Annotated in this window: 54 protein-coding genes (1 of these 54 running past the window's edge); 30 read left to right on the top strand and 24 right to left on the bottom strand. The window is 60.1% G+C overall.

Annotated features, from left to right (window positions below):
- From dnaA to H0I86_RS00045, 9 genes are all read left to right on the top strand, one after another.
- Positions 1-1,521 carry a chromosomal replication initiator protein DnaA gene (dnaA, locus tag H0I86_RS00005; protein ID WP_016703949.1) on the top strand — a complete coding sequence of 507 codons (1,521 nt, stop codon included), beginning with the start codon at positions 1-3 and terminating at the stop codon, positions 1,519-1,521.
- Positions 1,522-1,559: 38 nt separating this feature from the next.
- Positions 1,560-2,663: a DNA polymerase III subunit beta gene (dnaN, locus tag H0I86_RS00010; RefSeq protein ID WP_009046209.1), complete on the top strand. Its 1,104-nt coding sequence runs from the start codon at positions 1,560-1,562 to the stop codon at positions 2,661-2,663.
- A 20-nt stretch (positions 2,664-2,683) separates the two neighbouring features.
- Positions 2,684-3,787, top strand: coding sequence for a DNA replication/repair protein RecF (gene recF / locus H0I86_RS00015; protein WP_007924472.1), 1,104 nt, complete (start codon positions 2,684-2,686; stop codon positions 3,785-3,787).
- Positions 3,788-3,791: 4 nt separating this feature from the next.
- Entirely contained in the window at positions 3,792-6,209 is a 2,418-nt protein-coding gene (gene gyrB, locus H0I86_RS00020) for a DNA topoisomerase (ATP-hydrolyzing) subunit B (protein WP_180923409.1), read from the top strand.
- 280 nt (positions 6,210-6,489) lie between these two features.
- Entirely contained in the window at positions 6,490-7,317 is an 828-nt protein-coding gene (locus H0I86_RS00025) for an ABC transporter permease (RefSeq protein WP_180923410.1), read from the top strand.
- Positions 7,307-8,596, top strand: a complete 1,290-nt coding sequence (locus H0I86_RS00030; protein WP_180923411.1) for an ABC transporter ATP-binding protein — start codon at positions 7,307-7,309, stop codon at positions 8,594-8,596. Before H0I86_RS00025 ends, H0I86_RS00030 begins: the two co-directional genes overlap by 11 nt.
- A 1-nt stretch (position 8,597) precedes the next feature.
- Entirely contained in the window at positions 8,598-12,260 is a 3,663-nt protein-coding gene (locus tag H0I86_RS00035; protein ID WP_180923412.1) for a glycosyltransferase, read from the top strand.
- A gap of 20 nt (positions 12,261-12,280) precedes the next feature.
- Positions 12,281-13,387, top strand: a complete 1,107-nt coding sequence (gene wecB, locus H0I86_RS00040) for a non-hydrolyzing UDP-N-acetylglucosamine 2-epimerase (RefSeq protein WP_009046213.1) — start codon at positions 12,281-12,283, stop codon at positions 13,385-13,387.
- Entirely contained in the window at positions 13,387-14,484 is a 1,098-nt protein-coding gene (locus H0I86_RS00045) for a glycosyltransferase family protein (protein ID WP_180923413.1), read from the top strand. Before wecB ends, H0I86_RS00045 begins: the two co-directional genes overlap by 1 nt.
- Before the next feature lie 38 nt (positions 14,485-14,522).
- Here H0I86_RS00045 and H0I86_RS00050 read toward each other — a convergent pair whose 3' ends face one another.
- Entirely contained in the window at positions 14,523-15,245 is a 723-nt protein-coding gene (locus H0I86_RS00050; protein WP_180923414.1) for a response regulator transcription factor, read from the bottom strand.
- A 231-nt stretch (positions 15,246-15,476) separates the two neighbouring features.
- Between H0I86_RS00050 and H0I86_RS00055 the strand changes: the two genes are divergently transcribed.
- The 4 genes from H0I86_RS00055 (at position 15,477) to H0I86_RS00070 (ending at position 20,275) form a co-directional block, all read left to right on the top strand.
- On the top strand, positions 15,477-15,764 hold the full coding sequence (locus tag H0I86_RS00055) for a hypothetical protein (RefSeq protein ID WP_180923415.1): 288 nt from the start codon (positions 15,477-15,479) through the stop codon (positions 15,762-15,764).
- 304 nt (positions 15,765-16,068) lie between these two features.
- Positions 16,069-16,758, top strand: a complete 690-nt coding sequence (aqpZ, locus tag H0I86_RS00060) for an aquaporin Z (RefSeq protein ID WP_007921032.1) — start codon at positions 16,069-16,071, stop codon at positions 16,756-16,758.
- A 199-nt stretch (positions 16,759-16,957) separates the two neighbouring features.
- Positions 16,958-17,944, top strand: coding sequence for a FecR family protein (locus H0I86_RS00065; protein WP_180923416.1), 987 nt, complete (start codon positions 16,958-16,960; stop codon positions 17,942-17,944).
- Between the two features lie 12 nt (positions 17,945-17,956).
- Entirely contained in the window at positions 17,957-20,275 is a 2,319-nt protein-coding gene (locus tag H0I86_RS00070) for a CHASE2 domain-containing protein (RefSeq protein ID WP_180925774.1), read from the top strand.
- A 171-nt stretch (positions 20,276-20,446) separates the two neighbouring features.
- Here the strand turns inward: H0I86_RS00070 and H0I86_RS00075 are convergent, their stop codons facing one another.
- The 4 genes from H0I86_RS00075 to glyQ all read right to left on the bottom strand — a co-directional run bounded on the left by H0I86_RS00075 (position 20,447) and on the right by glyQ (position 24,849).
- The gene (locus tag H0I86_RS00075; protein ID WP_023967682.1) at positions 20,447-21,217 is read right to left on the bottom strand and encodes a lysophospholipid acyltransferase family protein; all 771 of its coding nucleotides are present in this window, start codon (positions 21,215-21,217) and stop codon (positions 20,447-20,449) included.
- A gap of 86 nt (positions 21,218-21,303) precedes the next feature.
- A complete protein-coding gene (gene gmhB / locus H0I86_RS00080) occupies positions 21,304-21,837 on the bottom strand; it encodes a D-glycero-beta-D-manno-heptose 1,7-bisphosphate 7-phosphatase (RefSeq protein ID WP_016703942.1) in 534 nt (177 codons plus the stop codon).
- Between the two features lie 7 nt (positions 21,838-21,844).
- Positions 21,845-23,899, bottom strand: a complete 2,055-nt coding sequence (gene glyS / locus H0I86_RS00085) for a glycine--tRNA ligase subunit beta (RefSeq protein ID WP_180923417.1) — start codon at positions 23,897-23,899, stop codon at positions 21,845-21,847.
- Positions 23,896-24,849 (bottom strand): glycine--tRNA ligase subunit alpha, encoded by a 954-nt coding sequence (gene glyQ / locus H0I86_RS00090; protein ID WP_022641565.1) that lies wholly within the window; start codon positions 24,847-24,849, stop codon positions 23,896-23,898. Before glyQ ends, glyS begins: the two co-directional genes overlap by 4 nt.
- 81 nt (positions 24,850-24,930) lie before the next feature.
- On the opposite strand from glyQ, the gene tag reads away from it, so the two are divergent.
- The 3 genes from tag to H0I86_RS00105 all read left to right on the top strand — a co-directional run bounded on the left by tag (position 24,931) and on the right by H0I86_RS00105 (position 26,736).
- A complete protein-coding gene (tag, locus tag H0I86_RS00095) occupies positions 24,931-25,494 on the top strand; it encodes a DNA-3-methyladenine glycosylase I (RefSeq protein ID WP_180923418.1) in 564 nt (187 codons plus the stop codon).
- 44 nt (positions 25,495-25,538) lie between these two features.
- Complete coding sequence (locus H0I86_RS00100; RefSeq protein WP_009046222.1) at positions 25,539-26,426, top strand: lysophospholipid acyltransferase; 888 nt, start codon at positions 25,539-25,541, stop codon at positions 26,424-26,426.
- A gap of 70 nt (positions 26,427-26,496) precedes the next feature.
- Entirely contained in the window at positions 26,497-26,736 is a 240-nt protein-coding gene (locus H0I86_RS00105; RefSeq protein WP_180923419.1) for a PilZ domain-containing protein, read from the top strand.
- A gap of 143 nt (positions 26,737-26,879) precedes the next feature.
- Here the strand turns inward: H0I86_RS00105 and H0I86_RS00110 are convergent, their stop codons facing one another.
- The 5 genes from H0I86_RS00110 to def form a co-directional block, all read right to left on the bottom strand.
- Entirely contained in the window at positions 26,880-27,194 is a 315-nt protein-coding gene (locus H0I86_RS00110) for a tetratricopeptide repeat protein (RefSeq protein ID WP_180923420.1), read from the bottom strand.
- A gap of 138 nt (positions 27,195-27,332) precedes the next feature.
- Positions 27,333-28,706 (bottom strand): Trk system potassium transporter TrkA, encoded by a 1,374-nt coding sequence (gene trkA, locus H0I86_RS00115; RefSeq protein WP_180923421.1) that lies wholly within the window; start codon positions 28,704-28,706, stop codon positions 27,333-27,335.
- Between the two features lie 24 nt (positions 28,707-28,730).
- Positions 28,731-30,056: a 16S rRNA (cytosine(967)-C(5))-methyltransferase RsmB gene (gene rsmB, locus H0I86_RS00120; protein ID WP_180923422.1), complete on the bottom strand. Its 1,326-nt coding sequence runs from the start codon at positions 30,054-30,056 to the stop codon at positions 28,731-28,733.
- On the bottom strand, positions 30,053-31,012 hold the full coding sequence (fmt, locus tag H0I86_RS00125; RefSeq protein WP_180923423.1) for a methionyl-tRNA formyltransferase: 960 nt from the start codon (positions 31,010-31,012) through the stop codon (positions 30,053-30,055). Before fmt ends, rsmB begins: the two co-directional genes overlap by 4 nt.
- 84 nt (positions 31,013-31,096) lie before the next feature.
- Positions 31,097-31,603 carry a peptide deformylase gene (gene def / locus H0I86_RS00130; protein WP_009046227.1) on the bottom strand — a complete coding sequence of 169 codons (507 nt, stop codon included), beginning with the start codon at positions 31,601-31,603 and terminating at the stop codon, positions 31,097-31,099.
- 152 nt (positions 31,604-31,755) lie between these two features.
- Between def and H0I86_RS00135 the strand changes: the two genes are divergently transcribed.
- From H0I86_RS00135 to tsaC, 3 genes are all read left to right on the top strand, one after another.
- On the top strand, positions 31,756-32,781 hold the full coding sequence (locus H0I86_RS00135; protein WP_180923424.1) for a LysM peptidoglycan-binding domain-containing protein: 1,026 nt from the start codon (positions 31,756-31,758) through the stop codon (positions 32,779-32,781).
- A gap of 80 nt (positions 32,782-32,861) precedes the next feature.
- Positions 32,862-33,971 (top strand): DNA-processing protein DprA, encoded by a 1,110-nt coding sequence (dprA, locus tag H0I86_RS00140; protein ID WP_180923425.1) that lies wholly within the window; start codon positions 32,862-32,864, stop codon positions 33,969-33,971.
- 54 nt (positions 33,972-34,025) lie between these two features.
- Entirely contained in the window at positions 34,026-34,583 is a 558-nt protein-coding gene (gene tsaC / locus H0I86_RS00145; protein ID WP_180923426.1) for an L-threonylcarbamoyladenylate synthase type 1 TsaC, read from the top strand.
- A gap of 160 nt (positions 34,584-34,743) precedes the next feature.
- On the opposite strand, the gene H0I86_RS00150 is transcribed toward tsaC, so the two are convergent.
- On the bottom strand, positions 34,744-35,721 hold the full coding sequence (locus tag H0I86_RS00150; protein ID WP_180923427.1) for an NADPH:quinone reductase: 978 nt from the start codon (positions 35,719-35,721) through the stop codon (positions 34,744-34,746).
- Positions 35,722-35,889: 168 nt separating this feature from the next.
- On the opposite strand from H0I86_RS00150, the gene hemF reads away from it, so the two are divergent.
- Entirely contained in the window at positions 35,890-36,807 is a 918-nt protein-coding gene (gene hemF / locus H0I86_RS00155; RefSeq protein ID WP_038583343.1) for an oxygen-dependent coproporphyrinogen oxidase, read from the top strand.
- A 115-nt stretch (positions 36,808-36,922) separates the two neighbouring features.
- Positions 36,923-37,744, top strand: a complete 822-nt coding sequence (gene aroE, locus H0I86_RS00160) for a shikimate dehydrogenase (protein ID WP_180923428.1) — start codon at positions 36,923-36,925, stop codon at positions 37,742-37,744.
- 109 nt (positions 37,745-37,853) lie between these two features.
- Here the strand turns inward: aroE and H0I86_RS00165 are convergent, their stop codons facing one another.
- From H0I86_RS00165 to betC, 3 genes are all read right to left on the bottom strand, one after another.
- Positions 37,854-39,422 (bottom strand): SulP family inorganic anion transporter, encoded by a 1,569-nt coding sequence (locus H0I86_RS00165; RefSeq protein ID WP_180923429.1) that lies wholly within the window; start codon positions 39,420-39,422, stop codon positions 37,854-37,856.
- A gap of 187 nt (positions 39,423-39,609) precedes the next feature.
- A complete protein-coding gene (gene choX, locus H0I86_RS00170; protein ID WP_180923430.1) occupies positions 39,610-40,542 on the bottom strand; it encodes a choline ABC transporter substrate-binding protein in 933 nt (310 codons plus the stop codon).
- A gap of 15 nt (positions 40,543-40,557) precedes the next feature.
- Positions 40,558-42,072, bottom strand: a complete 1,515-nt coding sequence (betC, locus tag H0I86_RS00175; RefSeq protein WP_180923431.1) for a choline-sulfatase — start codon at positions 42,070-42,072, stop codon at positions 40,558-40,560.
- A gap of 114 nt (positions 42,073-42,186) precedes the next feature.
- On the opposite strand from betC, the gene H0I86_RS00180 reads away from it, so the two are divergent.
- On the top strand, positions 42,187-43,137 hold the full coding sequence (locus H0I86_RS00180) for a choline sulfate utilization transcriptional regulator (protein ID WP_180923432.1): 951 nt from the start codon (positions 42,187-42,189) through the stop codon (positions 43,135-43,137).
- On the opposite strand, the gene H0I86_RS00185 is transcribed toward H0I86_RS00180, so the two are convergent.
- Together H0I86_RS00185 and ubiA are read right to left on the bottom strand one after the other, a co-directional pair.
- Positions 43,103-43,564 carry a DoxX family protein gene (locus H0I86_RS00185; RefSeq protein ID WP_180923433.1) on the bottom strand — a complete coding sequence of 154 codons (462 nt, stop codon included), beginning with the start codon at positions 43,562-43,564 and terminating at the stop codon, positions 43,103-43,105. The two genes, H0I86_RS00180 and H0I86_RS00185, sit on opposite strands and share 35 nt — an antisense overlap.
- Positions 43,565-43,612: 48 nt before the next feature.
- Positions 43,613-44,554 (bottom strand): 4-hydroxybenzoate octaprenyltransferase, encoded by a 942-nt coding sequence (gene ubiA / locus H0I86_RS00190; RefSeq protein WP_180923434.1) that lies wholly within the window; start codon positions 44,552-44,554, stop codon positions 43,613-43,615.
- A 231-nt stretch (positions 44,555-44,785) separates the two neighbouring features.
- On the opposite strand from ubiA, the gene H0I86_RS00195 reads away from it, so the two are divergent.
- Complete coding sequence (locus tag H0I86_RS00195; protein ID WP_180923435.1) at positions 44,786-45,784, top strand: LysR family transcriptional regulator; 999 nt, start codon at positions 44,786-44,788, stop codon at positions 45,782-45,784.
- Between the two features lie 3 nt (positions 45,785-45,787).
- On the opposite strand, the gene H0I86_RS00200 is transcribed toward H0I86_RS00195, so the two are convergent.
- Positions 45,788-46,453, bottom strand: a complete 666-nt coding sequence (locus H0I86_RS00200; protein WP_180923436.1) for an NAD(P)-dependent oxidoreductase — start codon at positions 46,451-46,453, stop codon at positions 45,788-45,790.
- A gap of 80 nt (positions 46,454-46,533) precedes the next feature.
- On the opposite strand from H0I86_RS00200, the gene H0I86_RS00205 reads away from it, so the two are divergent.
- Positions 46,534-46,860 carry a DOPA 4,5-dioxygenase family protein gene (locus tag H0I86_RS00205; protein ID WP_009046239.1) on the top strand — a complete coding sequence of 109 codons (327 nt, stop codon included), beginning with the start codon at positions 46,534-46,536 and terminating at the stop codon, positions 46,858-46,860.
- Between the two features lie 139 nt (positions 46,861-46,999).
- Here the strand turns inward: H0I86_RS00205 and H0I86_RS00210 are convergent, their stop codons facing one another.
- The 3 genes from H0I86_RS00210 to trpB form a co-directional block, all read right to left on the bottom strand.
- A complete protein-coding gene (locus H0I86_RS00210; protein ID WP_180923437.1) occupies positions 47,000-47,467 on the bottom strand; it encodes an anti-virulence regulator CigR family protein in 468 nt (155 codons plus the stop codon).
- 121 nt (positions 47,468-47,588) lie between these two features.
- Positions 47,589-48,401, bottom strand: a complete 813-nt coding sequence (trpA, locus tag H0I86_RS00215; protein ID WP_180923438.1) for a tryptophan synthase subunit alpha — start codon at positions 48,399-48,401, stop codon at positions 47,589-47,591.
- A complete protein-coding gene (trpB, locus tag H0I86_RS00220; RefSeq protein WP_180923439.1) occupies positions 48,401-49,621 on the bottom strand; it encodes a tryptophan synthase subunit beta in 1,221 nt (406 codons plus the stop codon). Before trpB ends, trpA begins: the two co-directional genes overlap by 1 nt.
- Before the next feature lie 129 nt (positions 49,622-49,750).
- On the opposite strand from trpB, the gene H0I86_RS00225 reads away from it, so the two are divergent.
- Positions 49,751-50,644 carry a LysR family transcriptional regulator gene (locus tag H0I86_RS00225; protein ID WP_124312583.1) on the top strand — a complete coding sequence of 298 codons (894 nt, stop codon included), beginning with the start codon at positions 49,751-49,753 and terminating at the stop codon, positions 50,642-50,644.
- Here H0I86_RS00225 and H0I86_RS00230 read toward each other — a convergent pair.
- The gene (locus H0I86_RS00230) at positions 50,641-50,967 is read right to left on the bottom strand and encodes an ElaB/YgaM/YqjD family protein (protein WP_007926179.1); all 327 of its coding nucleotides are present in this window, start codon (positions 50,965-50,967) and stop codon (positions 50,641-50,643) included. The two genes, H0I86_RS00225 and H0I86_RS00230, sit on opposite strands and share 4 nt — an antisense overlap.
- 158 nt (positions 50,968-51,125) lie before the next feature.
- Here H0I86_RS00230 and H0I86_RS00235 point away from each other — a divergent pair, with 158 nt between their 5' ends.
- Both H0I86_RS00235 and H0I86_RS00240 read left to right on the top strand, forming a co-directional pair.
- Positions 51,126-51,341: a dodecin gene (locus H0I86_RS00235; RefSeq protein ID WP_009046244.1), complete on the top strand. Its 216-nt coding sequence runs from the start codon at positions 51,126-51,128 to the stop codon at positions 51,339-51,341.
- A 130-nt stretch (positions 51,342-51,471) separates the two neighbouring features.
- Entirely contained in the window at positions 51,472-51,696 is a 225-nt protein-coding gene (locus H0I86_RS00240) for a DUF1161 domain-containing protein (protein ID WP_009046245.1), read from the top strand.
- Positions 51,697-51,859: 163 nt separating this feature from the next.
- Here H0I86_RS00240 and H0I86_RS00245 read toward each other — a convergent pair whose 3' ends face one another.
- On the bottom strand, positions 51,860-52,861 hold the full coding sequence (locus tag H0I86_RS00245; RefSeq protein ID WP_180923440.1) for an LLM class flavin-dependent oxidoreductase: 1,002 nt from the start codon (positions 52,859-52,861) through the stop codon (positions 51,860-51,862).
- Positions 52,862-53,103: 242 nt separating this feature from the next.
- Here H0I86_RS00245 and H0I86_RS00250 point away from each other — a divergent pair, with 242 nt between their 5' ends.
- Together H0I86_RS00250 and H0I86_RS00255 are read left to right on the top strand one after the other, a co-directional pair.
- Positions 53,104-53,535, top strand: coding sequence for an OsmC family protein (locus H0I86_RS00250; protein ID WP_009046246.1), 432 nt, complete (start codon positions 53,104-53,106; stop codon positions 53,533-53,535).
- A gap of 171 nt (positions 53,536-53,706) precedes the next feature.
- Positions 53,707-53,946 carry a DUF1161 domain-containing protein gene (locus H0I86_RS00255; protein WP_009046247.1) on the top strand — a complete coding sequence of 80 codons (240 nt, stop codon included), beginning with the start codon at positions 53,707-53,709 and terminating at the stop codon, positions 53,944-53,946.
- Positions 53,947-53,950: 4 nt separating this feature from the next.
- Here H0I86_RS00255 and H0I86_RS00260 read toward each other — a convergent pair whose 3' ends face one another.
- Complete coding sequence (locus H0I86_RS00260) at positions 53,951-54,370, bottom strand: PA0061/PA0062 family lipoprotein (RefSeq protein ID WP_124318549.1); 420 nt, start codon at positions 54,368-54,370, stop codon at positions 53,951-53,953.
- Positions 54,371-54,412: 42 nt separating this feature from the next.
- Complete coding sequence (locus H0I86_RS00265; RefSeq protein WP_180923441.1) at positions 54,413-54,826, bottom strand: PA0061/PA0062 family lipoprotein; 414 nt, start codon at positions 54,824-54,826, stop codon at positions 54,413-54,415.
- A gap of 59 nt (positions 54,827-54,885) precedes the next feature.
- Here H0I86_RS00265 and H0I86_RS00270 point away from each other — a divergent pair, with 59 nt between their 5' ends.
- A protein-coding gene (locus H0I86_RS00270) for an aminopeptidase (RefSeq protein WP_180923442.1) crosses the window boundary here: on the top strand, positions 54,886-55,871 show its 5' portion. It continues 94 nt past the right edge of the window; only the first 986 of its 1,080 coding nucleotides appear in the window; the start codon lies at positions 54,886-54,888; its stop codon lies off the right edge, out of view.

Here is a 55,871-nt window from a genome sequence, read left to right on the forward strand (position 1 = left end):
GTGTCAGTGGAACTTTGGCAGCAGTGCGTGGAGCTTCTGCGTGATGAGCTGCCTGCCCAGCAATTCAACACTTGGATCCGTCCGCTACAGGTCGAAGCCGAAGGCGACGAGTTGCGTGTATACGCACCGAATCGTTTTGTTCTCGATTGGGTCAACGAAAAGTACCTGGGCCGCGTGCTCGAGCTGCTGGATGAGCATGGCAATGGCATGGCGCCGGCGCTTTCCTTATTAATAGGCAGCAAACGCAGTTCTGCTCCTCGTGCGGCACCCAATGCTCCGCTGGCCGCCGCGGTTGCCTCTCAGGTTCAGCAGGCAGCAGCTGCCGCCCCGGTCGCTGCGCCGGCTCCGGCCGCCCCGACCAAGGCGGCGACTCAGAAAGTCGCCGAAGTCAGCGAAGAGCCCTCTCGTGACAGCTTCGACCCGATGGCGGGGGCCAGCTCGCAGCAGGCTCCAGTGCGCGCCGAACAGCGCACCGTTCAAGTGGAAGGTGCGCTCAAGCACACCAGTTACCTGAACCGCACCTTCACCTTCGAAAACTTTGTGGAAGGCAAGTCCAACCAGCTGGCCCGCGCCGCGGCCTGGCAGGTAGCCGACAACCCCAAGCATGGTTACAACCCGCTCTTCCTTTATGGGGGCGTAGGTTTGGGTAAGACCCACTTGATGCACGCTGTGGGTAACCATCTATTAAAGAAGAACCCGAATGCCAAGGTCGTGTACCTGCATTCCGAGCGCTTCGTGGCTGATATGGTCAAGGCGCTGCAACTCAACGCGATCAACGAATTCAAGCGCTTCTACCGTTCGGTGGATGCGTTGCTGATCGACGATATCCAGTTCTTCGCTCGCAAGGAGCGTTCCCAGGAAGAGTTTTTCCATACCTTCAACGCCCTGCTCGAAGGCGGCCAACAGGTGATTCTCACCAGTGACCGCTATCCGAAGGAGATCGAAGGCCTGGAGGAACGCCTGAAATCGCGCTTCGGCTGGGGCCTGACCGTGGCGGTAGAGCCACCGGAACTGGAAACCCGCGTCGCGATCCTGATGAAGAAAGCCGACCAGGCCAAAGTCGAACTGCCTCACGATGCGGCGTTCTTCATTGCCCAGCGAATTCGTTCCAACGTGCGTGAGCTGGAAGGGGCGCTCAAGCGTGTCATCGCTCACTCGCACTTCATGGGGCGCGACATTACCATCGAGCTGATTCGCGAATCGCTGAAGGACCTGCTGGCCCTGCAGGACAAGCTGGTCTCTGTGGATAACATTCAGCGCACTGTCGCCGAGTACTACAAGATCAAGATCTCCGATCTGCTGTCCAAGCGGCGCTCGCGTTCTGTCGCGCGTCCACGCCAGGTGGCCATGGCCTTGTCCAAGGAACTGACCAACCACAGCCTGCCGGAAATCGGCGATGTGTTCGGCGGCCGCGACCACACCACGGTCTTGCACGCATGCCGCAAGATCAATGAACTTAAGGAATCCGACGCGGACATCCGCGAGGACTACAAGAACCTGCTGCGTACTCTGACCACTTGATGACTCCAGCGCAGCTTATTAAGGCAAGGGACTAGACCATGCATTTCACCATTCAACGCGAAGCCCTGTTGAAACCCCTGCAACTGGTCGCCGGCGTCGTCGAACGTCGTCAGACCTTGCCGGTACTTTCCAACGTGCTGTTGGTTGTCGAAGGCCAGCAACTGTCGCTGACCGGTACCGACCTGGAAGTCGAGCTGGTCGGTCGCGTTCAGCTGGAAGAGCCGGCGGAGCCAGGCGAAATCACTGTCCCGGCGCGTAAGCTGATGGACATCTGCAAGAGCCTGCCGAACGATGCCCTGATCGACATCAAGGTCGACGAGCAGAAGCTGGTGGTCAAGGCCGGCCGTAGTCGCTTTACCCTGTCCACCTTGCCGGCCAACGATTTCCCGACTGTGGAAGAAGGCCCGGGCTCGCTGACCTGCCAGCTGGAACAGAGCAAGCTGCGTCGCTTGATCGAACGCACCAGCTTCGCCATGGCCCAGCAGGACGTGCGCTACTACCTCAACGGCATGCTGCTGGAAGTCTCTGCCGGCATCATCCGTGCCGTGGCCACCGACGGTCACCGCCTGGCCATGTGCTCGATGCAGGCCGATATCGGTCAGCCCGATCGTCACCAGGTGATCGTGCCGCGCAAAGGCATCCTGGAACTGGCCCGTCTGCTCACCGAGCCGGATGGCAACGTCAGCATCGTGCTGGGCCAGCACCACATCCGTGCGACCACCGGCGAGTTCACCTTCACTTCCAAGCTGGTCGACGGCAAGTTCCCGGACTACGAGCGTGTGCTGCCGAAGGGCGGTGACAAGCTGGTACTGGGCGACCGTCAGGCGCTGCGCGAAGCCTTCAGCCGTACTGCGATCCTGTCTAACGAGAAGTACCGCGGTATCCGTCTGCAACTGGCCAACGGTCAGCTGAAAATCCAGGCCAACAACCCGGAGCAGGAAGAGGCGGAAGAAGAAGTAGGCGTGGAATACAACGGCGGTTCGCTGGAGATCGGCTTCAACGTGAGCTACCTGCTCGACGTGCTGGGCGTGATGACCACTGAACAGGTACGCCTGATCCTGTCCGATTCCAACAGCAGTGCGCTGGTGCAGGAATCCGACAACGACGACTCGGCCTACGTTGTCATGCCGATGCGCCTGTAATCATGCTCAGCAGAAGCTAGATGTCCCTCAGTCGCGTCTCGGTCACCGCGGTGCGCAATCTGCACCCGGTGACCTTCTCCCCCTCCCCCCGCATCAACCTCCTCTACGGCGCCAACGGCAGTGGCAAAACCAGCGTGCTGGAAGCCATCCACTTGCTGGGGCTTGCTCGCTCGTTTCGCAGCGCCCGTTTATTGCCGGTGATCCAGTACGAGCAACTCGCCTGTACGGTGTTCGGCCAGGTTGAGCTGGCGGAAGGAGGACACAGCAGCCTGGGGATATCTCGCGATCGCCAGGGCGAATTCCAGATTCGCATCGACGGGCAGAACGCCCGCAGTGCCGCGCAGCTGGCGGAAATCCTGCCCCTGCAGTTGATCAACCCGGACAGTTTCCGCTTGCTGGAAGGCGCCCCCAAAATCAGGCGCCAGTTCCTGGATTGGGGCGTGTTCCACGTGGAACCCCGCTTCATGTCAACCTGGCAGCGCTTGCAGAAGGCCCTGCGGCAGCGGAACTCATGGCTGCGGCATGGTACACTTGACGCCGCTTCGCAAGCAGCCTGGGACAGGGAACTGTGTCAGGCCAGCGCTGAAATTGATGAATACCGCCGCGCTTATATCAAAGCCTTGAAACCAGTCTTTGAGCGGACCTTGAGCGAGCTGGTAGAGCTCGAGGGCTTAACGCTTAGCTATTACCGTGGTTGGGATAAAGAGCGAGAGCTCAGTGCAGTGCTCGCGACATCTCTCCATCGTGATCAGCAAATGGGTCATACCCAGGCCGGCCCCCAACGTGCTGATTTGCGTCTCAGATTGGGCGCGCACAACGCTGCGGACATCTTGTCCCGCGGTCAGCAGAAGTTGGTGGTCTGTGCCTTGCGGATCGCCCAGGGGCACCTGGTCAGCCAGGCCCGGCGCGGTCAGTGTATTTATCTGGTGGATGACTTGCCGTCCGAGCTGGACGAGCAGCATCGCCGCGCACTATGTCGCTTGTTGGAAGACTTACGCTGCCAGGTGTTCATCACCTGTGTAGACCACGAATTATTGAGGGAAGGCTGGCAGACGGAAACGCCAGTTGCCCTGTTCCACGTGGAACAGGGCCGTATCACCCAGACCCACGACCATCGGGAGTGAAGGCATGAGCGAAGAAAACACGTACGACTCGAGCAGCATTAAAGTGCTGAAAGGTTTGGATGCCGTACGCAAACGTCCCGGTATGTACATTGGTGACACCGATGATGGCAGCGGTCTGCACCATATGGTGTTCGAGGTGGTCGATAACTCGATCGACGAAGCTCTGGCCGGCCACTGCGACGACATCAGCATCATCATCCATCCGGACGAATCCATTACCGTGCGTGACAACGGTCGCGGCATCCCGGTAGACGTGCATAAAGAAGAAGGCGTTTCCGCGGCCGAGGTCATCATGACCGTGCTGCACGCCGGCGGTAAGTTCGACGACAACTCCTACAAAGTATCCGGCGGTCTGCACGGTGTGGGTGTGTCGGTAGTGAACGCCTTGTCCGAAGAACTGGTCCTGACCGTTCGCCGCAGCGGCAAGATCTGGGAGCAGACCTACGTTCACGGTGTACCTCAGGCGCCTATGGCGATCGTCGGTGACAGCGAAACCACCGGTACCCAGATTCACTTCAAGGCTTCCAGCGAGACCTTCAAGAACATCCATTTCAGCTGGGACATCCTGGCCAAGCGGATTCGTGAACTGTCCTTCCTCAACTCCGGTGTCGGTATCGTTCTGAAGGACGAACGCAGCGGCAAGGAAGAACTGTTCAAGTACGAAGGCGGCCTGCGTGCATTCGTTGAATACCTGAACACCAACAAGACCGCGGTCAACCAGGTGTTCCACTTCAATGTGCAACGTGAAGATGGCATCGGCGTGGAAATCGCCCTGCAGTGGAACGACAGCTTCAACGAAAACCTGCAGTGCTTCACCAACAACATTCCGCAGCGCGACGGCGGCACCCACCTGGTGGGCTTCCGTTCGGCACTGACGCGTAACCTGAACAATTACATCGAACAGGAAGGTCTGGCGAAGAAGCACAAGGTCGCCACCACCGGTGACGATGCCCGTGAAGGCCTGACCGCGATCATTTCGGTCAAGGTGCCGGATCCGAAGTTCAGCTCCCAGACCAAAGACAAGCTGGTGTCTTCCGAAGTGAAGACCGCGGTCGAACAGGAAATGGGCAGGTACTTCTCCGACTTCCTGCTGGAAAACCCGAACGAAGCCAAGCTGGTGGTCGGCAAGATGCTCGACGCCGCCCGTGCCCGTGAAGCGGCGCGTAAGGCTCGCGAGATGACCCGCCGTAAAGGCGCGCTGGATATCGCCGGCCTGCCGGGCAAACTGGCGGACTGCCAGGAGAAAGACCCTGCCCTTTCCGAACTCTACCTGGTGGAAGGTGACTCTGCTGGCGGCTCCGCCAAGCAGGGACGCAACCGTAAGACCCAGGCGATTCTGCCACTCAAGGGCAAGATCCTTAACGTCGAGAAAGCGCGCTTCGACAAGATGATTTCCTCGCAAGAGGTCGGCACCTTGATCACTGCACTCGGTTGCGGCATCGGCCGCGAAGAGTACAACATCGACAAGCTGCGTTATCACAACATCATCATCATGACCGACGCCGACGTCGACGGTTCGCACATCCGTACCCTGCTGCTGACCTTCTTCTTCCGTCAGCTGCCGGAGCTGATCGAGCGTGGCTACATCTATATCGCTCAGCCGCCGCTGTACAAGGTCAAGAAAGGCAAGCAAGAGCAATACATCAAAGACGACGATGCCATGGAAGAGTACATGACGCAGTCGGCCCTGGAAGATGCGAGCCTGCACCTGAACGAAGACGCACCGGGTATTTCCGGCGAGGCGCTGGAGCGCCTGGTGAACGACTTCCGCATGGTCATGAAAACCCTCAAGCGTCTGTCGCGGCTGTACCCTCAGGAGCTGACCGAGCACTTCATCTACCTGCCGGCCGTGAGCCTGGAGCAACTCTCCGATCACGCGGCGATGCAGGATTGGCTGGCCCAATATGAAGTCCGCCTGCGCACCGTCGAGAAGTCCGGCCTGGTTTACAAAGCCAGCCTGCGTGAAGACCGTGAACGTAATGTCTGGCTGCCAGAGGTCGAACTGATCTCCCACGGCCTGTCGAACTACGTCACCTTCAACCGCGACTTCTTCGGCAGCAATGACTACAAGACCGTCGTTACCCTCGGCGCTCAACTGAGCTCCCTGCTGGACGAAGGTGCTTATATTCAGCGCGGCGAACGCAAGAAGGCGGTGACCGAGTTCAAGGAAGCCCTGGACTGGCTGATGACCGAAAGCACCAAGCGCCACACCATCCAGCGATACAAAGGTCTGGGCGAGATGAACCCGGATCAGCTGTGGGAAACCACCATGGACCCAAGCGTGCGCCGTATGCTCAAGGTCACCATCGAAGACGCCATCGGCGCCGACCAGATCTTCAACACCCTGATGGGGGATGCGGTCGAGCCTCGTCGCGACTTCATCGAAAGCAACGCCCTGGCGGTATCCAACCTGGACTTCTGACGGGCTGAACTTCTGGGGTAGGTACTGAGTCGAAATAGGTGTTTTGTGATTTGCGCTTGAAAAATGGAGGTCAACAGGGCTCTGTTGACCTCTTTTTTGATTGAAATCATATAGATAAGCTTGGTTTAAAATTATAGGCCTCAGAGAGTTTGAACGAGCGTACGTCGGTCTACTTTTGATAGCCCTTTAAAATAAGTTTTTAAGTTAAGTATTATTCAGTGCCCTAACAGAAACTACTGGCGATCACGTTGAGCCAGAATATGCAAAGGAAGTGTCTAGATTGAATCCTCATGCTGCCCGCTCTATCTCACCTTCAACCTTGATTCGCTCCATAAGGAGCAATCGAAGCCTAATTTTTAATTTGATCCGTCGTGAGGTTTCCGGGCGCTATCGTGGATCTGCGATGGGGCTATTGTGGTCATTTTTCAATCCGGTACTTATGCTGGCTGTTTATACATTTGTATTCAGTGTTGTATTCAAAGCAAGATGGGTTGGGGGAACTGGATCAAAAACGGAGTTTGCTCTGGTTCTTTTTTCTGGACTCATGGTTTTTAATCTATTTAGTGAGTGCATAAATAGAGCATCTACACTGATTGTTGGAAATGTAAATTACGTCAAGAAAGTAATTTTTCCTTTAGAAATACTAACATGTGTAGCCTTAGGATCTGCAGCCTTTCACTTACTAATCAGCCTATTGGTGTGGTTGATTTTTTATGTATTGTTTTTTGGAGTGCCTCACGCGACTATTTTATTGTTACCATTTGTTCTGCTTCCATTGGTTTTGTTGACTCTAGGCCTTTCCTGGCTACTTGCATCGCTTGGTGTTTACTTAAGAGATGTGTCGCAGGTTGTGGGGATTATTACAACGGTTTTAATGTTTCTATCACCGATTTTTTACCCAGTAGTTTCTTTGCCTGAAAGCTATCGTCCATTCATGTTGATTAGCCCATTGACGTTTGTAATTGAACAGGCCCGTGACGTAATGATTTGGGGGAGACCAATAGATTTGCAAGGTTGGGTAGTCCATACATCTCTATCGGGGCTAGTTGCGTGTCTTGGATTTGCATGGTTTCAAAAAACACGTAAAGGATTCGCTGATGTCCTCTGAAATTGCCATCTCTATCAATAACATTTCTAAGCGGTTCGAAATGTATGCGCAGCCTAGAGATAGGCTGCTTCAATTTCTGACGCTTGGCAAACGCCAATACTTTACGGGGTTTTGGGCTCTACGAAACATCTCATTCTCCGTATATAAAGGAGAAACAATTGGGATACTTGGGCGGAACGGTAGTGGAAAAAGTACGCTGCTACAAATAATTTCTGGAACGTTATCTCCTACTGAGGGAGAAATTCGTACAAATGGAGTTCTAGCTGCGTTGTTAGAGTTGGGCTCAGGGTTTAATCCTGAGTTTTCCGGAAGAGAAAATGTATACCTTAACGGATCTATCCTTGGTTTTAGCAAGGAAGAGATGGATGAGAAATTTGACAGCATCGTTAGTTTTGCTGACATTGGTGAGCATTTAGAACAGCCAGTAAAAACATATTCAAGTGGTATGGTTGTTAGATTGGCTTTTGCCGTACAGGCGTGTGTTGATCCTCAAATTCTGATTGTAGATGAAGCCCTATCTGTTGGTGATGAAAAGTTTCAACGGAAGTGCTTTGATTATATTGAACGACTTCGTGAAAATGGCTGCTCGATATTATTGGTGACCCATTCTACAGCTACCGTTGAAAAGTTTTGCCAACGAGGAATTCTACTTCATGGTGGTGAAGTACATGGTATAGGCCCAGCTAAGGAAATAGTTGATCAATATCATGCTCTACTTTATTCCGACGAGAAGGCCTACCTTAGATATCTTAACCAAGAGAAAGCAATAGAGTCTGAAGATCAGACTAAAGAGCTAATAAGTAGTCCTGCCGGCCTAGAGGAAGGCGAAGCTGAAAATAATGGACTACGAGCAATTATAAAAAACTGGGAAGTTCGTGATAAAGATGGTGAGTCTACAGAGTCGTTCAGGACTGGGGACCGTGCCTCAATCAGCTTTAATGTTGATGTATTAAATTCAATTGATGAAATCCAAGCTGGAATACTTATTCGTACTGTTGAAGGGGTCAGTGCGTTTGGTACCAGTACGCTCTATCATAAGAAAAATCAGTTAAACGTAAAAAGCGGGGACAAAATAAACTTCGACTTTGATTTGAAAGTTGACCTGTGCCCTGGAACCTATTTTGTTACAATTGCAATTGCCGAGTCAGTTTCTCATGGAGATATGATTTATCTTGATAGAAAGACTGATGTTATTATTTTAAAAGTTAGTCAGGTTCGACCAACGGGCAGTGGTATTTCTGCTTTAGATGCTTGTGTGTCTGTTAAAGTGGTGAGATAAAATGAAAAGAATTCTCATTTCTAGTGAGTCCTTCACGATTGGTGGTTTAGAAACCCATATAAGAAGTGAGAGTGCCTCTCTAATTAATTTTGGCTGCGAGATTCACCTAGCTGTAGGGGAACTTTTCGATGATCTGTTGCTGCCTCCGAATATAGCTTCGGTAACTAAAGGTCTAGAGTTTGGAGTGCATATTAATTCAGAGCAACTTATTAGCTCTGTAGAGAGACTCAGAGAAATAATTAGAGAAAAAAATATTGATTTCTTGCATGCACATCCATTTACTTCTTTGATACCAAGCTTTATCGCTGCAGAACTCGAGGGTATTCCATTTGGGGTAACACTGCATGGTCCTGCGTCCTTTGCCTCGTACTATGGTCCTGTTTATGACTTTTTATTAAAGTCAATAATTCTTCCTCGTGCTGATTTGATCGTAGCGGTTTCAAAAGAGGTCGAGAAAATTGCTGCGCCTTATGTTACTGAGAGACGCGTCAGTATTATTCCAAATGGTGTGAGCTTTCCTAAAGATACGATAGAGATACACAGCGATAACATTGATCCTCGCTGGATACTAGTCAGCCGCCTTGATGCAATGAAGTCAGTAGGAGTTGCTGATTTTGTATATAAAGCAAAAGAAGCTGGAATTCCAGGAGTGGTATTAGTAGGCGATGGTCCAGCTAAGAAAGATCTTGTAAAAAAAATAAGCCAAAATGGATTAGTTGAGTTTGTTGAGTTTTATGGCGTCAGTGATGATGTGCACAATTTAATGCAGAAATTCACTGGGGTTGCCGGGATGGGGAGGGTCGTTCTTGAAGGTATTTCTGCGAAGAGGCCGGTTGCTCTCGTTGGGTATGATGGTGTCAAAGGTATCCTTGATCAGTTGATATTTGACTTGGCTGCGGAGACAAATTTTTCTGGTAGAGGCCTCAAGACTATCGATTCAGAGTCTTTTCGTAAGCAGCTAGGATGTGTCAGTAATTCTAAAGAATCCCAAATATATAAGCTGGCAATGGAGTCTTTCGAAGAGACAATGCTTTGGGAGAAGTTTTTAAAAGGGGTACATAAGATTGATAAAGATAAAGTCACGTTGCTCGCTGATTTTTATCAATTGATCCTTAAAAATAATTTTAGTGAATCGACGCCGATTTTTCAGTCAGTAGAGACTTTCGATCGCTTGGGCGATTTAGTTTTTAGTCCGCGTCATTATGATCAGCGGCTTGCGATGGAGTTTTCTCATTTTAAGCAGAGACTGCAAGATACTAAGTTGAACGGCATGGTCGCTGAGTTAACTGAGGAAACAAAAAAAATAAATCACCTACTGATGGAGAGTGATTTAAAAGAGTCTGAATTTTTAGGGCGCTTTGTTGAACAAGAAAATAAGCTAGCCAAACTCGGAATACTTGAAATAGAGCAAGGGTGCGAGATTGCTGAGCTTAAAATACTTGAAACCGAACAAGGTAAGAAAATTATTGAGCTTGAGCGGTTGGAGTCTGAACTAGAAAAAAAGATAACGACGCTAACCGAAAAAATCAAAGAAACCGATATAAAACTTCATGAAGCAGCGCTCTATCGTGAAGATAAGGAAATTTACATAGCGAGCCTAATAATGAAACTGCAAGAGCAAGATCAGGGTATTTATGGTTTTATGGAAAGAGTAATTGTTAGGCTAAAGAGAACTCCTATATATTTTTCTAAGTCTATAGCATTGATTCGATCGGCAGGCTTGTTAGGCCTTATCAAGGCGCTGGATTCAAAAGTTAAGCGACGTAATCTAGGTATAACTACAAATTATATTCAGCCCTCTGTTGTTGATAATTTCTTGGATTCATCCGTTGAGGCACAGAATATTAGTTCGCCTCTACTGAATGGCGAGTTGGTAATAATTACAGGTGTTCCCTTTGATGATGTCGGTGGTGGACAGCGTGCTGCTCAATTAGCGCGTTGTGCTCTTAAAGCAGGACGACAAGTTTATTATATCTATATATATAAGAAGTTTGATTTTGAAACCAATCAATATGTGGATTCGGACGTAAAAATTCATGGCCTGTATCACAGGCATATTGATGCCACCTCGCCTCTAGAGATTTTGAGAAGCATATCCAGTCAAGCTACATTACTTGTAGAGTTGCCACATTCGGCTGCCATGCCATATCTTGATCTTTTTAATTTCCGAGGTATAAGAAGTGTTTTTGAGTTGATTGATGACTGGGAAACAAGTCTTGGTGGAGACTGGTTTGACCTAAGCGTATATCATCAGTTTGTAGCAAAGGCCAAATGTGTAGTCGGAACCGCAAAATTATTGCAGAAGCGACTGCAAGACTTGGGCCGTTTCGACGCTCTCTACCTACCTAACGCAGCTAACGAATATATTTTCGATAAATATAAAAGTTACTCTCGACCAATTGATCTACCTACAGGTTATAGGCTTTCTGCTCTATATTTTGGCTCTCTCTATGGTGAGTGGTTCGCTTGGGATTATATCCAAGAGGCGGCCTTGCGTAATCCTGATATAGCTTTTTTGCTAATTGGTGATAGACCTACAGGTAAAGTTTTACCTAATAACGTGTACCTGCTGGGACCTAAACTAATTGACGAACTCCCAGGTTACTTGGCTCACACTGATTTTGGGTTATTACCATTTTCGCCAGGAAAAATTTCTGACGCGGTGTCACCAATTAAAATTTTCGAGTACTTATTCGCTGGGCGTCCAGTTGTTTCTACTGCATTACCTGAAGTACTAGGATACCCAGGAGTTCTTGTGGCTGAGTCTCCTGAAGACTTTGCATACCTGTGTAATCAGACGAAGGTTGACGACTCAAAGTCTCTTGAGAATGATCGTTTTATATCTAATAACTCATGGTTCTCTCGGCTGGATTCAATTATTGGAATTCAAGGTCTAACAGAGTTCTCTGGTCAAGTTAGTGTAATTGTTTTGATTCATAATAACAGAGGGATTATCGGGCGTTTTCTTGAGTCTTTACTACTTCATTGCAGCACATATATCAAAGAAGTTATTGTTGTGGATAATGCAAGTGCTGATGGTGGTGCAGAATATGTTGAAGAGAATTTTCCATCTGTTCAGGTCATAAGAAATCCAATGAACGGCTGCGCGTCAGGGCGGAATTTGGGCGTTAGCTCCGCCACTGGCAAATATCTTGCGTTCTTTGATTCGGATCAATGGATCACTTCTTCTAGCTGTTTCGAAGAGGCTTTATCGATTCTTAAAAGAGATGCAAATGTTGGCGCTGTAGGATGGGCCGCTGGCTGGTTTGATTCATCACGCTCAGATCTGGGTGGTATGATTACTGATTATTGCCCAAATCGTGCTATGAATGATTTTGCTATTCGTATTGGTTACAGACCTGATATTGGATATCTAGGCACCGGTGGATTCTTCATGCCAAAAGTTGTTTTTAATGCAACTGATGGATTCGATGTTGCTTATGACCCTACTTGTTTTGAAGATACAGATATTTCCTTTCAGATCAAAAAGCTCGGTTTTGATGTCTGCTACCGTGATTTAACTGGTATCCGTCATCAGCCCCATCAGACAACAGGTGCACATTCAAACTCTGAGTATTACACAAAGTTGTTCAATCGTAACTCTGACTACTTTAAGAAAAAATGGATTAATCACCCAGAGTTCTTTCAGAACTATCCTGGTTGAAATAGTTAAAAGAGGTTGTTATGAGCCAGAAAAAGAAAATACTTTGCGTTGTCGGGACTCGTCCAGAAGCCATAAAAATGGCCCCCGTAATTTTAGCCTTAAAAAAAGAACCTTGGGCGGATGTACGAGTTCTTGCTACAGCTCAACATCGTCATATGTTGGACCAAGTGCTGGACTTTTTTAGCATTGAGCCTGATATCGATTTAGATATTATGCGCCCAAACCAAGCGTTAACAACGTTAACTGCACGTTTGCTGTTGGACCTGGATGATGTTCTGTTAGCAGAAAAACCAGACGCGGTGTTAGTTCAAGGCGACACTACAACCGTTATGACAGTTGCCTTGGCATGTTTTTATCACCGTATTTTGATAGGACATGTTGAGGCAGGATTACGTACAGGCGATATGCAGAATCCCTTTCCAGAGGAAGCAAATAGGGTTATTGCTAGCAAGCTAGCAAAATGGCACTTTGCCCCGACTGAAGGCTCTCGTCAGAACTTGCTCCGTGAAGGTATTTCTGCTGACGATGTCATAATGACAGGGAATACAGTAATTGATGCTCTTTTGATGACAGCCTCAAAGGAGCTTGATCTTGGTGTTCAGTTGGATCCTGAAAAACGACTGGTGCTAGTAACTTCGCATCGACGGGAAAACTTTGGAGAGCCATTCAAAAATATATGCCGTGCACTGCATACGTTGGCCATAAACAACCCTGATGTTCAGTTTTTATACCCAGTGCATCCTAACCCAAATGTTAAGGATGTTGCTTATAGCGTGCTGGGTGATGTGTCGAACTTTATTCTTTGCGAACCTTTGGACTATGCTCCTTTCGTTGCAGCGATGAAACGTGCATATTTGATTTTAACGGATTCTGGTGGAGTACAAGAAGAAGCCCCGGCTTTGGGTAAACCAGTGCTTGTTCTTCGTGAGGAAACTGAGCGTCCTGAAGCTGTAGAGGAGGACGTTGTTAAACTTGTCGGTTCAAACTACGAGTATATTGTAAGCGAAACACAACGTTTGCTTGACGATAGCGAGGCTTATTCCGCTATGGCTCGTGGTGTTTCTCCATATGGAGATGGACTTGCGTCGGCCCGGATCGTAAAGACACTAAGCGATCATTTTTGCTAATGCGTTTAATCTACCTAGCTCCAGTTCCTTGGACGAGTTTTGCTCAAAGACCCCATAAGTTTGTGGACTGGTTCCATAAACGAATGGGGGGAGAGGTCCTTTGGGTTGATCCATATCCAACACGCTTTCCTTTGCTTAGTGATTTTTCTCGCTTAAAGCCAAGTAAATTTGAGCCACTGGTTTCGAATCCATCCTGGATTAAGATATTAAAACCTCGAGCATTGCCTATAGAACCACTCCCAGCCTCTGGCTGGTTGAACCACTTTGTTTGGAAGAAAACTTTAAGAGAGTTGATGGAGTTTTCTAAAGAAAATAAAACTATTCTTGTTGTTGGAAAACCTTCTGTTTTTTCCCTTCGGGTAATAAATAGTCTAAGTTTGCATCAGACTGTATATGATGCCATGGATGACTTCCCAGCTTTTTATAGGGGGGTATCGCGAATTGCCATGACCTGTCGTGAAAAGTCTCTTGTTAAGCGTGTTTCCTCTGTGCTGACCTCAAGCTCTCTCCTCAAGTCTCGCTGGAGTGGGCTTCGACCGGATGTAAAACTTGTTCATAACGGACTCGATTTATCCCTAGCCCCTTTTTTTAGAGGTCGGCGACAAGATATACACCCTAAAGTATTTGGATATGTAGGCACCATCGCCAGCTGGTTTGATTGGGATTGGCTGGTGGCTCTTGCTCGAGCTTTTCCAGAGAGTTCCATTCGTCTGATCGGGCCTGTTTTCCAACCTGCTCCAATGGCGTTACCTGGGAATATCGAGTTTCGCCCTCCTTGCGATCATGTATCTGCCTTGCGTGAAATGGCGGATTTTGATGTGGGTTTAATACCATTTAAAGTTAATAAATTAACGGATTCAGTTGACCCTATTAAGTACTATGAGTACAGAGCTTTAGGGTTGCCAGTACTTTCAACAAACTTCGGGGAAATGAGTTTTCGTGCTGGTGATGAGGGGGTTTTTTTAAGTAAAAATCCAGAGGGTTTAAGTCTTCTAGCCTCTCAGGCACTTCAATTTAAGCAGGACTCTGTATCGACGGAAAGTTTTGCATTAAATAACTCTTGGGATTCCCGATTTGACGAGGCCTCTCTGGTTTAGCGTTCTTAATACCGCTTATTTTTAATAATTCAGACGCTTTATTGGGGCACATCTAGTACTACGCTTTCCAGGCGATAGCCATAACCATAGATGGTCAGCAGTTGCCAGCCACGATCCGCAGTCAGCCCCAGCTTGTTGCGCAGACGGTAGATGTGGGTGTCCAGGGGGCGGGAGGAGACGATTTCTTCATGGGTCCAGAAACGCTCATAAAGGTATTCCCGGGATAACGGCCGACCCAGGTTGGTGAACAGGCAGCGGGCCAGGCGGTACTCGCGTTCGGTAAGGCTGATCGGGTTACCGGCACGGGTCACGGTCAGTTCGGCGTCATCGAAGGCCAGGTCATTGAAGGTCTGCACCTCGACGGCCGCCGAGCGCTGCAAGCCGTGGCGACGCAGGACAGCGGTCACCCGTGCCTTGAGTTCATTGGGGCGGAAAGGTTTGCTCACATAGTCGTCGGCACCGGTGTTCAGGGCCTGGACGATATCGCTCTCGGCATCGCGGCTGGTGAGCATGATGGCGGCCGGTGGCGCCTCCATGTGTTCACGGGTCCAGCGCAGCAATGAGAGTCCGCTGAGGTCAGGCAGCTGCCAGTCGAGAATCAGCAGGTCGAAGGTTTCGCGCCGCAGCTGCCGCAGCAGGTCCTCGCCACGCTCGAAGCTGTGCAGCGTCCATGGCTGTTCCCCGGGGCCGGGGATCTGTCGCAGTGTCTGTTCCACCCGCGCCAGTTCGGCGGGCTCGTCATCCAGTATTGCGACACGCATGCGGGGCAGTTCCTTTTATCGCGAGAGAATGCTGATGGCTTTATTTGAGGCCTTTCCTGGCGCTGAGTTTAGGCTGATCAGACGAATCTGAACAATTGTGGCGAATTGCTCTGGTTCACACCTTTGCTCGGTACGCTGATGTCATATAGCCGGTAGCCGACAGGAGCACTGTCCATCCGGCCTGCATTCGTTGCAGAACGATACCGGCTCGAACGTGCAAGGAAAAGAACTATGGGGAACATCCTGGGGAAGGGGCGGTTGCTCTATGCAGGCATTGCGCAGGCAGCAGACCTGGCTCGATTTACCACACTGATGCTCGCGGCTTGCCTGAGCCTGGGGTCGACCGCGGAGCAACCTGCGCTGCCGTCCTCGGATTACGCCTTGCCGGTGCAGCGTTATTTCAGCCCGTCCGTAACCACTATCGGGTTCAGCGATTCCCAAGGGTTCGCTCCGATCAGCGCGCCACAGACACAGACGGCGCAGCCTATGGTCTATCAGGAGCAGCGTTGGGTGTTCTAGATCAGACAATTCTGAACAAATATTGCAAACCGGCCCGGCCTCCACACCATGCCGGTAAATTCGTAGTCGCTGAGTGGCACACAGGGGCAATCGGAAGTGCTCCGACACAGGGAGTGTCAACCGCCGGATTGGCGGATGTCATACCGGGGCTTGTCTTCGGTTTGCAGTACAGGGGAATACAGGGAGTGCCTCCTCAGGACGTAATGCTTCGACACAGGGATGTGTCATCCCTCTCCTCCCGCGTGGCCCCACGGCGCCGCCAGCCAACAAACAACTCCTCATTTTTTATCTGTGAAGGCCTCTGATGAAGACATTCGGCGCTGAGTTTTTCGGTACGTTCTGGTTGGTTCTTGGCGGGTGCGGGAGCGCCGTGCTGGCGGCCGGCGTTCCGCAATTCGGGATCGGTTATCTGGGGGTAGCCCTGGCCTTTGGCCTGAGTGTCCTGACCATGGCTTACGCATTGGGTCCGATTTCCGGGGCTCACCTCAACCCCGCGGTCTCGGTTGGCCTGTGGTTGAGCGGGCGTTTTCCGGGTAGCCGACTGCTGCCTTATATCGTCGCCCAGGTGCTCGGTGGGCTCGCCGCGGGTGGCGTGCTGTTCTTGATCGCCTCCGGCAAGGTCGGGTTCGACGCTTCGGCGGGCTTCGCGGCCAACGGCTATGGTGAACACTCCCCTGGCGGCTACTCGATGTTCGCTGCGCTGTTGACCGAAGTCGTGCTCACGGCGATGTTCCTCCTGATCATCCTGGGCGCCACCGCCAAGCGCGCGCCAGCCGGTTTTGCCCCGATTGCCATTGGCCTGACGCTGACCCTGATCCACCTGATCAGCATTCCGGTCACCAATACCTCGGTCAACCCGGCCCGCAGCACCGCGGTCGCCTTCTTCGCCGGCGAGTGGGCAGTGTCCCAGCTGTGGCTGTTCTGGGTAGCGCCGCTGTTGGGCGCAGGGCTGGGAGCCCTGGCCTATCGGTTGATCTCCATCGAGCGGGACTGACCTGAGCGGGCCGGATGCGCTGATTCGTATCCGGCTGGCATGGAGCCAAACAGCACAGCCGCTCTTTAGCGGTTGTGCTGTTTGTTCCGTAATGGAATGACCCTGGCCGGCCTTGGTTCAAGAGGTATGGTCAGAACGCTAACAATGCAGTTCTAATGGCACGGACTTCAGAAGAGCGCGACTACGGACCCATGAACCCATGACCTCCTTGCACATCCGCCACCGGGCCATGCTCGTTTCATTTCTGCTCGGCAGCACACTGGCCTTTTCCATGGCACAGGCTGCCGTTGCCGCGCCCAAGCGCCCTCCCTATATCGATGAAAACCAGCAATGCCGTGGCCAGCCGCTGCCGGCGACGGTCGAACATCTCACGGGCGAAGCCTGGAAGCTGGATGCCAAGGGCAACCAGGTACCCCTGGAAGAAGGCATGAGCGTCGATGAACTCGAAGGGGTAAAGACCTCGCCTTCGGCATTCGTCAGCCTGTCCCTGGGTGATGGTTCGCTGGTGGTACTGCCCTCCAGTTCCCAGATCACCCTGCACCTGAACGAAGAACATGCGATCCCCCAGGTCGCGCTCGAGCAGGGGCAGATCGAGTCCTATGTCATCAAGCGCCCGAGCGATTACGACCGTTTCCAGATAGTCACGCCGATCGGCGTGCTGGGTGTACGGGGTACGCACTTCCGGGTGCGTAACGACGATCAGCAGTCGTTGGTGGAAGTGCTCAACGGCCAGGTAGCGGTCAACCGCGAAGACGACGAAGCGCCGAAACAGACCAAGGGCAAGAAACGCCCTGTGGATAAACCGGTCGGGCCGGTTCCCGGTGAAGTGCAGGTCATGGCTCGCCAAGGTTTGCGTATCCAGAAAGAAGGCCCGTTGAAGCCAGTCGATCTGTTGCCAGCACCGCAACTGATGGGCCAGGCGGGCCAGACGGGCGATCTTCCGGTCTGGCAGCTGATCATGAAGCCTTTGCCGGGCGCCAAGCGTTACCGGGCCCAGGTGGCGACCGACAAAAGCTTCCTCAATATCAAGCAGGAACAGTTCTCCAGCACGCCGAAAGTCAACTTCAGCGGTCTGGAAGCCTTTTTTTATCACGTCCGCCTTTCTGCTTTCGATGAGCACGGACTCGAAGGAGAGACGGGGGTCTATGACATCTTCTATTACCCCAGGACCACGCGTGTTCAGTAAGTGCGCGGCGGTTTGTCGGTGAGGCGCTGGCGTCGACCCGAGGGCCGGGAGCCGACGCAAGCCCAGCGACTGTTTGGCGGTCTGGTGCGGGAATGGGCATGGGTCAGCCTGATCCTGCTGCCCTTGACTGCCCTGTTGTCGCTGAGCCACGGGCTGGCGCTGAATAACCTGCTGTATGACAACCTGCGACGGCTCAGCCCATTGCCGGTCGATTCACGCCTGCTGATGATCACCATCGACGACTACAGCCTGCAGCAGCTGGGCCAGTGGCCCTGGCCGCGCACCCTGCATGCCGACCTGCTGGATCGGCTGACGGCGGCCAAGGTCCAGGGTGTGCTGTTCGACGTGATCTTCAGTGAACCCGACAGCGTTCCCGAGAACGATCAGCGGCTGGCCCAGGCGATCTGCCGCGAAGGCCAGGTATTCCTGCCCCTGCTGCGCGAGAGCGTGGCCCGCTACGGCCAGCCGCTGGGTGAGATCGAACCGGTGGCGCCGTTGAGCCAGTGCGCCAAGGCGGTCGGCCATATCAATGCCGAGGCCGATACCGACGGTACGGTCCGCAGCGTTTATCTGCGCGAAGGCCCACCGCAGGCACCGAAGGCACAATTGGCCTGGCTGCTTTATCAACAGGCGCACCCGACGGGCACTGTCCTGTCGATGCCTGGCTCGGACACCGCGCAGATCACCCAGGGCTGGCTGCGCAGCAACCCGATACGTATCCCCTTCATCAGCGCCCAGGCCGGGTTTCCCAGCGTTCCCTATGTCAGCGTATTGCGCGGTGAAGTGCCGCCGGAGCTGTTGCGCGACAAGCTGATCCTGATTGGCACCACCGCGCCCGGCCTGGGCGACCGTTACGTCACCCCGCAGTCGGCCAGCGTCGGCACCACCCCAGGCATCGAGATCCAGGCCAACCTGCTCAATGGCTTGTTGCAGCAGCGCACTATCGTCGCCCTCGGGCAATGGCCGGCCGCTGCGCTGTCGGTGCTGCTGGTGGCGGCCCTGCTGGGATTGCTGCTGGTGCGGCCGCGGCATGCGTTGTGGCTGACCCTGGCCTGCATGGCGGTTGCCCTGCTCGGTTCGGCCGGGCTGCTACGCCTGGGGTTGTGGTGGCCGCCGGTGGCCAGTCTGCTGGGGATGCTGCTGGCCTACCTGATCTGGAACTGGCGTCGCCTGAGCGTGATCCTGGCCTATTTCGGCTGGGAGCTGGCGCGCCTGGACAGCGAGCCCAAGGTACTGCCCGAGCGCCGACGCACCCAGCCCCCCGCCGGGGATGTGCTACAGGGGCAGATCGTGGCCCTGGAGCAGGCCTTGAGCCGCACCCGCGACACCCGCCGGTTCATTGCCGACGGCCTGGAATACCTGCCGGTGGCCACCCTGATCAGCGATCCGGACGGCCGCGTGCTGCTGGCCAACCGCAACGCCCGCGAAGTGTTTGGCAACGCGCTGATCGGCGAGAACCTGGTCCACCAGTTGGCCGGCCTGGGTTATCCCGGTTTGCAGGACGGGCCACGCCCTGCCCTGTCGCAGCTGCAGCCGTTGGAGTTTCGGGATATCGAGCAGCGCAGCCTGCGCGTGGATCTGGCGCCCTTGCTGCCGATCGACAGCGATACGCCGATTGGCTGGCTGTTGAGCCTCACCGACCTGAGCCTCGAGCGGGATGCCGAGCAGCAGCGGGCCACCCTGTTGCGCTTCCTGTCCCATGACCTGCGCGCGCCGCATTCGGCGATCCTGGCCTTGCTCGATGTGCAGCGGCACCAGGGCTCGGGCGACACGCGGATCTACAGCCAGATCGAACTCCAGGTGCGTCGCGCCCTGGGGCTCACCGAAGCCTTTGTGCAACTGGCAAAGGCCGAGTCCGAGGCCTATCAGTTCCAGCCGAGCATGTTCGCCATGCTGGTGCTGGATGCGTTCGACCAGGCCATGACCATCGCCCAGCTGAAGAACATCCAGCTGGTGCATGACCTCGACGACGATGCCGAAGGCATGGTGCTGGCCGATCAGTCCCTGCTGACCCGGGCCTTGTTCAATCTGCTGGAAAACGCCATCAAGTACAGCCCGTCGGGCTCGACCGTCCGGGTGCAAGTCGCTTGCACAGAAGGCTGGCTGACCTGCGATATCACAGACCAGGGCAAAGGCATTGCGGCCGATGAGCTGCCGCAGCTGTTCGTGCAGTACCAGCGCTTCGCCTCGGCCCAGGGCAGTGAAGGCCTGGGGCTGGGGTTGTCGATGGTCAAGGCGGTGGTCGACCGGCATGAAGGGCGGATTGTCTGCCGTAGCGTGGTCGGCCAGGGGACAACCTTCAGCCTGCAATTACCCCTGCTCACGGACTGAATATCGACAGGCGAAAAAAACCGGCTCCAGGGCCGGTTTTTTTCGTATCCAGAAAACTTATGCACGTTTTCCGGAATTTTATGGGTTTATTAAATATGTATATAAATCATCAGCTTACGATTTTTATATAGCGATTATCCATAAAACGGTACACAGGTTATCCACAGAAATTCAGATGGCCATTTTGTCCGGCGCCGCGGCTACCGGAGGTAGCGAACCCATGTCCCGCTGCGCCTGCTCATTCCAGGCCGCGACCCGGTCGTTGAGCTCGGCGATGGCCCGTGGTCCGGAGCCTTCGGCGTACATCGGCGCACCGATCACCACGGTGATGGTGCCGGGGTGCCTGACCCAGCCGGTCTTCGGCCAGTATTTGCCGGCGTTGTGCGCCACCGGCAGCACCGGCAAGTCGGCGTTGACCGCCAGGGCGCTGCCGCTGCGGGAGAACTTGCCCATCTGGCCGTAAGGCACCCGGGTGCCTTCCGGGAAGATCAGTACCCAGACATTGTCCTTGAGCAGCTCGTCGCCTTTGCTGGCGACCTGCTTGAGCGCGGCCTTGGGGTTGTCGCGGTCGATGGCGATCGGGCGCAGCATGGCCATGGCCCAGCCGAAGAACGGCACGTACAGCAGTTCACGCTTGAGCACCTGGCTCAGCGGTTCGAAATAGGCCGAGAGAAAGAACGTCTCCCAGGTGCTCTGGTGGTTCGAGACAATCACGCAAGGACGCTCGGGGACGTTTTCCGCCCCCTTCACTTCCACGTTGATCTTGAGAAACACCTTGGCCAGCCACAACGCGCAGCGGCACCAATAGACGTTGATAAAGCGATAGCGCGCCTTGAACGGCAGGAAGGGCGCGATAAAAAAGCTCAGGGAGCACCACAGCAACGAACTGGTGCCCAGCAGCAGGTAAAAGAAGAAGGTTCTGATTGCCTGCAGGATCGACATAGCGGCGTTTACCGTTGCGGGCATTGCCCGCCTCTAAAAAAAGCGCACTCCCGAACAATCCTTGGCCAGGATGTCAGAAGAACTCTCTAATTGTGGATAAGTTCAGCGGCAACTGCCGCCAGGTCGTCAAAAATCAAGGTGCCTACCGGTAGGGTTTTCCCCAGGGTCTTTTCGCCTTTCCCGGTCTTTACCAAAACTGGCTGAGAGTCGACGGCTTTTGCGGCTTCCAGGTCACCGAGACTGTCGCCCACAAACCATAGACCAGCCAGATCCACTTCGTAGTGCCGGGCAATGGTCTGCAACATGCCGGGCTTGGGTTTGCGGCAGGCGCAACCTTCGTCCGGGCCATGGGGGCAGTACACGATGAGGCCGAGTTCGCCGCCCTGCTCGGCCACCAGAGCGCGCAGGCGCTCGTGCATGGCGTCGAGGGTGGCGACATCGTAGTAACCGCGAGCGATGCCCGACTGGTTGGTAGCGACCGCTACCGTCCAGCCGGCCTTGCTCAACTGCGCGATGGCTTCGACCGAGCCGGGGAGCGGAATCCACTCCTCCACCGATTTGATGTAAGCGTCGGAGTCGTAATTGATCACTCCGTCCCGATCGAGAATCAGCAGTTTCACGTACGCCTTACCCCAGCAACGAGATGTCGGCGACACCGAGGAACAGACCCCGCAGACGTGCCAGCAGCGCGTAGCGGTTGGCCCGCACGTTGGCGTCTTCGGCGTTGACCATCACCTTCTCGAAGAAGGCATCGACCGGCTCGCGCAGGGCGGCCAGGCGGGCCAGGGTCTCGCTGTACTGACGCGCCGCGGCCATTGGCTGCACGGCCTGGTCCGCTTGCTGGATCGCCGAGTACAGGGAGAACTCGTTGGCGTTGTCGAAGTACTTGGCTTCCACGGTGGTCGGCACGCTGCCTTCGACCTTGCTCAGCAGGTTTGAGACGCGCTTGTTCACCGCGGCCAGCGCGGCGGCTTCCGGCAGCTTGCGGAAGGCCTGCACGGCTTGCACGCGCTGGTCGAAGTCCAGAGCCGAACCTGGCTTCAGGGCACGGACCGACAGGTAAGTGGCGACATCCACGCCTTCGTCTTCGTAACGGGCACGCAGACGGTCGAAGATGAACTCCAGGACCTGATCGGCCAGGCCTGCGCTCTTGACCTTGCTGCCGAACGCGCTGACGGCGAACGCCACGGCTTCGGTCAGGTCCAGGTCGAGTTTCTTGTCGATCAGGATGCGCAGCACGCCCAGCGCGGCCCGACGCAGTGCGTACGGGTCCTTGCTGCCGGTTGGCAGCATGCCGATGCCGAAGATGCCGACCAGGGTGTCGAGCTTGTCGGCGATGGCCACGGCGGCACCGGTGACGGTGCTTGGCAGTTCGGCGCCGGCGCCACGCGGCATGTACTGCTCGTTCAGCGCCAGGGCGACGTCTTCCGGCTCGCCGTCATTGAGGGCGTAGTAGTAACCGGCGATGCCTTGCATTTCCGGGAACTCGCCGACCATTTCGGTGGCCAGGTCGCACTTCGACAGCAGGCCCGCGCGCGCGGCGCGCTGGGCGTCGCCGCCGATGCGCGGGGCGATGAACGCGGCCAGTTTCGAGACGCGCTCGGCCTTGTCGTAGACGCTGCCCAGCTTCTCCTGGAACACCACGTTCTGCAGGCGCTGGTTGAAGTCTTCGAGCTTCTGTTTCTTGTCCTGCTTGAAGAAGAACTCGGCGTCGGTCAGGCGTGGGCGAACGACTTTCTCGTTACCCTCGATGATCTGGCGCGGGTCCTTGCTTTCGATGTTGGCCACGGTGATGAAGCGCGGCAGCAGCTTGCCGTCGACGTCCAGCAGGCAGAAGTACTTCTGGTTGTCCTGCATGGTGGTGATCAGGGCTTCCTGTGGCACTTCGAGGAAACGCTCCTCGAACGAGCACACCAGCGGCACTGGCCATTCCACCAGGGCGGTCACTTCGTCCAGCAAATCGGCTGGAACGATGGCAGTACCTTCCTGCAGGCGCGCCAGTTCTTCGGTGCGCTGGCTGATCAGCTCGCGACGCTCGTTGGCGTCGGCCAGCACGTAGGCGGCACGCAGGTCGTCCAGGTAGTTGGCCGGCGAGGTGATGCGCACGCTTTGCGGGTGATGGAAGCGGTGACCGCGGGAGTCGCGACCGGCTTTCTGGGCGAGGATGGTGCAGTCGATGACCTGGTCACCGAGCAGCATCACCAGCCATTGGGTCGGACGCACGAACTCTTCCTTGCGCGCGGCCCAACGCATGCGTTTCGGAATCGGCAGGTCGTTCAGCGAGTCTTCGACGATGGTCGGCAGCAGGCTGGCGGTCGGCTTGCCCTTGATGCTCTGGCTGTAGCGCAGCTTCGGCCCGCTCTGGTCGATTTCGCTCAGGTCCACGCCACATTTCTTGGCGAAGCCCAGGGCGGCCTGGGTCGGGTTGCCTTCGGCGTCGAAGGCGGCCTGGCGCGGCGGGCCGTCGAGGTTGATGCTGCGGTCCGGCTGCTGGGTGGCCAGGCCGCTGATCAGCACCGCCAGGCGGCGTGGCGCGGCGTAGACGTGCTTGGTCTCGAAGTTCAGGCCGGCGGCCTGCAGGCCTTTTTCGATACCGCCCAGGAAGGCTTCGGCCAGGGTGTTCAGTGCTTTGGGTGGCAGTTCTTCAGTGCCCAGTTCAACCAGAAAATCTTGCGCACTCATTGTGCCGCCTCCAACTTAGCCAACACTTCATCACGCAGGTCCGGCGTTGCCATCGGGAAGCCCAGCTTGGCGCGGGCCAGCAGGTAGGCTTGCGCGACGGAACGCGCCAGGGTGCGCACACGCAGGATGTACTGCTGACGCGCCGTCACGGAGATCGCGCGACGGGCATCCAGCAGGTTGAAGGTGTGCGAGGCCTTGAGGACCATTTCATAGCTCGGCAGCGGCAGCGGCTGATCCAACTCGATCAGGCGCTTGGCTTCGCTTTCGTAGAAATCGAACAGTTCGAACAGCTTGTCGACGTTGGCGTGTTCGAAGTTGTAGGTCGACTGCTCCACTTCGTTCTGGTGGAACACGTCGCCGTAGGTCACCTTGCCGAACGGGCCGTCGGCCCAGACCAGGTCATAGACCGAATCCACGCCCTGCAGGTACATGGCCAGGCGTTCCAGGCCGTAGGTGATCTCGCCGGTCACCGGGTAGCACTCGATGCCACCGGCTTGCTGGAAGTAGGTGAACTGGGTCACTTCCATGCCGTTGAGCCAGACTTCCCAGCCCAGGCCCCAGGCGCCGAGGGTCGGCGATTCCCAGTTGTCTTCGACGAAACGGATGTCGTGCACCAGCGGGTCAAGGCCGACGTGCTTGAGCGAGCCCAGGTACAGCTCCTGGAAGTTCTCCGGGTTCGGCTTCAAGACCACCTGGAACTGGTAGTAGTGCTGCAGACGGTTCGGGTTTTCGCCGTAGCGGCCGTCAGTCGGGCGACGACTGGGCTGCACATAAGCGGCGTTCCAGGTTTCCGGGCCGATGGCGCGCAGGAATGTGGCGGTATGGAAAGTGCCGGCGCCTACTTCCATATCGTAGGGCTGAAGTACCACACAACCTTGCTCGGCCCAGTATTGCTGGAGGGCGAGGATCAAGTCTTGGAAGGTACGCACGGCTGGCGTAGGCTGGCTCACGAAATTCACCTGTTACTTGGGCTGCGATTTAAAGAGCGGGAGTATACCCGATTCAGTTGTGCGCACGCCCACTGGAGCCTTATGCCACGCTGCTTTTGGTGCAACGAAGATCCCCTGTACATGGCGTACCACGATCAGGAGTGGGGCGTGCCGCTACGCGATGCGCAGCGTTTGTTCGAGTTGTTATTGCTCGAAGGGTTCCAGGCCGGCCTGTCCTGGATCACCGTCCTGAAGAAGCGCGCGCGTTATCGCCAGCTGCTGTTCGGCTTCGATGTGCAGCGCGTGGCGCAGATGAGCGATGCGGAAATCGACGAGCTGATGCTCGATCCCGGGATCATCCGCAACCGCCTGAAACTCGATGCCGCGCGGCGTAACGCCCAGGCCTGGATGGCGCTGGAGGACCCGGTGGAATTCCTCTGGTCGTTCGTCGGCGGGGTGCCCAGGGTCAATCATTTCAAGGATCGCAGTGAGGTCCCGGCGGTGACCCCAGAGGCCGAGGCGATGAGCAAGGGGCTGAAAAAGGCAGGCTTTACCTTTGTCGGGCCGACCATCTGTTATGCGCTGATGCAGGCTTCGGGCATGGTGATGGATCACACCCGCGACTGCGATCGCTACGCCATCCTGGCAAACGGGCGGTTAGAATAACCGGCTTGCGACAAGGTTCATGACCCGGACATCAGGAGTCACCTGTGGATAAGTTTAAAGGCGCCCTGCTGGTGGGCGCTCTGCGATTGTTTGCCCTGCTGCCCTGGCGCGCGGTGCAGGCGGTCGGTTCGGCCATCGGCTGGATCATGTGGAAGACCCCCAACCGTTCCCGCGATGTGGTGCGGATCAACCTGGCCAAGTGCTTTCCGCAGATGGACGCCGCCGAACGCGAGCGTTTAGTGGGACAGAGCCTGAAAGACATCGGCAAGTCCCTGACCGAAAGCGCCTGTGCCTGGATCTGGCCGGCCGAGCGCTCGATCGCCCTGGTGCGTGAAGTCGAGGGCCTCGAGGTGCTGCAAGAGGCGCTGGCGTCGGGCAAGGGCGTGGTCGGCATCACCAGCCACCTGGGCAACTGGGAAGTGCTCAATCACTTCTATTGCAGCCAGTGCAAACCGATCATTTTCTACCGTCCGCCGAAGCTCAAGGCGGTGGACGAACTGCTGCGCAAGCAGCGGGTCCAGCTGGGCAACCGCGTGGCGGCCTCTACCAAGGAAGGCATCCTCAGCGTCATCAAGGAAGTGCGCAAAGGTGGTGCGGTGGGCATTCCCGCCGACCCGGAACCGGCCGAATCCGCCGGGATCTTCGTGCCCTTCTTCGCCACCAAGGCGCTGACCAGCAAGTTCGTGCCGAACATGCTGGCCGGCGGCAAGGCGGTCGGGGTGTTCCTGCATGCGCTGCGCCTGCCCGACGGTTCCGGCTACAAGGTGATCCTCGAAGCCGCGCCGGATGCGATGTACAGCACCGATACCGAAACCTCCTGCGCGGCGATGAGCCAGGTGGTCGAGCGCTATGTGCGGGCTTATCCGAGCCAGTACATGTGGAGCATGAAGCGTTTCAAGAAACGTCCGGCCGGCGAAGAACGCTGGTACTGACCGCCTGGCACGATCTGTGGATAACCTTTCGCCCAAGGTTATCCACAAAGGTTGAAGCAGAGCACAGCACATGCCCGATTCGCGCAAATCCCTGAGGATCAAGATCCAGCACGAAAGCTTCGGCGAGTGCCTGGGCCAGACGCGCAACCTGTCCGCCAGCGGGGTCTACGTCAAGCACCCGGCGTTGGCGGCGCTGCCCAAGGGCGCGGTGGTCTACGGCCAGGTGCAAGGCCTGCCGATAAGTGTGCCGCGGGTGAAGATGGAGGTGGTGCTGGTGGACGCCGAAGGCATCGGCCTGCGTTATCTCTGAGACGTTCGGACGCCGCATCTGTAGCCGCCGCAGGCTGCGATCGACTGCGGAGCAGGCGCCGCTCTTGAGGCCCTCGCAAGGCCCTTCGGGCCTTATCGCAGCCTGCGGCAGCGGCTACAGGGGGTATGGGCGGCGGGCGGGTTTCACCGAGACAGGCGCTCGAGCTTCTTGAGGAACACTGTCATTTCCTTTTCCGCCTGCTTGTCGCCATGCCCGCGGGCCGCTTCCAGGCCCTGCTCCCAGGCCTGGCGCGCCGCCGGATAATCCTCCAGCCCCTGGTAGGCCTTGCCCAGCAGCTTCCACGCCGCCGAATACTTGGGGTCGAAACCGACGCAGCGTTGCAGGTGCTCGGCGGCCTTGGCGTATTCGTGCAGATCCAGATAACCCTTGCCCAGGCCGAAGCGCAGTAGCGAGTTATCCATACCCTTGGCGAGCATTTTTTCCAGGGATTCGAGCATGGGTGGGCTCCTTCGGCGGTTATGTGGCGTATTCGAGACAGCTATCGCGAGCAAGCTCGTTCCTACAGGGATGTACGCCTCCCATTGTAGGAGCGAGCTTGCTCGCGACTGGCCGGTCCTGACAGCGGAGATCCCGGATCAGAAGAAGCTCAACCCCACGTGGAACAGCTTCTCCACATCGCGGATATGTTTTTTATCCACAAGGAACAGAATCACGTGGTCGCCGGCCTCGATCACCGTGTCGTCATGGGCGATCAGCACCTCCTCGTCGCGGATGATCGCGCCGATGGTGGTGCCTGGCGGCAGCGCGATGTCCTCGATGGCGCGGCCGATCACCTTGCTCGATTTGGCATCGCCATGGGCGATCGCCTCGATGGCTTCCGCCGCGCCACGGCGCAGCGAGTGCACGCTGACGATATCACCACGGCGCACGTGGGCCAGCAGGGTGCCGATGGTGGCCAGCTGCGGGCTGATGGCGATATCGATATCGCCGCCCTGGATCAGGTCGACATAGGCCGGGTTGTTGATGATGGTCATCACCTTCTTCGCCCCCAGGCGCTTGGCCAGGAGCGAGGACATGATGTTGGCCTCGTCGTCGTTGGTCAGGGCCAGGAAGATATCGGCGTCGGCGATGTTCTCCTCCATCAGCAGGTCGCGGTCCGAGGCGCTGCCTTGCAGGACCACGGTGCTGTCGAGGTTGTCCGAGAGGTAGCGGCAACGCGCCGGGTTCATCTCGATGATCTTCACCTGGTAACGGCTTTCGATGGCCTCGGCCAGGCGTTCGCCGATCTGCCCGCCACCGGCGATGACGATGCGCTTGTAGGACTCGTCGAGGCGGCGCATCTCGCTCATCACCGCGCGGATGTTGGCCTTGGCGGCGATGAAGAACACTTCGTCGTCCGCCTCGATCACCGTATCGCCCTGGGGCAGGATCGGCCGGTCACGGCGGAAGATCGCCGCCACGCGCGTGTCGACATTGGGCATGTGCTCGCGCAGCTGGCGCAGTTGCTGCCCCACCAGCGGCCCGCCGTAATAGGCCCGGACCGCCACAAGCTGGGCCTTGCCTTCGGCGAAGTCGATCACCTGCAGGGCGCCGGGATGTTCGATCAGGCGCTTGATGTAATTGGTCACCACCTGTTCCGGGCTGATCAGCACGTCGACCGGAATCGCCTCGTTGTCGAACAGGCCGGCGCGGGTCAGGTAGGCCGCCTCGCGGACCCGGGCGATCTTGGTCGGAGTGTGGAACAGGGTATGGGCGACCTGGCAGGCGACCATGTTGGTTTCGTCGCTGTTGGTCACCGCGACCAGCATGTCGGCATCGTCGGCGCCGGCCTGGCGCAGAACCGTCGGGAGCGAACCGCGGCCCTGTACGGTACGGATGTCCAGGCGGTCGCCGAGATCGCGCAGGCGATCGCCGTCGGTGTCGACCACCGTGATGTCGTTGGCTTCGCTGGCCAGATGCTCTGCCAGGGAACCACCCACCTGCCCTGCTCCGAGGATGATGATTTTCATCCAGTCACTCCCTTAGAACCTTTCTTAACCGCGCGCGGCGGCAATCTTGATCAGCTTGGCGTAGTAGAACCCGTCGTGGCCGCCCTCTTGCGCCAGCAACTGGCGACCGTGGGACTGCTTCAGGCCGGCCGGAGGCTGGCCCAGTTGCCCGCCGATGTCCAGTTCGCGAGCGCCCGGGGTACGGGCCAGGAACGCCTCGATCACCTCGGTGTTTTCGGTCGGCAAGGTCGAGCAGGTGGCGTACAGCAGGATGCCGCCGACTTGCAGGGTCGACCACATGGCGTCCAGCAGCTCGCCTTGCAGGGTGGCCAGGGCAGCGATGTCGTCGGCCTGACGGGTGAGCTTGATATCCGGGTGGCGACGGATCACCCCGGTGGCCGAACACGGCGCGTCCAGCAGGATGCGCTGGAACGGCTTGCCGTCCCACCAGGCGGCGGTGTCGCGGCCGTCGGCGGCGATCAGCTCGGCGTTCAGCCCCAGGCGGTCGAGGTTCTCCTGGACACGCACCAGGCGCTTGGCTTCCAGGTCCACCGCCACCACGCCGGCCAGCGCGGGCTCGACTTCGAGGATGTGGCAGGTCTTGCCGCCAGGCGCGCAGCAGGCGTCCAGCACCCGTTGTCCCGGCGCCAGCTCCAGCAGCTCGGCGGCCAGTTGCGCGGCCTCGTCCTGCACGCTGATCCAGCCTTCGGCGAAGCCCGGCAGGCTGCGCACGTCGGCAGCTTCATCGAGGACGATGCCGTCCTGGCTGTAGACGCAAGGCTTGGCGGCGACGCCGGCTTCGCTCAGCAGATGAAGATAGGCCGCGCGGGAGTTATGGCGACGGTTGACCCGCAGGATCATCGGCGGGTGGGCGTTGTTGGCGGCGCAGATGGCTTCCCAATGCTCGGGCCAGAACGCCTTGAGGGATTTTTGCAGCCAGCGCGGATGGGCGGTACGCACCACCGGGTCGCGCTCCAGCTCGGCGAACAGCGCTTCGCTTTCGCGTTGGGCGCGGCGCAGCACGGCATTGATCAGCGCTTTGGCCCAGGGTTTTTTCAGCTTGTCGGCGCAGCCCACGGTTTCGCCAATGGCGGCGTGCGCCGGGACGCGGGTGTAGAGCAATTGATAAAGGCCCACCAGCAGCAGCGCCTCGACGTCGGTATCGGCCGCCTTGAACGGCTTCTGCAACAGCTTGGCCGCCAGCGCCGCCAGCCGTGGCTGCCAGCGCGCGGTGCCGAAAGCCAGTTCCTGGGTGAAGCCGCGATCGCGCGCTTCGACCTTGTCCAACAGGGTTGGCAGCGAGCTGTTGAGCGAGGCTTTGCCGTTGAGGACCGAGGTCAAGGCCTTGGCGGCGGCCAGACGCGGGTTCATTGAGCGTCCACCGCTTGTCCGAGCACGGTGCCGGTGGCGAATTTCTCGCGTCGGCTGTTGAACAGGTCACTGAAGTTCAACGCCTTGCCGCCGGGCAATTGCAGGCGGGTCAGGCACAGCGCCTGCTCGCCGCAGGCGACGAGCAGGCCGTCCTTGCTGGCGCCGAGGATGGTTCCCGGGGCGCCCTTGCCTTTGGCGAGGCTGGCGGCCAGCACCTTCAGGGCTTCGCCATTCAGCGTGCTGTGGCAGATCGGCCAGGGATTGAAGGCCCGTACCAGGCGCTCCAGCTCCAGCGCCGGGCGGCTCCAGTCGATCCGCGCTTCGTCCTTGTTCAGCTTGTGGGCGTAGGTGGCCAGGCTGTCGTCCTGCACTTCGCCTTGCAGGGTTCCGGCGGCGAGGCCGGCGATGGCCTGCACCACGGCCGGCGGGCCCATTTCGGCGAGTCGGTCATGCAGGCTGCCGCCGGTGTCTTCGGCGCTGATCGGGGTGCGGACCTTGAGCAGCATCGGCCCGGTGTCCAGGCCGGCTTCCATGCGCATCACGGTCACGCCGCTCTCGGCGTCGCCGGCTTCCACGGCGCGCTGGATCGGCGCCGCCCCGCGCCAGCGTGGCAGCAGCGAGGCGTGGCTGTTGATGCAGCCCAGGCGCGGAATATCCAGCACCGCCTGCGGCAGGATCAGGCCGTAGGCGACCACCACCATCAGGTCCGGCGAGAGGGCCGCCAGTTCGGCCTGGGCCTCCTGATTGCGCAGGGTCGGCGGTTGCAACACGGGGATATCGTGCTCCAGCGCCAGCTGCTTGACCGGGCTCGGCATCAGCTTTTGCCCGCGCCCGGCCGGACGGTCCGGCTGGGTGTAGACCGCGACGATCTCGTAGGGACTGTCGAGCAGGGCCTTGAGGTGTTCGGCGGCAAATTCCGGGGTGCCGGCAAAGACGATGCGCAGTGGCTCAGTCATGGGAGTTCTCGGTAATAAACAGCTCGGTAGTAAACATGCGGAAAAGAAAAAGGCTTGCCGTGGCAAGCCTTTGCAAGACGGTCATCAAGCCTGTTGGCGATGCTGCTTTTCCAGCTTCTTCTTGATCCGGTCGCGTTTGAGCGTGGACAGGTAGTCGACGAACAATTTGCCGTTGAGGTGGTCGCATTCGTGCTGGATGCACACCGCGAGCAAGCCTTCGGCGATCAGTTCGTAAGGCTGGCCGTCACGGTCCAGGGCCTTGATTTTCACGCGTTGCGGACGATCGACGTTCTCGTAGAAGCCCGGTACCGACAGGCAGCCTTCCTGGTACTGGCCCATTTCGTCGGTGAGCGGTTCGAACTCGGGATTGATGAACACCCGTGGCTCGCTGCGGTCTTCGGACAGGTCCATGACCACGATGCGCTTGTGCACGTTGACCTGGGTAGCGGCCAGGCCGATGCCGGGCGCCTCATACATTGTTTCAAACATGTCGTCGACCAACTGACGCACTTCGTCGTCCACTACGGCCACTGGTTTGGCGATAGTGCGCAGGCGCGAGTCGGGGAATTCGAGGATGTTTAAAATGGCCATAAGCGTAATTGCTACACGTGTGAAGTAAGTTCGGAGTCGGAGGCCTTGCGGGTTCTGGAAGGGCAACCGTTGTAAAACGTGCTCGGTCAGGAGCAGGGAGCGCACAGGCGCTGGCGTTTCACGCGAGTACACATAATAAAGGGATTCACCGCATGAGGAAATCACTACTCGCCTTGCTGCTCGTGGGCTGGGCCGGTTTCGGCCAGGCGCAGGTGCCGCTCCGGGAGGGTTACCCACAGCGCTACACCGTGGTGGCGGGCGATACCTTGTGGAGCATCGCCAGCCGCTTTCTGCGCGATCCCTGGCAATGGCCGGCGCTCTGGCAGGCCAATTCCAGCCTCGCCGACCCCGACCTGATCTACCCCGGCGACTCCCTGGCGCTGGTACAGGTCAACGGCGAACCACGCCTGACCCTGGAACGCGGCGCTTCCCGGGGCACCATCAAGCTGTCGCCCCAGGTGCGCCGCACGCCAGTGGCCGAGGCGATCCCGACCATTCCGCTGCAGGCCATCGACAGCTTTCTGCTGAGCAACCGCATCCTCGACCGGGCCGACGCCTTCGACAACGCGCCTTACATAGTCGCCGGCGATGCCGAACGGGTGCTCAGCGGCACCGGCGACCGGATCTTCGCGCGCGGCCGCTTCGACCCGGAACAATCGGCCTACGGCATCTTCCGCCAGGGCAAGACCTACACCGACCCGCAGAGCGGCGAACTGCTGGGAATCAACGCCGACGAGATCGGTGGCGGCGAGGTGGTCGCGGTCGAGGGCGATATCGCCACCCTGCAATTGCAGCGCACCACCCAGGAAGTGCGTCTGGGTGACCGTTTGTTCAGCGGCGAGCCTCGGACCATCAACTCGACCTTTGTCCCCAGCCCGCCGAGCCGGGCGGTCGAGGGCCTGATCATCGACGTGCCACGGGGCGTCACCCAGATCGGCGCATTGGACGTGGTGACGCTGAACAAGGGGCGGCGCGATGGCCTGGCTGAAGGCAATGTGCTGGCGGTGCTGAAGACCGGTGAAACCGTGCGCGATCGGGTGGCCGGCGGCCAGGTGAAGATGCCGGATGAGCGGGCCGGTCTGCTGATGGTTTTCCGCACCTACGACAAGCTCAGCTACGGCCTGGTGCTCAACGCTGCCCGCTCCTTGGCGATCATGGACAAGGTGCGTAACCCGTAAACCCTCAACAAGTTACCAACAGAGTTATCCACAGCTTATTTCCTGCTTCAGCTGGGCTTATAACGATCAAGGATGATCCCATGTCATTGCCTGCCCAGGCTCCGGTTTCCCCCGCGGAACTGGAAGCCCGTCTGCGTTTGCACCGCTTGCCGGACCTTGGCCCGAAGCGTTTTCTGCTGCTGCTCGAAGCCTTCGGTTCGGCCTCCAAGGCCATCAGCGCGCCGGCCAGTGCCTGGCGTGCGTTGGGCCTGCCGGCAGGTGCGGCCGAGGCCCGGCGCAACGCCGAAGTGCGTGATGGCGCCAGCCGTGCATTGGCCTGGCTGGAGCGTCCGGGCCAGCATTTACTGATGTGGGACCAGCCCGACTACCCGCCGCTGCTGAATGAAATTGCCGATGCGCCGCCGTTGTTGTTTGTCGCCGGCGATCCGCGGATCCTGGAAAAACCGCAGTTGGCGGTGGTCGGTAGCCGTCGCGCTTCGAGGCCCGGCATGGACACCGCCGCGGCCTTTTCCCGCAGCCTGGCCGCGGCCGGTTTTGTCATCACCAGCGGCCTGGCGCTGGGGATCGATGGTGCGGCGCACCAGGCCGCGCTGGAGGTCGGCGGGCAGACCGTCGGCGTGCTGGGCACCGGCCTGGAAAAATTTTATCCACAGCGCAATCGGCGCCTGGCCGATGCCATGATCGCCCAGGGCAGCGCGGTGGTTTCCGAGTTCCCGCTGGAGACCGGCCCCCACGCCAGCCACTTTCCCCGGCGCAACCGGATCATCAGTGGCCTGTCCCTTGGCGTGCTGGTGGTGGAGGCCAGCGTCGCCAGCGGTTCGCTGATCACCGCCCGGCTCGCCGCCGAGCAAGGCCGCGAGGTGTATGCGATACCCGGCTCGATCCATCACCCCGGCGCCCGGGGCTGTCATCAGCTGATTCGCGATGGCGCGGTGCTGGTGGAAACCATCGAACATATCCTCGAAGCCCTGCGTGGCTGGCAACGGCTGCCGTTATCCACAACCCCGCCACCAGTCGCGCCCGCTCACCCGTTGCTGGCGCTGTTGCATGCCGCGCCGCAGACCAGCGAGGGCCTGGCCGAGGCCAGTGGCTGGAGCCTGTCCAGGGTGCTGGCGGCGCTTACGGAACTGGAGTTGGAGGGCTATGCGGTATGTGAAGGAGGCTGCTGGTATGCCCGGGCAAAAGGCTAGGCTTTACAGGCAGGATCGGTAAACTGCGCACAGCCTTAATCCGGAGAGTCAGCAATGGTCAGCAGTTGGCGTGTGCAACAAGCCGCACGAGAAATTCGCGCAGGGGCGGTGATTGCCTACCCAACCGAAGCAGTCTGGGGGTTGGGGTGCGATCCGTGGAACGAAGAGGCGGTGGACCGGTTGCTGGCCATCAAGTCGCGCTCCGTCGACAAGGGCCTGATCCTGATCGCCGACAACATCCGCCAGTTCGATTTTCTCTTCGAGGACTTCCCCCAGGAATGGCTCGATCGCATGGCCAGCACCTGGCCGGGGCCGAACACCTGGCTGGTGCCCCATCAGAATTTGTTGCCGGAGTGGGTCACCGGGGTCCATGACACCGTGGCCTTGCGGGTCAGCGATCATCCACTGGTGCGCGAGTTGTGCGCGCTGGTGGGGCCGCTGATTTCCACCTCGGCCAATCCCCAGGGGCGCCCGGCCGCCCGCACGCGGATTCGCGTCGAGCAGTATTTCCGCGGGCAGTTGGACATGGTCCTGGGCGGCAGCCTGGGTGGGCGCAAGAACCCGAGCCTGATCCGCGACCTGGTGACCGGCAAGATCGTGCGTGCGGCCTGAAACCGCGTCGTCCTTTATCGCGGGCAAGGACTAGGCGTCCCCCCCTGCTCCTACAGAAACGATGTCGTACACATCATCGTGGCACGACGCGAACCTGTAGGAGCGGGCGGGCGACGATCCGACTTGCCCGCGATTGCATTCGCTCAGGCAACGCAGCCTTTTACGGCAAGAGAATGGTCGACCCCGTGGTGCGGCGCGCCGCCAGTTCGGTCTGCGCCTTCGCCGCTTCCGCCAGTGGATAACGCTGGCCGATCTCGATCTTCAGTTTGCCGCTGGTAATCATCCCGAACAGATCGTCGGCCATGGCCTGCAGGTTCTCGGCGTTGTTGGCGTAGGTGCCCAGGGTCGGGCGGGTGACATACAGCGAGCCCTTGGCCGCCAGGATGCCCAGGTTGACTCCCTCCACCGTGCCCGAGGCGTTGCCGAAGCTGACCATCAGGCCCCGTGGCTGCAGGCAGTCCAGCGAGGTCAGCCAGGTGTCCTTGCCCACGCCGTCGTAGACCACCGGGCATTTCTTGCCGTCGGTCAGCTCCAGTACGCGCTTGGCCACGTCTTCATGGCTGTAGTCGATGGTTTCCCAGGCGCCGAGGGATTTCGCCAGCGCGGCTTTTTCCGGTGAGCTGACAGTACCGATCAGCTTCACCCCCAGGGCCTTGGCCCACTGGCAGGCGAGCAGCCCGACACCGCCGGCGGCCGCGTGGAACAGCACGGTTTCGCCGCCCTTGAGCTCGTAGGTTTGGCGCAGCAGGTACTGCACGGTCAGGCCCTTGAGCATCACCCCGGCCGCCTGTTCGAAGCCGATGCTGTCCGGCAGGTGCACCAGATTGTCCGCGGGCAGCACATGCAGCTCGCTGTAGGCGCCCAGCGGGCCGCTGCCATAGGCCACGCGATCGCCGACCTTGAAGCGGGTCACGGCGCTGCCCACCGCCTCGACCACCCCGGCCCCTTCGGCGCCCAGGCCCGATGGCAAGGCCGGTGGCGCGTAGAGACCGCTGCGGTAGTAGGTGTCGATGAAGTTCAGGCCGATGGCCTTGTTGCTCACGCGGACCTGTTGCGGGCCCGGTTCTGCGGGTTGGTAATCCACATACTCGAGTACTTCCGGGCCGCCATGGGCCCGGAACTGGATACGTTTGGCCATCTGCACTCTCTCCTCGGTCGTGTCGCGAAAGTGCCTTATCGGACTCCTATGCTTGACCGCCGTCAACTGCGACCGGCCCCCACGCAGTGTTATGCTACGCGCCCATTTGCGCAGGCCCCCTGCTGTATCCCTGGCGCCGCGTAGCTTTGCCCGATTCAAGGTGATGCCATGACTACCCGCACCGAGGCCGTAAAAGCCTACCTGCTCGACCTGCAAGACCGCATTTGCGCTGCCCTGGAAGCCGAAGACGGCGGTACGCGCTTCGTCGAAGACGCCTGGACCCGACCGGCCGGCGGTGGCGGGCGCACCCGGGTGATTGCCAACGGTACGGTGATCGAGAAAGGCGGCGTCAACTTTTCCCACGTGTTCGGCAGCGGCTTGCCGCCGTCCGCCAGCGCCCACCGGCCCGAACTGGCCGGCCGTGGCTTCGAGGCGCTGGGCGTGTCGCTGGTGATCCACCCGCACAACCCCCATGTGCCGACTTCCCACGCCAACGTACGGTTCTTCATCGCCGAAAAAGCAGGCGAAGAGCCGGTCTGGTGGTTCGGCGGCGGTTTCGACCTGACCCCCTACTACGCCAACGAAGAAGACTGCGTGCACTGGCACCGTGTCGCGCAAAAGGCCTGCGCGCCGTTCGGCCCGGACGTCTACCCGCGCTACAAGGCCTGGTGCGACAGCTACTTCCACATCAAGCACCGCAACGAACCGCGCGGCATCGGCGGCCTGTTCTTCGACGACCTCAACGAGTGGGACTTCGATACCAGCTTCGCCTTCATGCGCGCCATCGGCGACGCCTACCTCGAGGCCTACCTGCCGATCGTCCAGCGCCGCAAGGCCCTGGGCTATACCGAGAAGCAGCGCGAGTTCCAGGAATACCGTCGCGGCCGCTATGTCGAGTTCAACCTGGTCTACGACCGCGGCACCCTGTTCGGCCTGCAATCGGGTGGGCGTACCGAGTCGATCCTCATGTCCCTGCCGCCGCAGGTCCGCTGGGGCTACGACTGGAAAGCCGAGCCGGGCAGCGAAGAAGCGCGCCTGACCGAATATTTCCTGCAGGACCGCGACTGGCTGGCGGGCTCCGCGTAAAGCGTTGCTGCCGGCGGGCCGGCGCTGGACGATAATGCGATTGAACAGAACAGCGCAGCGCCCCTGTCGCCAGCAAGCTGGCTCCTTACAGGGATGTGCATGAGGGTTTTATTGGATGGATCAGTACGTCGTTTTTGGTAACCCGATCGGCCACAGCAAGTCGCCGCTGATTCATCGGTTGTTCGCCGAGCAGACGGCGCAGCGGCTGGTCTACACCACCCTGCTGGCGCCCCTCGACGATTTCGCCGGCTGTGCCCGCGGGTTCTTCGTGGACGGACGTGGCGCCAACGTCACGGTGCCGTTCAAGGAAGACGCCTATCGCCTGGCCGACAGCCTGACCGCCCGCGCCCAGCGCGCCGGCGCGGTGAACACCTTGAGCAAGCTCGCCGATGGCAGCCTGTTGGGCGACAACACCGACGGCGCCGGCCTGGTGCGCGACCTGACGGTCAACGCCGGCTTCAGCCTCAAGGGCAAGCGCATTCTGCTGCTGGGTGCCGGTGGCGCGGTGCGTGGCGCGCTGGAGCCGCTGCTGGCGGAGCAGCCGGCGTCGGTGATCATCGCCAACCGCACGGTGGAAAAGGCCGAGCTGCTGGCCGAGCTGTTCAGCGACCTGGGGCCGGTGTCGGCCAGCGGTTTCGACTGGTTGCGCGAGCCGGTGGACCTGATCATCAACGCCACCTCGGCCAGCCTCACCGGCGACGTGCCGCCGATCGCCGCCAGCCTGATCGAACCGGGTAGGACTCTGTGCTACGACATGATGTATGGCAAGGAGCCGACCGCCTTCTGTCGCTGGGCCAGCCAATACGGCGCGGCGATTTCCATGGATGGCCTGGGCATGCTCGCCGAGCAGGCGGCGGAAGCCTTCTTCCTGTGGCGTGGCGTGCGCCCGGACACCGCGCCGGTGCTGGCGGAGCTGCGGCGCCAGCTGGCGCTCTGACAGACCGCGTCATCGTTGATCGCTGCTCCTACAAGGAAAGGCATTTCTTCTGTAGGAGCGAGGCTTGCCCGCGAGGGGGTCGCCGCGATAGTCGCGCTGCGGCCCGCAATCAATCCTCAAACCGGATCGGGCATTTCTCCACGCCTTCGAGCTTTCTCAACTCTTCGATCACCGAGGCGCGCGCGCGGCGCAGGGTCAGGCTGCGGTTCTGCCGCAGCAGGCGGCGGGCTTCCTGGTGCAGCATGGCCACCCCGGAATAGTCGATGAAGTTGATCTGCCGGGCGTCGATCACCAGGCGCGGCGCATGGCAGCGCTGCATGCGCACTTGCAGGTAATGGCTGGCGCCGAAAAAGATCGAGCCGCCGACCCGCAGGATGTCCTCGTCGCCTTCGCGCCCATGCTGCACGCGCGGTTGCGAGGTGCGCTTGAGGTAGAAGAACAGCGACGCCAGGACCCCGGCATAGATCGCCGTCTGCAATTCCAGGAGCAAGGTGGCGACACAGGTCAGGCTCATCACCGCGAACTCGGCGCGGCTGACCCGGAACAGCGCGCGAATGCCGCGATGGTCCACCAGCCCCCAGCAGATCAGCAGGATGCTCCCGGCCATGGCCGGGATCGGGATATGGGCGATCAGAGCCGCGCCCGCGATGGCGAACAGGGCCACCCACAGCGCCGAGAACACCCCCGCCAGCGGCGAACAGGCGCCGGCTTCGTAGCTCAGGCCGGAGCGGGTAAAGGAGCCGGACGACAGATAGCCGGAGAAGAACGCGCCAACGATATTCGACAGGCCCTGGGCGCGGACTTCCTGGTTGGCATCGAGCAACTGCTCGGAGCGCGCCGACAGCGAGCGGGCGATCGACAGGCTGGTCACCAGCCCCAGCATGCCCACCGCCACGGCGCTGGGCAGCAGGCGCAGGATCATGTCCAGGTCCAGCGGCAGCGGGCTGATCGGCGGCAGCCGGCCGGTAAAGGCGCTGACCAGCTTCACCTGGCCGAACAGCGCCGGCCACAGCCACACCACCAGCCCACTGAGGATCAATGTGATCAGCAGCGAGGGCCAGCGCGGTACCAGCAGCTTCAGGGCCAGGCCGACGATCAGTGTGCCCAGGCCGAGGATTAGCGAGGGGGTATCCACAGCATCGAGATGGGCGAACAGCGAGGTCAGGCTGTTCAGCGCGGTAGCTTCGCTCGGCAAGTCCAGGCCCAGCAGGTTGGGCAACTGCCCCAGGGCGATCACCACCGCGGCGCCGAGGGTGAAGCCGAGCACCACCGAGTGGGACACGAAGTTCACCAGCGCGCCGAAGCGCAACAACCCCAATAGCCATTGGAACACGCCAGCGAGCAGGGTCAGCAGCAGGATCAGGGTGATGTAGTCCTGGGACGCCGGCACCGCCAGGGGGCTGACGCTGGCGTAGAGGACGATGGAGATCGCCGCGGTCGGGCCACAGATCAGGTGCCAGGAAGAACCCCACAGGCAGGCGATCAACACCGGGACGACGGCGGCATACAGGCCGTATTCCGGTGGCAGGCCGGCGATCAGGGCATAGGCGATGGATTGCGGCAGGGCGAGGATGGCGCCGCTCAGGCCCACCAGCAGGTCGCGCCCGACGCTGGCGCGGGTCTGCCGGGGCAGCCAGCTCAGGAAGGGCAAGAGTGAATGGCGATTGGGCCAGGCCATGGGTCCTCGCGGTCGGGATGGGGCGAAAGGCGTCAGGGTGGAGTGTCAGGTCGGAGCGTGCAAGGCCCGTCAGTGACGGTTGTAGCCGCTGCCGCAGGCTGCGAGAGGACCGGCAGGACCTCAGCGGGCTCGAAAACCCTACGCCCCTTCGGCTCGATCGCAGCCTGCGGCAGCGGCTACAGGTGGATTACAGCCTGGCCTGCACCACCGGCAGCGCGTCCTTGCCATCGAGGGTCTTCACCCCGTCCAGCCACTTGTCCAGCACCGCCGGGTTGGCCTTGATCCAGGCCTTGGCCGCATCCAGGTTGCTGACCTTCTTGTTGGCCACCTCGGCCATGATGCTGTTCTCCATTTCCTGGGTGAAGCTCAGGTTGCTCAGCAGCTTGCCGACGTTCGGGCAGGCCTGTGCATAACCCTTGCGGGTCAGGGTGTAGACGCTGCCGGTGTCGCCGAAGTACTTCTCGCCACCCTTGAGGTAGCGCATTTTCAGTTGCACGTTCATCGGGTGCGGGGTCCAGCCGAGGAAGGTGACGAACTTCTGCCTTTTCACCGCCCGCGAGACTTCGGCGAGCATCGCCTGCTCGCTGGACTCGATCAGCTTCCACTGGCCGAGGTCGAAGTCGTTCTTCTTGATGATCTCCTGCAACGACAGGTTGGCCGGCGCTCCTGAGCCGATGCCGTAGAGTTTCTTGTCGAACTTGTCGGCGAATTTGTTCAGGTCGCTGAAGTCATGCACGCCGGCGTCCCAGACGTAATCCGGCACCGCCAGGGTGAACTCGGTGCCGTCCAGGTTCTTCGCCAGCTGGATGACATCGCCATTGGCCACGAACTTGTCGTAGAAGCCCTGCTGCGCCGGCATCCAGTTGCCCAGGAACACATCCACCTGGCCGTCCTTGAGCCCGCCGAAGGTGATCGGCACCGCCAGGGTATCGATCTTGGCCTTGTAGCCCATGCCGTCCAACAGGAAACCGGCGATGGCGTTGGTGGCGGCGATGTCGCTCCAGCCCGGGTCGGCCATCTTCACGGTCTCGCACCCCTGTTCGGCCCGGGCCAGGGCCGGGATCGAAGCACTGCCCAGCGCCAGAAGCGCGGCCGTCACTGCTGTGGATAACCTTTGCATGCTCTTCCCCTTACGTTATTGGTTTTGGCAGGGTTGTGGATAACGAGCCTTGCGCTCCAGATCGTCGAGGTCGATGTGGTTGCGCATGTATTGCTGACTGGCGTCGACCAGTGGCTGGTGGTCCCAGCTCTTCAGCTTGCCCAGGCTCAAGGCGCCTGCGACGAAGCGACGGCGGCGCTGGCTGGCGAGTACCTGTTGGTGAATGGCCGGGATATTCCATTTGGCCCGCGCTTCGCGGAGAAAATCCTCGAATAGCAGGCGATGTTGCGGCGATTGGCTGAGCTCTTCCTGTTCACGCGGGTCGTTGGCCACATCGAACAGCAGGCACGGGTCGTCTTCGCTGTAGATGAACTTGTAGCGGCCGCGACGAATCATCATCAGCGGGCTGATGGTGCCTTCGGCCATGTATTCGCCGAAGACTTCGTCATGCCCGCCCTGCCCTTGCAGGTGCGGCACCAGGGAGCGGCCATCCAGCGCCAGGCCCGGTTGCAGTTCGCCACCGGCCAGTTCCACCAGGGTCGGCAGCAGGTCGGCGGTCGAGACCGCCTGGGCTACCCGGGCGGAGGCGAACTGCCCCGGCGCGCTGACCAGCAGCGGTACCCGCGCGGACATTTCGAACCAGTGCATTTTGTACCAGAGGCCGCGCTCGCCGAGCATGTCGCCGTGGTCGCCGGAGAAGACAATGATGGTGTCGTCGATCAGCCCGGTTTCCTCCAGGGTTTCCAGGAGTTTGCCGATGTTGCTGTCGATATAGCTGCACGCGCCGAAATAGGCGCGACGCGCGTCGCGAATCTTATCCACAGGCAGCGGCTTGTCCCACAGGTCGTAGACCTTGAGCAGGCGCTGGGAATGCGGGTCGAGCGTGTCCTGGGCCGGGGTCTGCGGCAGCGGAATATCCTCGTCGCGGTACAGGTCCCAGAAGGCTTTTGGAATGGTGTACGGGTCGTGCGGGTGGGTCATCGACACGGTCAGGCAGAACGGCTGGTCGCCGTCTTCGCGAACGTGATCGAACAGGTACTGGCGGGCCTTGAACACCACTTCTTCGTCGAAATCCAGCTGGTTGGTGCGCACGCATGGCCCGGCCTGCAGCACCGAGGACATGTTGTGGTACCAGCTGGGGCGCACGTCCGGCTCGTCCCAGTTCACTGCCCAGCCATAGTCGGCCGGGTAGATATCGCTGGTCAGGCGTTCTTCGTAACCGTGCAACTGGTCCGGGCCGCAGAAATGCATCTTGCCCGACAGCGCGGTGCGGTAGCCCAGGCGGCGCAGGTAATGGGCGTAGGTCGGGACGTCGGCGGGGAAGTCGGCGGCGTTGTCATAGGCGCCGATCTTGCTCGGCAACTGGCCGCTGACCAGGGTGAAACGCGACGGCGCGCACAGCGGGCTGTTGCAGTAGGCGGCGTCGAACACCACGCCCCGGGCGGCGAGGCGGCTCAGATGCGGCAGCTTGATGGGCGATGGACCGTAGAACGGCAACATTGGCGCGGCCATCTGATCGGCCATGATGAAAAGAATGTTCTTGCGCTTCATGTATTCGCGGCATTCCATAGTGGGCAGTTATGCGAAAGTGCTGCGATCGAGCATGTAACCCGCGGCTTTTGCGGTAAAGCCCATGTACGGCAATGACTAGGATTAGTACAACTTATGTATGAAGCGCTTGGCGACCTGTCCCTGGACCTGTTCCGCGTATTCGAGGCGGCGGCGCGCCAGCGCAGCTTTACCGCCGCGGCGGTGGAACTGGGGACCACCCAGCCGGCCATCAGCCAGCAGATCAAGCGGCTGGAGGAACAGCTCGGCACCCGGCTGTTCGACCGCATCTACCGTGGCATCGAACTGACCGAGGCCGGCAGCCAGTTGTTCGAACAGGTGCAGGCCGGCTTGCAGAGCATCGACAGCGGCCTGAGCGCCATCACCGCCCAGCATCAGCACGAGGTGCTGCAGGTGGCCACCGACTTCGCCTTTGCCGCCTACTGGCTGATGCCGCGGCTGCCCCGTTTCCACGCCGCTAATCCGCAGGTGGATGTGAGCCTGGTCACCAGCGAGCGCAGCCACAACATGCTGCGTACCGATATCGACGTGGCGGTGCTGTTTGGCGATGGCCGTTTCAAGCAGGGGGAAAGCCACTGGCTGTTCAATGAAGAGGTGTTTCCGGTGTGCAGCCCGCTGCTGCTCAAGGAGCGACCGCTACCGCTGGGCGCCCAGTCGCTGCTGGAGTTTCCGCTGCTGCACCTGAAGGGCGAAAACAGCAGCCACTGGTTCGACTGGAGCGGCGTGTTCCGCGAGTTGGGGATTGCTACCCCGCCGACACCCGGGCAGCTGCGTTTCGACAACTACACCCTGCTGATCCAGGCGGCGATCGGTGGCCAGGGCGTGGGCATTGGCTGGCGCCACCTTGTGGATAACTTGTTGGCGCAAGGTCTGTTGTGCCGGCCGATCAGCGAAACGCTGATCTCCCGCTACGGCTATTACGTGGTCCTGCCCCAGCGCAAACGCCGCGGGCCGCTGATCCAGCGGTTTTTCGACTGGCTGATGGCCGAGCAAGCCGACAGCGCGCAATCGCTCAAGGGATTGTCGCTGCCCTCGATTGCCTTGTAGGCGAGGCCTTGAACAGGTACTGCAGGGACAGGGCGCCATTGCCGAGGCACATCAGCGACACCGAGACCACTGCCAGGAAGGCCAGGTATTCCCAGCCACCGCCCGGGCTGGTGTAGATCCAGCCATGGGCACCGTGGACGAAGGCAATGGCGCCCAGCAGCATCGGCAGCAGGGCCAGGGCGATCCAGCGCACAGCGATGCCCAGGACCAACAGCAAGCCGCCCGCCAGTTCCGCGCCCACCGCCGGGTAGGTCATCCATTCGGGCATGCCGGTGGCGCCGAACAGCCTGAGGGTGCCCGGCCAGCCCAGGACCAGGATCTTGAACAGCGCATGGGCGATGTACATGGCGCCCAGGGCCAGGCGCAGCAACAGGGCGGCCCATTGTTCCGGAGATGAGTGCGGTGAGCCGAGCGAGCGGGCAGGCATATGACGAGTCCTTGTGTTGTGGGTCGAGGGTGTTGCCGGGGTGGGCAGTCAGACGATCGACACCGAGGTGCCGACCAGCAGCAGGACGCCGACATGGCAGTTGCTGCGAAACAGGTTGTTGCAGGGCTCCGGGTTATCCGGATGGAACTGGTCGAGCTGGTAAGCCAGGGACAGGGCGACCGGCAGCAGCAGGATGAAGTACCCGGGATTGACGCCGGCCAGCACCCCGGCCGTGCACCAGCACAGCAGGGTCATGGCGTAGAACCCGCCGATCCAGGCCTTGCCCCGGTCGGCGAACAGCGTCGCGGTGGAACGCAGGCCCATCTTCAGGTCGTCTGCACGGTCGCTGTAGGCATAGAGGGTGTCGTAGCCCAGCTGCCAGAACAGGCAGCCGAGCCACAGCGCCAGCGCGCTGGGTTGCAGGCGGCCAGTGGTTTCCACACTGGCCATGAGCACTCCCCAATTGAACACCGCGCCGAGAAACGCCTGGGGCCAGTGGGTGAAGCGCTTGAGCAGCGGATAGAGCAGAGTCAGGGGCACGCAGCACAGCGCCAGCAGCACTGTCAGCGGTTGCAGGAACAGCAGCAATACCGCCGCCAGCAGCAACTGTACGACCAGGCAGGTCAGCGCTTGCCCCAGGCTCAGTGAACCGTTGGCCAAGGGACGCTCGCGGGTGCGGTTGACCTGGGCGTCGAAGCGCCGGTCGAAGATGTCGTTGATGCTGCAGCCGGCGCTGCGCATGAGCAGCGCGCCCAGCGAGAACACCAGCACCTCTGTGGCTTGCGGCACGCGGCCGGCCGACAGCAGCAGCGAAGCCAGGGCCGGCAGTAGAGTCAGCCAGGTGCCGATGGGCCGGTCCAGGCGCATCAGGCGGGCGTAGGCTTGCCAGGGGCCGGGCAGCCGGGCCGAGACCCAGTCGTGGGCGCGGATGTCATTCAGGTCGGCAGTCGCGCGCGGTGGCTGCGACGGATTGTTGGGGCTTGCAGGCATGTGCGGTCCCTGGCCTTGATCATCGTTTCGAACGCTAGCCGCGAGGTTGTCCCCAGCAGGGTGACGACACTCATGAACCTGGCGTTCGGTGAATTTCGGGCAAGCCGCTGCCGTGATCGCCGTGTCTGGTTCCAGGGCCATCGGGTTGCTTGCCGGATGCGCTAAAGTTGCCCGCGCCCGCCCCCCGGGGCAAGGGAACAATCCGCAATAGCCTCCTGCAGGATATGCAATATGCTCCGTGATGAAGTGCCTAGCGTCCCGCGTATCGACCTGAACCTGCTGCGGGTATTCGATGCCGTCTATGAAGACCGCAGCATCCTCCTGGCCAGCAAGCGTCTGCACCTGAGCCAGTCGGCGGTCAGCCATGCCCTGACCCGGTTGCGCGAGTCCTTGCAGGACGAACTGTTCATCCGGACCGCCAGGGGCATGCAGCCTTCGGCCCGGGCCGAGGCGATTGCCGGCCCTTTGCGCGAGGCGCTATTGACCATCCAGCGGACGGTGGGCGTGGAAGCCTTCGACCCCTCCACGGCGACGCGCACTTTCACCCTGGCGGCCAATGACTACATGAGTGCAGTGCTGCTGGTGCCCTTGCTCCAACGTTTGGCGCAACAGGCGCCGGGCGTGGAACTGGTGTTGCGGCCCTCGACCCGGCTGGACCTGGCCGAGCAGATCGATGTCGGACGTATCGACCTGGCCCTCGGGCTGTTTGCCGAGCTGCCGCAGCGCATACACAGCACCTGCCTCTGGCAGCAGCAGGATGTAATGCTGATGTGCCCGGGACACCCCATGCTCGAGCTGCCCGCGGTAACCCTGGAGGCATTGGCGGATTACCCGCTGGTTACCCTGTCGGTGGGCGGCCAGGAGGAAGGCGCGGTCAATGGCTACATCCTCGAACGTGGCATTGCCCGGCAGTCGGAGATGTTTGATCGCCAGCGCCTGGAGCAGGCGCTGGCGGCGATTGGCCGGCGGCCTGATTACAAGGTCACCCTGCCCCATTCCCTGGTCTTGCCGCAGCTGCTGGAGCAGTCGCAGTGGGTGGCGATTGTGCCGGCGCCGTTGGCTCGGGCCTTCGAGCAACGTTTTGCCTTGTCGCAGCGGGCGCTGCCCCTGGCCGTCGAGCCGTCACCGTTGCTGGCGATCTGGCATGGGCGCAACAGCGCCGATCCGGCCCACCTCTGGTTACGCCAGCAATTGCTGGAAGTGGCTGCGACCTTGGCCGAGCAGCCTTGAGCCTCAGCCCCGGGCAGGCCTATCGACGAAGTTCACATGCTCGCGCAGATGCAGGTTCAGTTGCAGCTCATCGGCGATGCCGGCAGCTACCCGCGCCAGTCGCTGCACCGACTCATCCTGCTTCGGCGGGAGGCTGCCGGCGGGTTGGCGGAAATGGTCCAGGGTCAGTCCGGGCACACTGCGTGGAGTATTCACCAGGGTCCAGCGCAAGCTGCTGCCTTGTAGCGCATCGAGGATGGCTTCGGCGGCCTGGCGCTGTGGGCGGTCTTCCATTTCCGGGTTGTCCAGCACCTCGAAATTTCCCAGCAGAAACAGGCGCCGGACGCCCGCAGCCTGCATGCCGGCGATCAGCGCTTCGACCGCGCGGAGTTGCTCCCGGGGTTCGAGAAGCAGGTTTTCCTGCTGTTCGAGGCCCATGGGCAGCCCCGGGGCATCCAGCAGGCAGACCACCACGTCGCCTCCGGCCACGCTTTGCCTGACCCGCGCGGCATCGAACAGGTCACCGCATTTGGTGCGCAAACCGGGAAGGGGCTCGAGGGCCGTCAGGTCGTCGAGGATGGCGATGACTTCATGCTGGCGCCGCAGGAACTCCGCCATCAGCGCGCTGCCCAGGCTGCTCATGGCACCGTAGAGCACCAGCTTGACCACCGGGGTTTCGGCATTTTTCATGGCGCGGCTCGTCTCTTTACACTGGTAAGGTTATGACCTGTGGGCTGTCGCCAGGGTTCGACTTTGTCATGAGAGGTTCCATGCAACGCATCAAGGGCTATCACGCCCACGTCTATTTCGACGCCAGCACCATCGACCAGGCGCGGGCGCTGTGTGAGCAGGCGGCGCAATTGTTTCCGTTGAAGATGGGGCGGGTGCATGAACGGCCGGTCGGCCCGCATCCGGACTGGAGCTGTCAGCTGGCGTTCGAACCGCAGTACCTGGGGGAGGTGCTGCCGTGGCTGGCGCTCAATCGCAACGGGTTGGTGGTGTTTCTGCACCCGGACACCGGGGACGATCTGAAGGATCACACCGAGCATGCGGTCTGGATGGGGGCGATCAGGCCGCTGGACCTGTCGATTTTTTGAGCGTTTCGCGAGCCCGCTCGCTCCCGTGGGAGCGAGCGGGCGGCGATCCGACTTGCCCGCGATGAACGATGGCGTGTTGTGACAGACACACCGTATTGCCGTCATCGCACGCAAGCTGTGCGCCTACAGGAGCGGGCGGTCAATACAGCACGCCATCGAGGATCTCGTAGACGATCCCGCTGCCTACCGCGATCAGCACGATATCGGCGCCCATGCGCCGCCATTCATAACCCGGGTAGTACGGCAGGTGCGCCAGGGCGCGGTTGTCCAGGCGTTCGCCGTAGTAGCCGCGGGGCAGCGGCTGGCCGCGCACCAGGTGGATGCCTTGGGGCGGTGGTGCGCCGCGTAAGAAGTAGAGGTGATTGTCGCGAATGGTCTCGCGCACCGGGCCGAAATCCCGGGGCGGGCCGCCACGCCGATCGGCCTGCGGGCCACGATGCTCATCGCCCCGATTGTCCGCGCGATTGTCTCCTCGATTGTCGTAGCGACCCTGTTGCGGGCCTCCGCGATCGTGGTCGTCCCGTGGGTCCGCGACCGCGTGCAGCAGCGGGCTGGCGCTGAGCATCAGCACGCCGAGACCGGCAATCAGGCGTTTGGGCATTTTCATCGGGTCTTCCTCAGAGCACGAGCAACAAAAAGGGGTTCAGAACCTGGTCCTGAACCCCTTGGTCTTGCTGGTTTAGTCTGTGGATCCCGAGGCTAATTCCTCTGTATCAGGAACTTTACCCTCAGCTGACACGGGCTTGACGCACCCCTTCGGCGAGGGAGGCGCACAGGCTCAGCACGCCGTCCACGGCCTGCTCGGAGCTGGTGGCATTGGCGATCCGGTCGATCAGCGCCGAACCCACCACCACACCGTCGGCCAGGCGGGCGATGGCCGCGGCCTGCTCCGGGGTGCGGATGCCGAAACCGATGCTGATCGGCAGGTCGGTGTGGCGACGCAGGCGGGTCACCGCCTCTTCCACATGCTCCAGGGTGGCGGAACCGGCACCGGTCACACCGGCCACGGAGACGTAGTAGACGAAGCCCGAGCTACCGTTCAGCACCTTCGGCAGGCGCACGTCGTCGGTGGTCGGCGTGGTCAGGCGGATGAAGTCGATACCGGCGGCCTGGGACGGGTCGCACAGCTCGGCGTTGTGCTCGGGCGGCATGTCGACCACGATCAGGCCGTCGACGCCGGCCTCCTTGGCTTCAGCGATGAAACGCGGCACGCCGTAGTGGTGGATCGGGTTGAAGTACCCCATCAGCACCAGCGGTGTATCGTTGTTGCCGGCGCGGAACTCGCGAACCATTTGCAGGGTTTTCGCCAGGTTCTGCTTGGCTCCCAGGGCGCGGATGTTGGCCAGCTGGATCGCCGGGCCGTCGGCCATCGGATCGGTGAAGGGCATGCCCAGCTCGATCACGTCGGCGCCGGCTGCCGGCAAGCCCTTGAGGATTGCCAGGGAGGCGTCGTAGCCCGGGTCGCCGGCGGTGACGAAGGTCACCAGGGCGGCGCGGTTCTGTTGCTTAAGCTCGGCAAAGCGCGTTTGCAGGCGGCTCATCAGTGTTTCTCCTGCTGGGACTGTTGCATGTGGTGCATCACGGTTTGCATGTCTTTGTCGCCGCGGCCCGAGAGGTTGACCACCATCAGGTGATCCTTGGGCAGGTTCGGCGCGCGCTTGAACACTTCGGCCAGGGCGTGGGCGCTTTCCAGGGCCGGGATGATGCCTTCCAGGCGGCAGCACTGGTGGAACGCGGCCAGGGCTTCGTCGTCGGTCACCGAGGTGTATTCGACGCGGCCGATATCGTGCAACCAGGCGTGTTCAGGGCCGATGCCCGGGTAGTCGAGGCCGGCGGAAATCGAGTGGGCGTCGATGATCTGGCCATCCTCGTCCTGCAGCAGGAAGGTGCGGTTGCCGTGCAGCACGCCTGGCAGGCCGCCGTTCAGGCTGGCCGCGTGCTTGCCGGTCTCGATGCCGTAGCCGGCGGCTTCGACGCCGATGATCTGCACGCTCTTGTCGTCGAGGAACGGATGGAACAGGCCCATGGCGTTGGAACCGCCGCCGATGCACGCCACCAGGCTGTCCGGCAGGCGGCCTTCCTGGGCTTGCAGCTGTTCGCGGGTTTCCTTGCCGATCACCGCCTGGAAGTCGCGGACCATCGCGGGATAAGGGTGCGGACCGGCCACGGTGCCGATCAGGTAGAAGGTGCTGTCGACGTTGGTCACCCAGTCACGCAGGGCTTCGTTCATCGCGTCCTTCAGGGTGCCGGTGCCGGCGACCACCGGGATCACTTCGGCGCCCAGCAGCTTCATGCGGAACACGTTGGCCTGCTGGCGCTCGATGTCGGTGGTGCCCATGTAGATCACGCAGTCCAGGCCGAAACGGGCCGCCACAGTGGCGGTGGCCACGCCGTGCATGCCGGCGCCGGTCTCGGCGATGATGCGTTTCTTGCCCATGCGCCGCGCCAGGAGGATCTGGCCGATGCAGTTGTTGATCTTGTGTGCGCCGGTGTGGTTCAGCTCTTCGCGCTTGAGGTAGATCTTGGCGCCGCCGCAGTGCTCGGTCAGGCGTTCGGCGAAATACAGCGGGCTTGGGCGGCCGACGTAGTCGCGCTGGAAATAGGCCAGTTCCTTGAGGAACTCCGGATCTTCCTTGGCCGCTTCGTATTCGCGGGCCAGGTCGAGGATCAGCGGCATCAGGGTTTCGGCGACGTAACGGCCGCCGAACGCGCCGAACAGGCCGTTGGCATCAGGACCGTTGCGCAGATTGGTCTGGGTCATGGAGGCGCTCCCGGTGATTCGTCAAAAGGGTGAATGCGTGGACAGGCAATGGCGTTCACTCTACCCCTGACACCCCGGGCTGAAAACCGATAAGATCGCCACAACCTGTCAGGAAAACTCACATATACCATGAGCCACGACTTGCCTCCGCTGAACGCCCTCCGGGCCTTTGAAGCCACCGCTCGCCTGAACAGCGTCAGTCAGGCGGCCGAACAGCTGCACGTCACCCATGGCGCGGTCAGCCGCCAGTTGAAGGTGCTCGAGGAGCATCTCGGGGTGAGCCTGTTCGTCAAGGAAGGACGCGGCCTTAAACTCACAGATGCCGGCGTGCGTCTGCGCGACGCCAGCAGCGATGCTTTCGAGCGCCTGCGCACGGTCTGCGCCGAGCTGAGCCAGAGCACCGCCGATGCGCCCTTCGTGCTCGGTTGTTCCGGCAGCCTGCTGGCGCGCTGGTTCATCCCGCGCCTGGGGCGGTTGAATGCCGACTTGCCGGACTTGCGCCTGCACCTGTCGGCTGGCGAAGGCGATCTCGACCCGCGCCGGCCGGGGCTGGATGCCTTGCTGGTATTCGCCGAGCCGCCGTGGCCGGCGGACATGCAGGTCTTTGAGCTGGCCAGCGAGCGCATCGGCCCGGTGCTCAGCCCGCGCTACAGCCGTTATGAGCAACTGCGCGAGGCGCCGGCCAGTGCGCTGCTCAACGAAACGTTGCTACAGACCACCTCGCGCCCGCAGGCCTGGCCCAGCTGGGCACGGCAGAATGGCATCGACGCCGGGGCGCTGAAGTTCGGGCAGGGTTTCGAGCATTTGTATTATTTGCTGGAGGCCGCGGTGGCCGGGCTGGGCGTGGCGATCGCGCCGCAGCCTCTGGTGGCCGAGGACCTGCGTGCCGGGCGCCTGGTTGCCCCGTGGGGATTCTGTGAAACCCCGGGGCAACTGGCGTTGTGGCTACCCAAGCGCGCCGCGGACGGACGCGCCCGGCAGTTGGCGCAGTGGCTCAGCAACGAGCTGCGCCAGGCTCCTTAATTGCCGCGTTTGCACAGCAAGTAAGCGGCCAGCAGACCCAGCGCGCCCACCGCGACGCCGGCGGTGGTCCAAGGGTGCTGCTGGGCATAGTCGCGGGTGGCGATCCCGGTTTCACGGGTTTTCACTTTGACTTCTTCATAGGCATCGCTGAGCAGGCTGCGCGAATGTCTCAATGCGCTCTCGGCGTTGCTTTTCAGCGCCTTGAGGGTTTTGCGCGACTCGTCCGAAGCGTCGTCCTTGAGGCTTTCCAGGGACTTGAGCAGACTTTCGATCTCGGCTTCCATGCTTTCCAATGAGGCTTTGCGTAGCGAAGTGTTGGCCATGGTGGCTCTCCTGCATTGTTGATTGAGGGGGTCTGTAGGGTCCGACTGCGCGGCCTGGCGAAAGTGCATTAAATCTGCATGACGATGGGCCGGGGCTTATTCCAGTGTTGCTGGTAATCGCTGCTAGGCTTTGATCTACCTCATAAGGAGAGAGCGCCATGTCTGATCATCACACCTACAAGAAAGTCGAACTGGTCGGTTCGTCCCCTAGCAGCATCGAAGACGCCATCAACAATGCGCTGGCCGAAGCCAGCAAAAGCATCAAGCACCTGGAGTGGTTCGAGGTCACTGAAACCCGCGGGCACATCCTTGATGGCAAGGCCGCGCATTTCCAGGTCACGCTCAAGGTCGGTTTCCGCATTGCCAACAGCTGAACCTTGGCTAGGCTGTTGAACTTGTGCGCTGGCCGATTGCCATAGGGAATGGCAAAGCGCTATATCTGCCTCGATGCCGAGCAGGCCGAGGCTTGATGCTTATTTCTGATTCGACCAGGGAATGTGACCGATGAAAAAACTGGTAATGGCTTTAGCGTTGTTGAGTGTCGCGGGAACAGCCCTTGCTGCCGGCAAATCATGCGAAGAGCTGAAAAGCGAAATCGCCGCGAAGATCGATGCCAAAGGCGTGTCGGGCTATTCGCTGGAAATTGTCGACAAAGGCAGCGCGACTGACGGCAAAGTGGTCGGTACCTGTGAAGGCGGTACCAAGGAAATCGTCTATAAGCGCGGCTGAGCCCTCGTAGAAATGAACAAGGCCGACGCGATGCGTCGGCTTTTTTGTGCCCGGTTATTACTCAGGCCTGGCGCGCCCCTGTAGCCGCTGCCGCAGGCTGAGCTCGCGGCCGAAGGGCGCGCAAGGCCTCAGGATCACAGAGTCCTTTGGCTCGATTGCAGACTCAACCTTTCATGACCTGCGCCAGCAACTCATAGGAATGCAGGCGGTCGGCGTGCTCGTACAGGTCGCAGGTGAAGATCAGCTCATCGGCGCCGGTCTGTTCGATCAGCACTTCAAGCTTGGCGCGGATCTTCGCCGGGCTGCCGATCATGGCCAGGCCGAGGAAGCTACCCACGGCTTCTTTTTCATGGGGCAGCCACAGGCCATCCATGCTCTTCACCGGTTTGCGCTGCACCAGGCTCTGGCCGCGCATCAGCGCGAGGATCCGCTGGTACACCGAGGTCGCCAGATAGTCGGCCTGTTCGTCGGTATCGGCCGCCACCAGCGGTACGCCGAGCATCACATATGGCTTGTCGAGCACGGCCGAGGGCTTGAAGTGATTGCGGTACACGCGAATCGCCTCATGCATGTAGCGCGGCGCGAAATGCGAGGCGAAGGCGTAAGGCAAGCCGCGCTCACCGGCCAGTTGCGCACTGAACAGGCTGGAACCCAGCAGCCACACCGGCACCTGGGTATCGGTCCCTGGTACCGCGATCACCCGCTGTTCCGGGGTGCGTGGGCCGAGGTAGGCCATCAGCTCGGCCACGTCTTCAGGGAAGTCGTCGGCGCTGCCGGAACGTTCGCGGCGCAGGGCGCGGGCGGTCATCTGGTCCGACCCCGGCGCGCGGCCCAGGCCCAGGTCGATACGCCCCGGGTACAGGCTTTCCAGGGTGCCGAACTGTTCGGCGATCACCAGCGGCGCATGGTTGGGCAGCATCACGCCACCGGAGCCGACGCGAATGCTCGAGGTGCCGCCGGCCAGATAACCCAGCAGCACCGAGGTCGCGGAGCTGGCGATACCGTCCATGTTGTGATGCTCGGCAACCCAGAAGCGGGTGTAGCCGAATTTCTCTACATGGCGGGCCAGGTCCAGGGAATTGCGCAGCGATTGCGCCGGACTGCCGTCCTCGCGCACGGGGACCAGGTCGAGGGTGGAAAACTTAACGTCGGACAGTGGTTTCATAAGCCTGCTTCTCCAATGGTGTGCAGGCCTTTGTCATGAGCCAAAACCTGCCGAATGCTGAAAGCCTGTTTCATGCAATGTGGGCATATACCCGAGTTTCAATAGCCAAGCTGAACTTGCTGTCCGGATAAACGGCGGATTCAGACAGGATGAACTTCGCCGGGCCTTCTATCCTCTAGAACCCTGAGTAGCAGAAAACCACAAGGGCGCGGTCTTTCGCGCCCGTTCTCGAGGAGACAGACATGAGCATCACCAAGAAAGCATCGGCTCACTGGGAAGGCGACCTGAAAACCGGCATTGGCTCGATTTCCACTGAAACCGGGGTACTGCGCGATGCACCTTACGGCTTCAAGGCGCGTTTCGAAGGCGGCAAGGGCACCAATCCGGAAGAACTGATCGGCGCCGCGCACGCGGGGTGTTTTTCCATGGCCTTCTCGATGATTCTCGGCGAGGCCGGGCTCAAGGCCGACAGTATCGACACCAATGCCGAAGTGACCCTGGATCAGGTCGATGGCGGTTTTGCGATCACCGCGGTGCACCTGATCCTCAAGGCGAAGATTCCCGGCGCCAGCCAGCAACAGTTCGATGAACTGAGCAAGAAGGCCAAGGAAGGTTGCCCGGTGTCCAAGGTGTTGAACGCCAAGATCAGCCTGGATGCGACGCTGGTCAGCTGAGCCTCGGTCCAACCGCTACATCGCATCGCGGGCTCGCGATTGCGTTTTCTTCGCAACACTCCCGCGCCAGATATGCGCGGCGTCAGAACTCGCTTCATGAAAATGTGGTCGAATAGCCGACTGCAGGCTCAGCCCATGACCTTGGGCGCTGCATCAAGGGGAGCTCCACTCATGAAACGTTTTGTCCTGGCAGTTGTTTGTAGCGCGCTGGCCACCTCGGCCCTGGCGGCTCCGAAGGATTGCGAAGAACTCAAGAAAGAGATTGAAATCAAGATCCAGGCCAACGCCGTGCCTTCCTACACCCTGGAGATTGTCAGCAAGGAGGAAGCCGAAAAGCATGACGTGGCCATGGTGGTCGGTACCTGCGAAAACGGCACCAAGGCGATCATCTATCAGCGAAACGACAGCTGATCGTTCAGATCACGCAGTTGACCATATGGTCTTCGGCCAGCAGCTCACGCTTGGCGTTGTACAGCCGGGCACTGGGAGAGAAACCCAGCGAGCGGGCTTCCAGCAGGTAACGCTGGCCGGCTTCGAAATGGTCGTAGCGCACGCTCAGGTAGCACAGGCGCTCGGCCGGATCGTTCATCATGCCGAGGCGCCCGCTGAATACCTCGAAATCGAAACGCACCATCAACTCATGACTGCCCGGGGTGACCTGGAAATAGCGGCCGTCGGTCAGGCGCTGGTTGTCCAGGCGCTCGGCCATCAGCAGCTTGCCGCCTGGCGTCGGGGTGGCGAAATCGACCCAGGCCTGTTGCGGGTCCACCGCCGGCAGGGGGCTGGAGCAGGCAACGAGGCCGGTCAGGGCAAGCAGCAGCAAGGGTTGGCGCATGAGGTCGGGCCGTCCGGGGAAAGGCCTCAAGCATAGCGCCGATCAGGTGCGCTGGCAGCCCGCCGGTTGGCCGGTACCCACCAGATTGCGCTGCTGGTCATAGAGCTTGGCCCAGGGCCGGAAGCCGATATTGCCGGTCTGCAACTGGTAGCGTTGGCCGGCGTTGAAGTCCTTGTATTTCACATTCAGCTGGCAATCGCGCCACAGGGGCTCGCTGTCCGGGCCGATATTGGTGGGCTCCACGGCGAACTGGTAGCGCACCTTCAGCTCATGGTCGCCGGGCTGGACCTCGAAATATCGGCGGTCCACCCAAGCCTTTTCGTCGACCTCCAACGCCTGCAGCGCGGTGTCCTGGTGGGTGTCGAGGTCGATCCAGGCTTGCGTCGGATCGGGGGCGGGCAATCCGGCACAGCCGCTCAGGGTCAACAGTCCGGTGGTCAGCAGCAACACGCGCATAGCGAAACTCCAGGCAGGCGAGATAGTCTTGGGGGCAGACTCTCGAAGGATGATTCGATTTGATTAGGCCGCGTTCAAGCCATGGGTTACTTGATCATCTTTTGCGTTTTTTGTTTCCGGGCTTGCTGCTTTTGTTGCTCAACGGTTGTTCCAGCGTGGGTTACTACGGCCAGCTGGCCAGTGGCCAATGGCGTCTGCTGCAGGCCCGCACGCCGGTTGAGCAGGTCATCGCCGACCCGGCTCGCGACCCGTTATTGCGCGCCCATCTGGCCCAGTCGCAGAAGGCCCGGCGCTTCGCCAGCCAGCAGTTGCACCTGCCGGACAACCAGAGCTACCGCCTCTACGCCGACATCGGCCGGCCCTACGTGGTGTGGAATGTGTTCAGCACCCCTGAGTTTTCCCTGAGCCCCAAGACCCACTGTTTCCCGATTGCCGGCTGCGTGGCCTATCGCGGCTACTACAGCCAGGGCGCGGCCCGGGGCGAGGCGGCCTTGCAGAAACAGCAGGGCATGGATGTGGCCATCGGCGGGGTGGAGGCCTATTCGACCCTGGGCTGGTTCAACGACCCGATCCTCAGTTCTATGCTGCATTGGGGCGACGAGCGCCTGGCGACCCTGATCTTCCACGAGCTGGCCCATCAGCGCTTCTATGTGAAGGACGACACCGAGTTCAACGAGTCCTTCGCCACCTTCGTCGAGCAGGAAGGCACCCGGCAATGGCGGGCGGCCCGGGGCCTGGCGCCGGCCAGCGATGCCCTGGTCAAGCAGAAGGACCAGTTCATCCAGCTGATCCTCGATACCCGCCAGCGCCTGGAACGCCTGTATGCCCTGCCGCTGCCAGTCGAGCAGATGCGCCAGCGCAAGGCCGCCGAATTCGAACGGCTGCGCCGGGATTACCGCCAGATGAAGGACAGCCAATGGCACGGCGACTCGCGCTACGACTTCTGGATCAACACCCCGCTGAACAATGCCAGGCTGCTGCCTTTCGGCCTGTACGACCAGTGGGTGCCGGCGTTTGCCGCCTTGTTCAAGCAGGTCAACGGCGA

It is taken from the genome of Pseudomonas chlororaphis subsp. aurantiaca (assembly GCF_013466605.1).
In the GTDB taxonomy this organism is placed as follows: domain Bacteria; phylum Pseudomonadota; class Gammaproteobacteria; order Pseudomonadales; family Pseudomonadaceae; genus Aquipseudomonas; species Aquipseudomonas chlororaphis_I.

Bases quoted from the DNA above. Each gene is read 5' to 3' on its own strand.
- dnaN (WP_009046209.1), top strand. From the start codon at position 1,560: ATGCATTTCACCATTCAACGCGAAGCCCTGTTGAAACCCCTGCAACTG.
- recF (WP_007924472.1), top strand. From the start codon at position 2,684: ATGTCCCTCAGTCGCGTCTCGGTCACCGCGGTGCGCAATCTGCACCCG.
- gyrB (WP_180923409.1), top strand. From the start codon at position 3,792: ATGAGCGAAGAAAACACGTACGACTCGAGCAGCATTAAAGTGCTGAAA.
- H0I86_RS00030 (WP_180923411.1), top strand. From the start codon at position 7,307: ATGTCCTCTGAAATTGCCATCTCTATCAATAACATTTCTAAGCGGTTC.
- H0I86_RS00035 (WP_180923412.1), top strand. From the start codon at position 8,598: ATGAAAAGAATTCTCATTTCTAGTGAGTCCTTCACGATTGGTGGTTTA.
- wecB (WP_009046213.1), top strand. From the start codon at position 12,281: ATGAGCCAGAAAAAGAAAATACTTTGCGTTGTCGGGACTCGTCCAGAA.
- H0I86_RS00045 (WP_180923413.1), top strand. From the start codon at position 13,387: ATGCGTTTAATCTACCTAGCTCCAGTTCCTTGGACGAGTTTTGCTCAA.
- H0I86_RS00050 (WP_180923414.1), bottom strand. From the start codon at position 15,245: ATGCGTGTCGCAATACTGGATGACGAGCCCGCCGAACTGGCGCGGGTG.
- H0I86_RS00055 (WP_180923415.1), top strand. From the start codon at position 15,477: ATGGGGAACATCCTGGGGAAGGGGCGGTTGCTCTATGCAGGCATTGCG.
- aqpZ (WP_007921032.1), top strand. From the start codon at position 16,069: ATGAAGACATTCGGCGCTGAGTTTTTCGGTACGTTCTGGTTGGTTCTT.
- H0I86_RS00065 (WP_180923416.1), top strand. From the start codon at position 16,958: ATGACCTCCTTGCACATCCGCCACCGGGCCATGCTCGTTTCATTTCTG.
- H0I86_RS00075 (WP_023967682.1), bottom strand. From the start codon at position 21,217: ATGTCGATCCTGCAGGCAATCAGAACCTTCTTCTTTTACCTGCTGCTG.
- glyS (WP_180923417.1), bottom strand. From the start codon at position 23,899: ATGAGTGCGCAAGATTTTCTGGTTGAACTGGGCACTGAAGAACTGCCA.
- tag (WP_180923418.1), top strand. From the start codon at position 24,931: ATGCCACGCTGCTTTTGGTGCAACGAAGATCCCCTGTACATGGCGTAC.
- H0I86_RS00105 (WP_180923419.1), top strand. From the start codon at position 26,497: ATGCCCGATTCGCGCAAATCCCTGAGGATCAAGATCCAGCACGAAAGC.
- H0I86_RS00110 (WP_180923420.1), bottom strand. From the start codon at position 27,194: ATGCTCGAATCCCTGGAAAAAATGCTCGCCAAGGGTATGGATAACTCG.
- trkA (WP_180923421.1), bottom strand. From the start codon at position 28,706: ATGAAAATCATCATCCTCGGAGCAGGGCAGGTGGGTGGTTCCCTGGCA.
- rsmB (WP_180923422.1), bottom strand. From the start codon at position 30,056: ATGAACCCGCGTCTGGCCGCCGCCAAGGCCTTGACCTCGGTCCTCAAC.
- fmt (WP_180923423.1), bottom strand. From the start codon at position 31,012: ATGACTGAGCCACTGCGCATCGTCTTTGCCGGCACCCCGGAATTTGCC.
- def (WP_009046227.1), bottom strand. From the start codon at position 31,603: ATGGCCATTTTAAACATCCTCGAATTCCCCGACTCGCGCCTGCGCACT.
- H0I86_RS00135 (WP_180923424.1), top strand. From the start codon at position 31,756: ATGAGGAAATCACTACTCGCCTTGCTGCTCGTGGGCTGGGCCGGTTTC.
- dprA (WP_180923425.1), top strand. From the start codon at position 32,862: ATGTCATTGCCTGCCCAGGCTCCGGTTTCCCCCGCGGAACTGGAAGCC.
- tsaC (WP_180923426.1), top strand. From the start codon at position 34,026: ATGGTCAGCAGTTGGCGTGTGCAACAAGCCGCACGAGAAATTCGCGCA.
- H0I86_RS00150 (WP_180923427.1), bottom strand. From the start codon at position 35,721: ATGGCCAAACGTATCCAGTTCCGGGCCCATGGCGGCCCGGAAGTACTC.
- hemF (WP_038583343.1), top strand. From the start codon at position 35,890: ATGACTACCCGCACCGAGGCCGTAAAAGCCTACCTGCTCGACCTGCAA.
- aroE (WP_180923428.1), top strand. From the start codon at position 36,923: ATGGATCAGTACGTCGTTTTTGGTAACCCGATCGGCCACAGCAAGTCG.
- H0I86_RS00165 (WP_180923429.1), bottom strand. From the start codon at position 39,422: ATGGCCTGGCCCAATCGCCATTCACTCTTGCCCTTCCTGAGCTGGCTG.
- choX (WP_180923430.1), bottom strand. From the start codon at position 40,542: ATGCAAAGGTTATCCACAGCAGTGACGGCCGCGCTTCTGGCGCTGGGC.
- betC (WP_180923431.1), bottom strand. From the start codon at position 42,072: ATGAAGCGCAAGAACATTCTTTTCATCATGGCCGATCAGATGGCCGCG.
- H0I86_RS00180 (WP_180923432.1), top strand. From the start codon at position 42,187: ATGTATGAAGCGCTTGGCGACCTGTCCCTGGACCTGTTCCGCGTATTC.
- H0I86_RS00185 (WP_180923433.1), bottom strand. From the start codon at position 43,564: ATGCCTGCCCGCTCGCTCGGCTCACCGCACTCATCTCCGGAACAATGG.
- ubiA (WP_180923434.1), bottom strand. From the start codon at position 44,554: ATGCCTGCAAGCCCCAACAATCCGTCGCAGCCACCGCGCGCGACTGCC.
- H0I86_RS00195 (WP_180923435.1), top strand. From the start codon at position 44,786: ATGCTCCGTGATGAAGTGCCTAGCGTCCCGCGTATCGACCTGAACCTG.
- H0I86_RS00200 (WP_180923436.1), bottom strand. From the start codon at position 46,453: ATGAAAAATGCCGAAACCCCGGTGGTCAAGCTGGTGCTCTACGGTGCC.
- H0I86_RS00205 (WP_009046239.1), top strand. From the start codon at position 46,534: ATGCAACGCATCAAGGGCTATCACGCCCACGTCTATTTCGACGCCAGC.
- H0I86_RS00210 (WP_180923437.1), bottom strand. From the start codon at position 47,467: ATGAAAATGCCCAAACGCCTGATTGCCGGTCTCGGCGTGCTGATGCTC.
- trpA (WP_180923438.1), bottom strand. From the start codon at position 48,401: ATGAGCCGCCTGCAAACGCGCTTTGCCGAGCTTAAGCAACAGAACCGC.
- trpB (WP_180923439.1), bottom strand. From the start codon at position 49,621: ATGACCCAGACCAATCTGCGCAACGGTCCTGATGCCAACGGCCTGTTC.
- H0I86_RS00225 (WP_124312583.1), top strand. From the start codon at position 49,751: ATGAGCCACGACTTGCCTCCGCTGAACGCCCTCCGGGCCTTTGAAGCC.
- H0I86_RS00230 (WP_007926179.1), bottom strand. From the start codon at position 50,967: ATGGCCAACACTTCGCTACGCAAAGCCTCATTGGAAAGCATGGAAGCC.
- H0I86_RS00235 (WP_009046244.1), top strand. From the start codon at position 51,126: ATGTCTGATCATCACACCTACAAGAAAGTCGAACTGGTCGGTTCGTCC.
- H0I86_RS00240 (WP_009046245.1), top strand. From the start codon at position 51,472: ATGAAAAAACTGGTAATGGCTTTAGCGTTGTTGAGTGTCGCGGGAACA.
- H0I86_RS00245 (WP_180923440.1), bottom strand. From the start codon at position 52,861: ATGAAACCACTGTCCGACGTTAAGTTTTCCACCCTCGACCTGGTCCCC.
- H0I86_RS00250 (WP_009046246.1), top strand. From the start codon at position 53,104: ATGAGCATCACCAAGAAAGCATCGGCTCACTGGGAAGGCGACCTGAAA.
- H0I86_RS00255 (WP_009046247.1), top strand. From the start codon at position 53,707: ATGAAACGTTTTGTCCTGGCAGTTGTTTGTAGCGCGCTGGCCACCTCG.
- H0I86_RS00260 (WP_124318549.1), bottom strand. From the start codon at position 54,370: ATGCGCCAACCCTTGCTGCTGCTTGCCCTGACCGGCCTCGTTGCCTGC.
- H0I86_RS00265 (WP_180923441.1), bottom strand. From the start codon at position 54,826: ATGCGCGTGTTGCTGCTGACCACCGGACTGTTGACCCTGAGCGGCTGT.